This is a genomic window from Candidatus Brevundimonas phytovorans (assembly GCA_029203145.1).
Taxonomy (GTDB): Bacteria; Pseudomonadota; Alphaproteobacteria; order Caulobacterales; family Caulobacteraceae; genus Brevundimonas; species Brevundimonas phytovorans.
The window spans coordinates 2773984-2831654 of record CP119309.1 but is presented as its reverse complement, the minus strand read 5'-3'; the positions used below and the strand labels follow the sequence as shown (position 1 = coordinate 2831654).

Genomic DNA, 57671 nt, shown 5'->3' with positions numbered 1-57671 from the left:
GGCGCGCGCGACGAGGAGGTGATGATCGACCTGATGCGCCATGATCCGGACGGACCGCATGGGGTGATGGACTATCTGTTCACCTGCACGGCCCAGTGGGCGCGGGCCGAGGGCTTCCGGCGCTTCGACCTGGGCATGGCGCCTCTGTCGGGGCTGGAGGACCGGCGCATGGCCCCTGTCTTCGCCCGCGTCGGCGCCCTGGTGTTCGAAGAGGGCGGCGCGGTCTACGGCTTCCAGGGCCTGCGCGCCTACAAGTCCAAGTTCGGGCCCGGCTGGCGGCCCAAGTTCATCGCCGCCTCGACCTCCACGCCTCTGGCTTTGGCCCTGCTCGACGTGGCCCTGCTGACCAGCGGCGGCTGGCTGGGGCTGCTGGGGCTGAAGAAGTAGGGCGCTCGATCTCGTCCTCCCGGACGACGTGAAACCGGCCTCAAGCAGCCCGAAGGGCGATAGGCCCAAAAAGAAAGGCGGCCCTTGCGGACCGCCTTCTTCGTTTCGGGAGGCCTCAGCCCTATTCCGGCTTGGAGCGCTTCTTGCGGAACGAGGGGTTCAGGATGGCCTTGCGCAGGCGGATCGACTTGGGCGTGACCTCGACCAGCTCGTCTTCCTCGATGTAGGCGATGGCCTGTTCCAGCGACATCTGACGCGGCGGAGTCAGGCGAACCGACTCGTCCTTGCCCGAGGCGCGGACGTTGGTCAGTTGCTTGCCCTTGATCGGGTTGACGTCCAGGTCGTCCCAACGGCTGTTCTCGCCGATGATCATGCCCTGGTAGGTCTTCTCGCCGGCGCCGACGAACATGATGCCGCGGTCTTCCAGGTTCCACAGGGCGAAGGCGGCGGTTTCACCGTCCGAGTTCGAGATCAGCACGCCCTTCAGACGGCCCTCGATGGCGCCCTTGTGCGGCTCGTAGTGGCTGAAGACGCGGTTCAGCACGCCCGAACCGCGCGTGTCGGTCAGGAACTCGCCCTGATAGCCGATCAGCGAACGCGACGGGCATTTCAGCTGGATGCGGGTCTTGCCGGCGCCCGAGGGGCCCATGTCGGTCATTTCGGCCTTACGCGCCGACAGCTTCTCGATGACGATGCCCGAGAACTCGTCGTCGACGTCGATCATGACATCTTCGATCGGCTCCAGCTTCTCGCCGTTCTCGCCGGTCTTGAACACCACGCGCGGACGCGAGATCGAGACTTCGAAGCCTTCGCGACGCATGTTCTCGATCAGGACGCCCAGCTGCAGTTCGCCGCGACCGGCCACTTCATAGGCGTCGCCGCCTTCGGTCGTGGTGACGCGGATGGCGACGTTGGCTTCGGCTTCCTTCAGCAGGCGGTCGCGGATGACGCGCGACTGGACCTTGTCGCCTTCGCGACCGGCCAGCGGGCTGTCGTTGACCGAGACGGTCATCGAGATGGTCGGCGGGTCGATCGGCTGGGCCGGCAGGGCGTCGACGACTTCCATGGCGCACAGGGTGTCGGCCACGGTGGCCTTGGACATGCCGGCGATGGCGACGATGTCGCCCGCTTCCGAACCCTCGTCCAGGGCCTGACGCTTCAGACCGCGGAAGGCCAGAACCTTGGTGATGCGGCCGCGCTCGATTTCCTTGCCGTCACGATCCAGGGCGTGGATGGCCATGCCGGGCACAGCCTTGCCGCTCTGGATGCGGCCGGTCAGCAGGCGACCCAGGAAGGGGTCGCTTTCGATCAGGACGTTCAGCATCTGGAACGGCTTGTCGCGGTTCTCTTGAACCTTGGGCGCCGGGACGTGGTCGACGATCAGGTCGAACAGGGGGTGCAGGTTGTCGTTGGGAACGTTCAGGTCCAGCGTCGCCCAGCCCGAACGGCCCGAGGCGTAGATGTGCGGGAAGTCCAGTTGTTCGTCCGTCGCGCCGATGGCGGCGAACAGGTCGAAGGTCTCGTTGTGGACGCGGTCGGGATCGGCGTGGGCGCGGTCGACCTTGTTGATGCAGAGGATGGGACGCAGGCCCATCTTCAGGGCCTTGGTCAGCACGAACTTGGTCTGGGGCATGACGCCCTCTTCGGCGTCCACCAGGATGACGCAGCCGTCCACCATGCCCAGGATGCGCTCGACTTCACCGCCGAAGTCGGCGTGGCCGGGGGTGTCGATGATGTTGATGCGGGTTTCGCCGGCCTTGCCGTTCCAGAGCACCGAGGTGCACTTGGCCAGGATGGTGATGCCGCGTTCTTTTTCCTGGTCGCCCGAGTCCATGGCGCGCTCGGTGGTCGCCTCATTGGCTCGGAAGACGCCGGACTGAGCCAGCAGCTGGTCAACCATGGTGGTCTTGCCGTGGTCAACGTGGGCGATGATAGCGACGTTACGAAGGTTCATTTCGGGCTCGGGCGGACTGTGTTCGGCCACGGAAGTCCGGGCCGCTGCAAGATGCGGAAAGCAGGAAGGAAGCGGCGCCTCTTACAGCCCTATCGCCGGAAAGGCCAGCGCGGCGGTTCGATTGTGCCTCAGGCGGGTAAAATGAGCACGATCGTCGCCAGCGCCAGCCCGCCGATCAGCAGGGCCGAAAGGGCGGCGACGGCGGCGACGCGCGGACCGGCCCGGACCACGGCGCGCGGGTCGACCATCAGGCCCAGCCCGGCCATGGCGATCAGGGTCATGGCGGTGACGCCGGCCTGCAGCGGGGGCAGGACCACCTCGGGGATCAGGTTGGCCGAGCGCAGACCCATCAGGATCAGGAAGACGACGATGAACCAGGGGGCCATGTGGTGCAGCTTGGGACCCTTGGCGCCCCCAGCCTGGCCGTCAGCCTTGCCGGAACGCAGCAGGCCCAGGACCAGGCAGATGGGGCCCAGCATCAGGACGCGCACCAGCTTGACCACGGCGCCGGTCTGGACGGCCAGCAGCCCGGCGGGGGCGGCGGCGGCCAGAACCTGGGGCACGGCATAGACGGTCAGACCGGCCAGAACGCCGACCTTGATCGCGTCAAAGCCCATCAGCGCGCCGACGATGGGGACCAGCAGGACCACCAGGATGCCCAGGACGGCGGTGAAGCCGATGGCGGCGGCCACGTCCTGCCCTTCCGCCTCGATCACCGGGGCGACGGCGGCGATGGCCGAGTTGCCGCAGATGGCGTTGCCGCAGGCGACCAGGAGCGCCATGGCGGGCGGCAGGCCGAAGGCGCGGCCGAGCGCATAGCCGCCGAGGATGGCCAGAACGACCACGCCGACGATGGCCAGCAGCAGGACGGGGCCGAGCGCCATGACGGCGGCGCCCGAGACGGTGGCGCCCAGCAGGGCGACGGCGACCTCCAGCAGGGTCTTGGCGCTGAAGGCGATCCCCGGCGCCCAGACGTTCGACGGGGTCCAGAACAGGCGCAGGCCCGCGCCCATCAGGATGGCGATGACCAGACCCTCAATCCAGGGGTGGCCGAACACGGCGGACTCGAGGATCTGTAGAGCGAAGGCGACCGCGCCGACGCTTGCGCTCAGCAGCACGCCGGGCAGCAGGCGGGCCAGACCGTGAAACAGGTCGGCCGGATCGTGCCGGGCGTGAACAGACGGGAGGACAGTCGTCATGACGCCGTATCCTCTGCTCCGATGTCTGATCGATCCAACGGATAGTTCTGGATTTAACGATCGACAAAAGCGATTGATTGGTCATGACGCTGGAACAGCTCCGTATCTTTGTCGCCGTGGCCGAGCGTCTGCACATGACGCGGGCGGCCGAGGCGCTGAACCTGACCCAGTCGGCGGTCAGCGCGGCGGTGGCGGCGCTGGAGGCGCGGCACGGGACCCAGTTGTTCGACCGGGTGGGCCGGGGACTGGCCCTGAACGCCGCAGGGGCGGCCTTTCTGCCCGAGGCGCGGGCGGTGCTGGCCCAGGCCGAGGCGGCGGAGCGGGTGCTGGACGATCTGGCCGGGCTGAAGCGCGGGACGGTGCGGCTGTTCGCCAGCCAGACCATCGCCGCCTACTGGCTGCCGCCGCGCATGGCGGCCTTTGCGCGGCGGCATCCGACGATCGACCTGCATCTGGACATCGGCAACACCCACCGGGTGGTCGAGGCGGTGCTGGCGGGCGAGGCGGAGCTGGGGCTGATCGAGGGGGCGTTCGAGGCGGCGCGGGTCGAGAAGGTGCGGATGGACGCGGACCGGCTGGTGGTCGTCGCGGCGCCGGGGCATCCGCTGGCGGGGCGGGCTGAGGCTCTGTCGGCGGCGGCGCTGAAGGGGCTGGACTGGGCCTTGCGCGAAGAGGGCTCGGGGACGCGCAGCGAGTTCGAGGCGGCCCTGCCGCGCGGCGTCGCGGGGAGCCTTCGGGCGGTTCTGACCCTGCCGTCCAACGAGGCCATTCTGTCGGCGGTGGCGGCGGAGGGCTTGGTCACGGCGATCTCGGAACTGGCCGCCCAGCCCCTGATCGAGGCGGGGCGGCTGGTTCGTCTGCCGCTCGATCTGCCCGAGCGGCCATTTCATCTGCTGCGCCACCGCGAGCGGCGGCCCAGCCGGGCGGCGGAGGCTTTCGCCTCCGCGCTTTAGAAGTCCTAGACCTTGGCCGAGCGGCTGCGGATCCAGGAATAGAGGGCGAAGGTCAGGACGGCGAAGGCGACCAGGCCGGCCCCCATGGCCGGCCACAGCGTGTCCTTGGGCAGGAGGGCGAAGGGGGCTTCGTTCTTCGTGCTGACGATGACGGCGGCGGTGAAGACGCCGAACAGGCTCTCGCCCACGATCAGACCCGAGGCCAGAAGCACGCCCATGCGGCGGCCCACGTCGGCGAAGCGGGTCGTGGCGATCCAACGCTCATAGGCCCAGCCGCAGACGGCGCCGACGACCAGCATGGTGGTGACGGCGGCCGGCAGATAGACGCCGATGCCGGCGGCCAGAGGCGGCAGCTTGACCTTGTCCTTGGTCGCGCCGCGCAGGACGACGTCGAGGATGATGACGCCGACGCCGACCAGGGCGCCGATGCCGATCAGGTCCCAGCGCAGCTCGCCGCTGATGACGCCCTTGGCCAGGGCCGAGATCAGGGTGGCCTGCGGCGCGGCCAGGGTCTGGGCGCCCTGAACGATGGCGGGCGGGCCGCCTTCGAAGCCGAAGGCCTGGTTCATCATGTCGAGGACGAAGGGAATGACCAGGGCGCCGGCGACGACCCCGACCAGCAGGGCCGTCTGCTGGCGCCAGGGCGTGGCCTCGACCAGCTGGCCGGTCTTGAGGTCCTGCAGGTTGTCGTTGGAGATGACGGCCACGGCGAAGACCACGGCGGTGACGATCAGGGCGAAGGCGATGATCGACGGATCGGCGGGCACGCCGGCGATGGCCATGACGCCCAGCATCAGCAGGGAGGCGACGATGATGGCCAGGATGCCGACGCCGGAGACGGGGCTGTTCGACGAGCCGATCAGGCCGGCCATGTAGCCGCAGATGGCGGCCACGGCGAAGCCGATGACCACGACATAGATCAGGCCGCCGACGACCAGAAGCGGGGTCGAGCTGGCGAGCGCCGTGCCCTGGGCGAAGAGGGCCAGCAGGACGGCGATGCCGACCAGGGCGCCCAGGGACAGAAGGCCGACCAGCTTGATCGGAATGTCCTGCTCGGTGCGCTCCAGCACCTCGCCGTGGGCGCGTTTCGACTGGGCGGCGAGGGCCGAGGCCAGACCGGCGACCAGGGGCTTGGCCAGCTTGAACAGGGTCCACAGGGCGGCGACGCCGATGACGCCGGCGCCGATGAAGCGGACCTCCTTGGCCCAGACCGTCATGGCCAGTTCCTCGGCCGGGGCGCCGGCGGGCAGGCTGGCGGCGATCGAGGGGACGCCGTGAGCGGCGGCCCAGGCGACGAACTCGGGCGAGGTCAGGATGGGGACGAAGATCAGCCAGGCCAGGACCAGGCCGAACAGCTGGGTCAGGCCGACGGCGAGACCGATCAGGTGGCCGGCGCCCAGAAGGGCGAACTGCATGGAGAAGCCGACGCCGGTGGCGCCGCCGCCCAGAGCCGCAGGCAGGCGCAGGAAGGCCGTGGTCTCGGCGGCGAAGACGCGGGCCGCGGCGAGGAAGGCGAAGAAGGCCGAGGCGATGGCGCTGCCGATGACCACGAACAGGCCCGAACGGTTTTCGCGCACGGCGCTTTCGGATTCATCCGCGCCCGGCGAGCCGACCTTGAGCACCTCGGCGGCGGCGACGCCCTCGGGGTAGGGCAGGCCGCCCTGGACCACGAGCGTCCGGCGCAGCGGAATGGAGAAGGTCACGCCCAGCACGCCGCCAAGCACGCAGATGGCCACCGACTCCCAGAAGGGGAAGTTCATCCACCAGCCGATCATGACCAGGCCGGGCAGGACGAAGATGATCGAGCTCATGGCGCCGCCGACCGAGGCGACGGTCTGCACCGTCATATTCTCCCAGATGGTCGAGCCCTTGAAGGCGCGCAGCAGGGCCATCGAAATGACCGCCGCCGGAATGGCCGAGGCGAAGGTCAGGCCGACCTTCAGCCCCAGATAGGTGTTGGCCGCCGTGAAGACCGCCGCCAGCAAGCAGCCCAGGATCAGGGCGCGGATGGTCAGTTCGATACGTTTGACGGTGCTGGGAGGGCTGTCTGTCATGCGGGGCTCTTTCCGTTGTCGCGCCGGAGGTAATCCCGAAAGCGGCGCCGTGACAACGGGTCGCGGAGAGCTTCCTTCTCCCCTTGGGGGAGAAGGTGGCGACCGAAGGTCGACGGATGAGGGGTTTTGCAGCCGGTTGAGAGACCCCTCATCCGACCTCGCTCCGCTCGGCCACCTTCTCCCGCAAGGGGAGAAGGATTAGATGTGCGCCATGCCTGAATTGCCTGAAGTCGAAACCGTGCGTCGCGGCCTGGAGCCGGTGCTGGAGGGCGCGCGGCTGACGGCGGCGCGTCAGAACCGGCCGGACCTGCGCTTTCCCTTTCCCGAGCGGTTCGTCGAGCGGTTGGACGGGGCGACGGTGCTGCGGCTGGATCGGCGGGCCAAGTATCTGTTGTTTCCGCTGTCGACCGGGGAGACCTGGGTGACGCATCTGGGCATGACCGGGCGCTTCACCCTGGAGGGCGCGGCGCCGGGCGTGTTCGAAACGGACGCGCCGATCGCGGGCAAGCACGAGCATATGAGTTTGACGGCGGAGCGGGCCGGGGTGCTGACCCGTCTGGGCTATGCCGATGCGCGGCGGTTCGGCTTCATGGGACTGATCCCGACCGAGGCGGTCGAGGGCCATGCCTGGTTTTCGGGTCTGGGGCCGGAGCCTCTGGGCAACGGCTTTTCCGCCGCCCATCTGGCCGAAGCCTTTGCGGGCAAGGCGCAGAACATCAAGGTCTCGCTGCTGGACCAGAGGAATGTGGCGGGGCTGGGCAATATCTATGTGTGCGAGGCGCTGTATCGCGCCCGCCTCTCGCCCCTGACCCCGGCGGGCAAGGTCAGCCGGCCCCGGCTGGAGCGGCTGGCGACCGAGGTGCGTCAGGTCCTGGCCGACGCCATCACGGCGGGCGGCTCGACGCTGAAGGACTTCGCCAATGTCGAGGGCGGGCAGGGCTATTTCCAGCATCGCTTCGACGTCTATGGCCGCGAGGGCGAGCCGTGCCGGACGGAGGGCTGCGGCGGCGTGGTGGCGCGCGTGGTCCAGGGCGGGCGCTCGACCTTCTTCTGTCCGGTCTGCCAGAAGGGTTAGGGCGCGGGTGTTCCAGTGGGCGGGCTGAGGCGCTAGACCTGCCTTGAACGATATAGAGGAGCGCCCAGATGGCCGACGCCTATTCCACCCTGCTGATCGAACGCCATGCTGACGGCTATGCGGTCGTCACCCTGAACCGGCCCGAGGCGCTGAATGCGCTGAACACCACCCTGACCGGCGAGCTGGGCGACTTCCTCGAGAGCGTGGCCGACGACGACAGCGTGCGTTGCGTGGTCCTGACCGGCTCGGTCAAGGCTTTCGCCGCCGGCGCCGACATCAAGGAGATGGCGGATCAGGCCTATGCCGACATGTATCGCGGCAACTTCTTCGCCCGCGCCCATGACCGGGTGGCGAACTTCCGCAAGCCGATCATCGCGGCGGTGTCGGGCTATGCCCTGGGCGGCGGCTGCGAACTGGCCATGCTGTGCGACTTCATCATCGCCTCGGAGACGGCGAAGTTCGGCCAGCCCGAGATCAACTTGGGCGTGGCGCCCGGCATCGGCGGCTCGCAGCGCCTGACCCGCGCCGTGGGCAAGGCCAAGGCGATGGATATGTGCCTGACGGGGCGGATGATGGATGCGGCCGAGGCCGAGCGTTCGGGTCTGGTTTCGCGGGTGGTGGCGGCCGACGCCCTGCTGGACGAGGCGCGGGCGACGGCGGCCAAGATCGCCGGCCAGTCGATCCTGGCGGTCATGGCCAACAAGGAGCTGGTCAACGCCGCCTTCGAGACGACCCTGACGCAAGGGGTGGTGTTCGAGCGCCGCCTGTTCCACTCCCTGTTCGCCTTCGAGGATCAGAAGGAGGGGATGGCGGCCTTCGTCGAGAAGCGCAAACCCGCCTTCACGGGGCGCTGAAACCGGGGCTCAAACCTAGGCCCTGATTCAATTCCGGCCGCGTCGCGTTGACCGGCCGGAGCCTTTCCGCTATAGCCGCCCGCTCTTGAGATTTCCTCGCCGTGGACGTGGGTTCGCGGCGTTTTCGTTCGAAGGTTTTACCCGATGGCCAACAATGCAGGCGCCCGCAAGGCGATCCGCAAGATCGAAGCGCGGACCGAAGTAAACAAGGCCCGCCGTACCCGCGTCCGTACTTACCTGCGTAAGTTCCAGGAAGCCCTGACGGGCGGCGACGCCGCCGCCGCCAAGGCCGCCTTCATCACGGCGCAGTCGGAACTGATGCGCGCCGTGTCCAAGGGCGTGGTTCACAAGAACACCGGCTCGCGCAAGGTTTCGCGCCTGGCCGCCCAGCTGAAGAAGCTGTCGGCCGCCTGATCTAGACGGCGTCGCGGACGGGCTTTCACAGCCTTGTCAAACGACGTCATCTGAGGCGTTCGGACGACCCGTAACAGGGTTGTCGCAAGAAAATCTAGCGATTTCAACGGCGAGGAAGCGCAAGCTCCCTCGCCGTCTTGCTGTCTGGCGCTAAGTCTCCGAGAGAATCCAGCGTTCGAAATTGCGGCGAAATAGCCATTTTCCCAAGCGCTGCCGAGGTTTGCCGGAGTCAAACAATTTAAGTGCGAATCTCGACTCGAATCAGCGTTGATCTCCGGCGTACGGCGGGTAAGTTTTGGCCTGTAACGCACTTCCATCCCAATCCGGATGAAGACGGGGGAAATCAATGGTTTCCGCCGGCGGGAGACGTCTGTCCGTGAGTATGACCCCACCTGCGAAGCCTTCGGCTTTTCGGGACAGGAGAAGTCGTCCCGGCAGTCGCCTTCGTTGTGTGTTCGTTCGGTGGTTCTAACTCTTGGCGGGTGTGTTTTGACGAATTTGGGGGGCGCGATGACGGGCATGACGGATCCGGACCGTATCTGGACTGAGGCGGCGGGCCGCCTGAAGACCGAGATCGGCGACGGTCCGTTCAGCAGCTACATCGCGCCGTCGGCCGTCCGGCTGGACGCCTCGGGCAATCTGATCCTGGTGACGCCGACCGCCTATGCGCGGGACTGGGTGCGCAAGAACGCCCTGCGTCGGATGAACGAGCTGTGGCTGGGCCTGGACGGCCTGTCGCGCCGTCTGGACGTCCGTTGCCGCGCCGAGGTGGGTTCGCCCGCCCCGGCCACCGCCTTCCCCGCTGGCGAGGCCCCGCGCCTGGCCTCGGTGGGCGGCGTGATCGCCCCCAGCCTCGCCGCCTCGGCCATGGCCGCCTCCTCGTTCGCTCCCTCGACCGACGGCGCTCGCGCCGTCCGCGCCGCCGGCCTGCAAGAGCGCCTGAACTTCGACAGCTTCGTCGAGGGACAGGGCAACGCCTTTGCGCTGGCTATCGCCAAGCAGGTCGCCAGCTGGGCCGACGGCCATTTCAACCCGGTCTTCTTCTGCGGCCCCTACGGCTACGGCAAGACCCACCTGCTGAACGCCATCGCCTGGGAGGCGCAGCGCCTGCGTCCCGACGCCAAGGTGGTCTATCTGACCGCCGAGCGTTTCCTCTCGACCTTCGTGCGCGCCATGCAGGACCGCTCGACCGCGGCCTTCAAGGAAAGCCTGCGCTCGGCCGACATGCTGCTGCTGGACGACGTCCAGTTCGTCGGCGGCAAGACCTCGACCCAGGAAGAACTGCTCAGCACCCTGACCTCGCTGATCGAGGACGGTAAACGCATCGTCCTGTCGGCCGACCGCGCCCCGACCGCCCTGACCGACGTGGAGCCGCGTCTGCGCAGCCATCTGTCCGCCGGCCTGACCTGCCCGGTCGAAGCCGCCGACCGCACGCTGAAGATCGCCGTGGCCCAGTCGCGTCTGAACGCCCTGGCCAAGCTGGGCGTCGTCTCGGGCGAGGCCCGCACCGACGTGCTGGAACATCTGGTGGACCGCACCCCCGGCTCGATGCGGGAGCTGGAAGGCGCCGTGAACACCCTGGCCGCCGTCGCCGGCGCCCGTCTGGCCTCGCTGGGCGTGGACGAGGCGCAGAGCCTGCTGGGCGTCGCCCTGCGCGGCGGGCCCGAGCGCCGCATCACGGTCGATGAAATCCAGAAGACGGTCGCCGACCACTTCAACCTGAAGCAGGCCGATCTGCTGAGCGAGCGCCGCACCCGCGCCATCGCCCGCCCGCGTCAGATCGCCATGTACCTGTGCAAGCAGCACACGACCCGCTCCTATCCCGACATCGGCCGTCGCTTCGGCGGACGCGATCACACGACCGTCCTGCACGGCGTGCGCAAGATCGAGGAGCTGATGCCGAAGGAAGAGCAGATCGCCCGCGACGTCGAGGCCCTGACGCGCAAGCTGCGCGGCTAAAAGGGAAGCCGCGCGCAAGCGGCGCGGCTGAGGTTCATCCACGGGCAGCCTGTGGATAGCGGGGGCAGACGTCGTCGGATGTCGGCCCCCCGTTGCCCCCGCCGCTCAATGCGCTAGTGTTCCCGCCCATCCTTACGGCGACGCTGCAAAGGCGTCGCGGCCCGGGCGAGACCACATGCAGCTGACCATCGAACGTTCCGCGCTCCTGAAAGCCCTCGGGCACGTTCAGAGCGTGGTCGAGCGCCGCAACACCATTCCGATCCTGTCGAACGTGCTGTTGAGCGCCGGGCGCGACCGCCTGTCCTTCGCCGCCACCGATCTTGACATGGAGATGGTGGACGAGGCCGAGGCCCAGGTGAACGTCGAGGGCCAGATCACGGCCTCGGCCCACACCCTCTATGAAATCGTCAAGAAGCTGCCGGACGGCGCCGAGGTCTCGCTGACCTATTCGGGCGACGATCCGCGTCTGGTCATCTCGGCGGGCCGCTCCAAGTTCAACCTGCCGGTCCTGCCGGCGGGCGACTTCCCCATCATGTCGACGGAATCCTCGGGCGCGCGCTACACCCTGCCCAAGGAAGATCTGGCGCGCCTGATCGACAAGACCCGTTTCGCCGTCTCGACCGAAGAGACGCGCTATTATCTGAACGGCCTCTATCTGCACACGGTCGCCGACGGCGGCGTGCCGCTGCTGCGCGCCGTGGCCACCGACGGACACCGTCTGGCCCTGGCCGAGACCCCGGCGCCCGAAGGGGCGGCGGGCGGTCCCGGCGTGATCGTGCCGCGCAAGACCGTCGATCAGGTCCGCCGCCTGCTGGACGACGGCAATGGTCCGGTCGAGGTCCAGGTCTCGGCCCAGAAGATCCGCTTCGAGTTCGGCCACGCCAGCCTGACCTCCAAGGTCATCGACGGCGCCTTCCCCGACTATCTGCGCGTCATTCCCAAGGGCAATGACAAGCAGGCCGACATCGACAACACCCTGTTTTCCAAGGCGGTCGACCGCGTGGCCACCATCTCTGCGGAAAAGAGCCGCTCGGTGAAGCTGGCCTTCGACAACGACCGGGTGAAGCTGACCGTCCGCAACATGGAAGCCGGGCAGGCCGAGGAAGAGGTCGAGATCGGCTACTCCGAAGAGCCCTTCGAAATCGGCTTCAACGCCCGCTACCTGCTGGACGTCGCCGGCCAGATCACCGGCGAAACCGCCCACTTCAAATTCGCCGACCCGGCCAGCCCGACCCTGGTGCTCGATCCGGCCGATCCGGGCGTGCAGTATGTGCTGATGCCGCTGCGTGTCTGACGACGGCGGTTCAGAGACTATCACTATCAAAACTGCCCGGTGGCGCCGTCTTAGTGTTCTGATCGGCAGCGCTGTCTGGTTGTTGATCGCGGTCTGCCTGTGCGGTGTGAGCCTGTATCTGAGTGGCGATGCCTCTGAGCGTGTTACGGTGAGATCCGTGATGGGCAGTATTGAGTTGCTGGTCTTTGTCGCCTTGGCCCTGGGCGGGTTCGTCTATGGTCTGCGCAACATGTGGCGCGGTGATTACATCCGGCTGGAGCCAGAGGGCTTCTATTACAAGGTTCACGACCAGAAGGGCCATGTCCCCTGGCAGGGGCTTAAAGGCTTCCGCACTGAAGCCCCCATGCCTGGGATGGTTGAGGTCGTCGGCTGGGATTATCACGAGGGCGAAGGCGCTGATCCCATGACGTGGAAGCGTCTGCGGACGACGGGGCGCTACCCGACGTCGCTTCATGGCGACCTGGGGCATCGTTGGCAGGGCGGTTCCAGAGTGGTTTGCGAGGCTCTGGAAAGCTGGCGGGCGCGTTACGCGGTCGCGGCGCCGCGCAATCCTGTTGTCCGTCAACCGGCCTTGGCGGACGGCGATGCCGTTTTGATCGTTCACGCGGCGGTGTGGAAGATCCTGTTGTCCTTGATCGTGCTGGGGGCCGGGATTGTGTTTGCACTCAGTTTATCGGTCTGGGTGGCGGCCATCAGCCGTCCGGTGCATCTGTCTGATTGGCTGATCGTCCTTGTGCCCTGTCTGGGGCTGGTGATCGTGGGCCCCCTCTTCTGGGTTTGTCTGCGGCGACTGATTGCGCGGCCACGCATCACTCTGACGTCAGCTGGTTTTGAGGTCGCCGATGAGAGCGGCCGCCTGTTCACTGCATGGCATGAGGTCGCGGTGTTCGGCCTGGTCCATGACGCCCAGTCACATGGGACGACTGTAGGGTGGCGGTTCAAGAATAAGCCTGACGCCGACCCCTATTCTGCCGAAATGCATCAGGCGGTGGGAGGGGGATTCCAGGGCTCTCCGGACGCCTTGCGGGATACGCTGGATGATTGGCGTATTCGTTACAGTCAGGGCTTTGATCCCGATCGGTCGTGACTTGGCCCTCTTGGCGGTTTCGCCTATCTGCAACCTTCTGCCCCACTGGCTCCCGCAGGATCGGGATGAGCGGATAGATTGATCACCTCCCTCGCCCTCACCGACTTCCGTTCCTATGCGAGCGCCAGCCTGCCGGTTTCCGGCGGGGCCGTGGTGCTGCATGGGCCGAACGGGGCGGGCAAGACCAATCTGCTGGAGGCCATCAGCCTGCTGACCCCCGGCAAGGGCCTGCGCGGGGCGACGGCGCAGGAGATGGGGCGGCGCGAGCCGGGCGAGGCCGTGGGGCGGGCCTGGGCCGTCATGGTCACGCTGGATGAAGACGGCGAAGAGGTGCGTCTGGGCACCGGGGTGCAGACGCCGGGGGCGGCGCGGCGCATCGTTCGCATCGACGGCGAGACGGCCCCGCCGGGGCGGCTGCTGGATCACCTGCGTCCGGTCTGGGCCACGCCCGAGCAGGACCGGCTGTTTTCCGATGCGCGGGCGGCGCGGCTGCGGTTCTTTGACCGGCTGGTGTTTGCGGCTGACCCCGATCATGCGGCGACGGTTTCGGCCTATGAAAAGGCGTTGAGGGAGCGGTTGCGGCTGCTGACCGACGGGGCTGAGGGCAGGCCAGCTGACCCCCTGTGGCTGGATGCGCTGGAAGCGCGGCTGTCCGAGGCCGGGGCGCGGGCGGCGACAGCGCGGACGCGGGCCTTGACGGCGCTGCAAGCCGGCATCGACGCGCGCGGCGACCGGCCCTTTCCTCAGGCCGATCTGGGCCTGACGGGCGTGGCCGAAGAAATGGCGGCGGCGGGGGCGGACGAGGCCGATGTGGTCGGGATGCTGGGCGAGGGCTTTGTGCGGGCGCGGGGGCGCGACGCCGCCGCCGGGCGCTCGCTGTTCGGACCGCATCGCTCGGACCTGACCGCCCTCCACCGCGAGAAGAACCGGCCCGCCGCCGAGGGGTCCTCGGGCGAGCAGAAGGCCCTGGTGCTGAACCTGATCCTGGCCCAGGTGGGGCGTCTGGCCGGCCAGTCGGCCCAGCCGGTCCTGCTGCTGGACGAGGCCCCGGCCCACCTCGACGAGGTGCGGCGTGCGGCCCTGTTCGACGAGATCGAGGCGCTGCACCTTCAGGCCTTCATGACCGGCACCGAGCGCAGCCTGTTCGCCGCGCTGGAGGGGCGGGCGCAGTTCGTGACCGTGGAGGGCGGGGCGCTGCTTTCGGCTTAAGGCGCGTCTTCTCCCTCCCCTTCATGGGGGGGGGGCGAGGCGTAGCCGAGGGCGGGTGGGGGCGGTTCGGCTATTCAAGCACTGCGTCTTTCTCACCTCGCCCTCCCCACCCGGTCGCTGCGCGACCACCCTCCCCATGAAGGGGAGGGAGAGGGGGACAAAGAGTGGCTTTTCCTGTCAAATTTCCTATATGTTCTCGGTGTCGGGGCGCGGTGAATTGCGACCTGGCGCGGACGGCGGGCACGCCGTCTTTTCCCTGTCCGTTCGCGGACCCTGAGCCGACGTTTTCATGACCGACCAGACTGACGCCTCGCCGGAATACGGCGCTGATTCCATCAAGGTTCTCAAAGGCCTGGACGCGGTGCGCAAGCGCCCTGGCATGTATATCGGCGACACCGACGACGGCTCCGGCCTGCACCACATGGTCTATGAGGTGGTCGACAACGCCATCGACGAGGCCCTGGCTGGTCACGCCGACCTGGTCCAGGTCATCCTGAACGAGGACGGCAGCGTCACCGTGACTGACAACGGGCGCGGCATTCCGACGGGCATCCACGAGGAAGAGGGCGTCTCGGCGGCCGAGGTCATCATGACCCAGCTGCACGCCGGCGGTAAGTTCGACCAGAACTCCTACAAGGTGTCGGGCGGTCTGCACGGCGTGGGCGTGTCCGTGGTCAACGCCCTGTCCGACTGGCTGGAGCTGAAGATCTATCGCGACGGCAAGGCGCATCAGATGCGCTTCGAGCGCGGCGACACGGTCAAGTCCCTGGTGATCACCGGCGACGCCCCGATCCGCACCGAGGGCGAAAAGGCCGGGCAGCCGCTGAGCGGCACCGAAGTCACCTTCTATCCGTCGGTCACGACCTTCAGCCACATCGACTTCGACCTGAAGACGCTGGAGCACCGCCTGCGCGAGCTGGCCTTCCTGAACTCGGGCGTGGTCATCAAGCTGGCCGACCATCGGGGCGCCGAGCCGGTCGAGATCATGCTGCACTATGAGGGCGGGGTCGAAGCCTTCGTGCGCCACCTCGACAAGTCCAAGACCCCGATCCTGAAGGACGTCATCGTCATTCGCGGCCAGAAGGACGGCATCGAGCTGGACCTGGCCCTGTGGTGGAACGACAGCTACCACGAGACCATGCTGTGCTTCACCAACAACATCCCGCAGCGGGATGGGGGCACGCACCTTTCGGCCTTCCGCACCTCGCTGACCCGCGTCATGGGCAGCTATATCGAGAGCTCGGGCCTGGCCAAGAAGGAGAAGGTCGCGCCGACCGGCGAGGACGCCCGCGAAGGCCTGACCTGCGTCCTGTCGGTCAAGGTGCCGGACCCCAAGTTCAGTTCGCAGACCAAGGACAAGCTGGTCTCGTCCGAGGTGCGCCCGGCGGTCGAAAACCTCTGCTCCGAGGGCCTGTCGCAGTGGTTCGAGGAACATCCGGTCGAGGCCAAGATGGTGGTCTCGAAGATCATCGAAGCGGCGTCGGCGCGCGAAGCCGCCCGCAAGGCGCGCGACCTGACGCGGCGCAAGTCGGCGCTGGAGATCTCGAGCCTGCCCGGCAAGCTGGCCGACTGTCAGGAACGCGATCCGGCCAAGTCCGAACTGTTCATCGTCGAGGGCGATTCCGCTGGCGGCTCGGCCAAGCAGGCGCGCAACCGCGAGAACCAGGCCGTCCTGCCCCTGCGCGGCAAGATTCTGAACGTCGAACGCGCGCGCTTTGACCGGATGCTGTCGTCGGAACTGATCGGCACCCTGATCCTGGCGCTCGGCACGGGCATCGGCCGCGATGATTTCAACGCCGACAAGCTGCGCTATCACAAGATCATCCTGATGGCCGACGCCGACGTCGACGGCGCCCACATCCGCACCCTGCTGCTGACCTTCTTCTATCGTCAGATGCCGGAGCTGATCGAACGCGGCCACGTCTACATCGCCCAGCCCCCGCTCTATAAGGTGTCGAAGGGCAAGCAGCACCGCTACGTCAAGGATCAGGCGGAGATGGACTCCTACCTGATCGAGGAAGGCTGCGCCGACGCCGAGCTGGACCTGTCGGGCGGCGAGCGCCGCATGGGTCTGGACCTGCAGGCCCTGGTCCGCGAAGCCAAGGCCTTCAAGGCCCTGGTCGATCGTCTGGCCGCGCGGGCGCCTGCCTTCGCCATCGAGCAGGGGGCCCTGGCCGGTCTGTTCACCGAGAGCGCGGGCGAACTGGAGACGCGCGCCGCCAGCGCCGCGACGCGTCTGAACCTCTACGCCGAGGAAGGCGACGGCCCCTGGTCGGGCGGCCGCGCCGAACAGGGCGGGGTCCTCTTCAGCCGCGTCCGTCGCGCCGTGACCGAGACCATCGTGCTCGACGAACAACTGGGGCGTTCGCTGGACGCCCGCCGTCTGGCCGAACGCGCCGCCGCCTTCGAAGGTCTGTTCGATCAGCCGGGCGTCTATCGCCGCAAGGACAAGTCGACGACGATCCGCGGGCCTCTGGACCTGCTGGCCGCCGTGCTGGACGCGGGCAAGAAGGGCATGGCCATCCAGCGCTACAAGGGTCTGGGCGAGATGAACCCGGAACAGCTGTGGGAGACGACGCTGGACGTCAACGCCCGCACCCTGTTGCAGGTCAAGGTCGAACACGGCGACGACGCCGACGACCTGTTCGCCAAGCTGATGGGCGACGTGGTGGAGCCCCGCCGCGAGTTCATCCAGGAAAACGCCCTGGACGCCGCTGTCGACGTCTGACGGCCGATCCGGGAAGGATCGACAAGGGCCGGGCGCTGCGGGCGCCCGGCCTTTTTCATGGGTGAGGCCCTACTTGCGCCCGCCGTCGATGAACGCCTGGATCGACGGGGGCTGGCTGTCCGCCGCGCGCAGGCCGTCGCAGGCGATGGCCTTGACGTAGGCGATCAGGCTGTCGGGCGGAATATCGTCCCATGCGGCGTCCGGGTCGGGGAAGCGGTCGGAGACCGCGCCGTCGGCGCCGAACTCGGTCTCCTGAACGATGCGGGCCTGACCGGCGGCGCAGCGGAAGACATAGGCGTCGACCTTGTGGCTGTAGTTTCCGGCCGCGCCCTGAACCGGCACGCGAGCGACATTGATGGCGGTTTCGTCGTTGACGACGGCGAGGCTGGCGACGTCGGCGAGATAGGCGTAACGCGCGCTGGACGAGACCGGGTTCCATTCCTCAGCGGCGGCGACGCCGCAGGTCAGCGCGGACGCGACCAGAAGGGCCGATACAGCAGCAGGATAGTTCATGTCTTCCTCCCCAGGATGGGCGGAGTTCACACCCGCGCGAGGAAAAATTCAACGGGGGCTGTTTGCCGAGGAATTGTCGTTATCCGTACCTAGGCTCGCATCATGAGACGATTTCTGTTGATCCTCGCGACCGTCCTCAGCCTTCCGGCGACGGCGGTCTGGGCGGGAGGGGCCAGCGGCGCCGGAGTCAGCGGCGCGCCCGTCGCCGCGCGCGCCGCGGCCTTCGCCTCGGACCGCATCCTGGTCGAGACGCGGGGGGCGGGGCCTGACGTCATCCTGATCCCCGGCCTGGCCTCGACTTCGGCCGTCTGGGCGCGGACCGCCGAGGCGCTGGAGGGGCGCTATCGCCTGCATCTGGTCACGGTGCGCGGGTTTGGCGAACTGGCGCCAGGCGGCAACGCCGAGGGTCTGGTCGGCGGACCGGCGGCGGCGGAAATCCGGCGCTACATCGCGGAAAAAGGGCTGGAGCGACCTGCGGTCATCGGCCATTCGATGGGGGGGCAGATCGCCCTGCGGGTCGCCGCCGACGCCGGGCCGCGCGTGGGCCGGGTCATGGTGGTGGACGCCTCGCCCTTCTTCCCCTCGCTGATCAGCGCGGGCGCGACGGCGGGGGATGTCGAACCCCTGGCGCGTCTGGCCTATCAGGGGCTGCTGCTGTTCGGCGACGAGGCCTTCAAGACCCAGGCCGGGGCCATGGGCGCCGATATGGGCGGCGCCGCCGACAGCCTGTTCAACACCCTAGGCTGGCAAGGCGGCGACCGTCGCACCCTGGCCCAGGGTCTGTATGAGGTGATGACGGTGGACCTGCGGGCGCGCCTGCCGGCGATCACGGCCCCTGTCACGGTGGTCTATGGCTGGAGCGCCGACGACCGTAGCCCGCGCAGCCAGATCGACGGCCTGTTCCGCGCCGGTTTCCGCTCCTTGCGCACCCCCGCCGCCTTCGAGCGCATCGAAGGGGCCGAGCACATGGTCATGATCGACCAGCCGCGCCGCTTCCAGGCGGCGGTCGAGCGCTTCCTGAGCTGTTCCGCCCCCTATCCCTGCGCCGCCGGGCGCTAGGGCGCCGCCGGATCTCGCAACTCGCGCCGCAGCACCTTGCCCACCGGCGTCTTGGGCAGGGGCTCGGCCCTGAACTCGACCAGACGCGGCGTCTTGTAGGCGGTCAGCTGCCCCCGGCAGTGGGCGATCAGCATGTCCGCCGTCAGATCGGGCGAGCGCGGCACGACCACGATCTTGATCCGCTCGCCCTGCACCGGATCGGGCACCCCGACCGCCGCCACCTCCTCGACCAGAGGATGAGACGCCACCACGTCCTCGATCTCGCCCGGATAGACGTTGAAGCCCGAGACCAGGATCATGTCCTTGATCCGGTCCACCAGCCGCACCCGGCCATTGGCCTGCATCACGCCGACGTCGCCGGTGGCCAGCCAGCCGTCCGCCGAGATGGCCTTGGCCGTCTCGTCTGGCCTCTGCCAGTAGCCCAGCATGACCTGCGGCCCGCGCACGCACAGCTCGCCCGGCTCGTCGATCCCGGCCCAGTTGCCGTCCTCGCGGCGCATCCGCACCTCGGTCGAGGGCACAGGCAGGCCGACGGTGCCGTCAAAGCCCATGGTCTCGGGGTTGGCCAGATCGACCCGGCCGATACAGACCACCGGCGAGGTCTCCGTCAGGCCGTAGCCGTCGACCAGAGGCGCGCCCGTCACCGCCTCCCATTCCTCGGCCACCACCTTCTGCGTCGCCATGCCCCCGGCGATGGTCAGCTTCAGGTCCGAGAAGTCGCGATGGCGAAAGGCCTCGGTCTTCAGCAGGCTGGAAAACAGGGTGTTCAGCCCCGTCATGCCGACGAAGCGTTCCTTCCTCAGGATCCATTCCACCCGTTTTGAATCGCGCGGATTGGCGATCAGGATGTTCCTGCCCCCCGCCCCGGTGAACATCATCAGGTTCGCCGTCAGGGAGAAGATATGATAGAGCGGCAGCATGGTGACGTTGCCGACGACCTCGCCCTGATCGATCTGATCCAGCACCCAGGCGCGGCCCTGCAAGGTATTGGCCAGGATGTTGCGGTGGGTCAGCATGGCCCCCTTGGCCACCCCCGACGTGCCCCCGGTATATTGCAGGAAGGCCACGTCTTCCGGCTTCGTCTCGACCGGCTTCAAGGTCAGCCGCCGGGCGCGCCGCATCATGGCGGTCCAGCGATGCGCGCCCGGCAGGCGGTAGGCCGGAACCAGCTTCTGCACATGGCGCATCATGGCGCTGACGGCGACGCCCTTCAGGCCCGGCATCATGTCGCCCATCGCCGTGACGACGACGTGGCGAACCTGGGTCCCTTGCTGCGCCTGCTCCAGCGTGCGGGCGAACATGTCCATCACCACGATGGCCGTCGCGCCGCTGTCCTTCAGCTGGTGATGCAGTTCGCGCGGCGTGTAGAGCGGGTTGACGTTGACCACCACCGCGCCGGCGAACAGCACCCCGAACAGGGCCGTCGGATACTGCAGGCTGTTGGGCATCATCAGCGCCACCCGGTCGCCGGGCTGGATCCCCGCCGATTGCAGCCAGGCCCCAAAGGCCTTGGCCGCCGTCAGCACCTGACCATAGGTCAGGGCCGTGCCGAGGCTGACATAGCCGGGCCGCTCGGCGAAGCGGCGCGAGTCCGCCTCGAACATCTGCGGCACCGAGGTCCAGCGCGCCAGCTCGTCCTCGATGCAGGCCGGGACGCCGGCGCGGTAATGGGCGGTCCAGAACCGCGCGTCCCACAGCCGGTCCATCTCGGCGGAGGCGACGGCGTTTTCGACGGCCAGATCGCTCATTTCTCCACCACCGCCACCACGCCCTGACCGCCCGCCGCGCAGATGGAGATCAGACCGCGCCCGCCGCCGCGCCGGTCGATCATGGTCGCCAGATTGGCCAGGATGCGCCCGCCGGTCGCCGCGAACGGATGCCCCGCCGCCAGCGAGCCGCCGTTGACGTTCAGCCGGCTCATGTCGATAGCCCCCGGCGCCCGCTCCAGCCCCAGACGGGTGCGGGCGTAGTCCTCGTCCTGCCACGCCTTCAGGGTGCACAGGACCTGGGCGGCGAAGGCTTCGTGGATTTCGTAGAGGTCGAATTCCTGAAGCGTCAGACCGAGTTTGGCCAGCATCCGCGGCACGGCGTAGGCGGGGGCCATCAGCAACCCCTCGTCGCCCTTCACAAAGTCCACCGCCGCCGTCTCGCCGGTGCGCAGGTAGGCCAGAACCGGCAGGCCGCGCGCCCTGGCCCAGTCCTCGCTGGCCAGCAGCACGGTCGAGGCCCCGTCGGTCAGCGGCGTCGAATTGGCCGCCGTCAGCGTGCCGTTGGCGCGGTCGAACACCGGCTTCATGGTCGCCAGTTTCGCCGGGTCGATGTCGGGCCTCAGGTTGTTGTCGCGCTTCAGCCCCCGGAAGGGCGTCACCAGATCGTCGAACAGGCCGGCCTCCCAGGCGGCGGCGGCGTTGCGGTGGCTGGCGACGGCTAAAGCGTCCTGATCCTCGCGCGGGATGGCCCAGCGCTTGGCCATCTGCTCGCAGCTTTCGCCCATCGACAGGCCGGTGCGCGGCTCGGCGTTGCGCGGCGGCTCGGGCTTGAAGGGGGCGGTCAGCCCTGCCCCCAGCAGGGCCTTGATCCGCCCGCTATTGGTCTTCTCGCGGTTGGCCGCCAGCAGGGCCTTGCGGAACCTTTCATTGAGCCCGATCGGCGCGTCCGAGGTGGTGTCCACCCCGCCGGCGATCCCGACCTCGATCTGACCCAGGGCGATCTTGTTGGCCACCAGAATGGCCGCCTCCAGCCCGGTGCCGCAGGCCTGGGTCACGTCATAGGTCGGGGTGTCGTGGCCGATGGTGGTGTCCAGCAGGCTCTCGCGCGTCAGGGCGATGTCGCGCGACAGCTTCAGCACCGCCCCCGCCGACACCTCGCCCAGCCGCAGGCCGTGCAGGTCGTAGCGGTCGGCCAGACCTTGCAGCGCCGCCGTCAGCATCTCCTGATTGGAGGCCTCGGCATAGGCGGTGTTCGACCGCGCGAAGGGAATGCGATTGCCGCCGAGAATGGCGACCCGGCGCGGGGCGGAAGCGGTCAGCATGCAAGACTATCCTCAGGCGAAAGGGTCAGCCGACCCCGCAGATGGGCGCGGGCGCCGGTCGCGTCGCGCACCTCGAAATCACGGACGTCGCCGGCAGGGCCCGCGTATAGCCCGACCTGTCCCGGCAGGAAGAGCGGCGCGCGGAAAGCGACCTCGACCTCGGCGGCGTCCAGCGGCGCGGACGGCGACAGGGCGGCGACCGCCCGCGCCTTGGTCCACATGCCATGAGCGATGGCCCGGCGAAAGCCGAACAGCCGCGCCCCCAGGGCCGAGGTGTGGATCGGATTAGCGTCGCCCGAAACCCGCGCATAGCGACGGCCCAGATCGGCGGGAAGGGTCCAGGTCTGGATCAGCCGGTCGGCCTCGACGCCGCTCAAAGCCGGCGCCGGATCGCCGTGGCCAGGTCGGCCGAGCCGCAGGTAGAGACTGGTCCCCTCCCACACCGTCGCGCCGTCGCGGACCGCCGTGGTCTCCAGCGTAAAGGCCTGCCCCTTGTCGTGGCTCAGAAACCGTCCCGGCCGCGCCGTCAGCGTCAGCCGGTCGCCGAGGTCCAGCCGCGCGTGCTGGCGGATGCGGTTGTGCAGATGCACAAGCCCCATCGCCGGATAGGGGAAGTCCGCCCCCAGCATCAGCCGCATCTGCAGCGGAAAGGCCAGGATATGCGGCCCCGTGATCGGCACGCCCTGCTCCGCCGCAAAGCCGCACAGGCGGGCGTAGGCGCCGACGGCCTCGGCCTCCAGAACGGCCTCGCGCTGCAAGGCGCGCTGGGGCAGGACGGGCTCGCCCGGTTTGGCGCGCAGCATCCCGCGCAGGGCTCCGCCGACCACCGCCGCGCCCGACAGAGGGGCGTCGATCCGCTCGATCCCGGCCGTCATGCGCCCAGCAGGCTCTGACCGCAGACGCGCACCACCTGGCCGTTGACGCCGCCGGAGGCGGGCTCGGCCAGCCAGGCGATGGTCTCGGCCACATCGACCGGATGACCGCCCTGACCCAGGCTGTTCATGCGCCGCCCGGCCTCGCGGATGGCGAAGGGAATGGCGGCGGTCATCTGGGTCTCGATGAAGCCTGGGGCCACGGCGTTGATCGTGAGTCCACGCCAGGCCAGTTGCGGCGCCAGCCGGCGGACCGCGCCGATCCAGGCGGCTTTCGACAGGGCGTAGTTGCTCTGACCCATATTGCCGGCGAGGCCGCTCAGCGAGGACACGGCGATGATGCGGCCGTTGGCGCGCATCCCCTCGCCCTCGACCAGGGCGCGGGTGACGGCCAGGGGCGCCGACAGGTTGACGGCCATCACGCTGTCCCACTCCGTCGGCGTCATGCGGGCCAGGGTCCGGTCGCGGGTGATGCCGGCGTTGTGGATCACCACGTCGTAGCCGCCGCGCGACCGGGCGTCGGCGAGCAGGGTCTCCGCCGCGTCGGGCGCCGTAATGTCCAGCGTCAGGGGCGCGACGCCCAGCTCCGCCGACAGGGCGGACAGGGCCTCGGCGGCGGTCGCCACGTCCAGCGCCGTCACCTGGGCGCCCTCGGCGGCGAACAGGCGGGCGACAGCCTCGCCTATGCCGCGCGAAGCGCCGGTCACGAGAACGCGCCGGTCCCGATGACCGGCGCCGGGCTCGCTGGTCGCGACGGGCACGGCCACGCGGATCGGCTGGCCCGAGACATAGGCCGAGCGCGGCGACAGCAGGAAGGCCAGGCTGCTGTCGGCGGCGTCTTCGGCCCCCGGCGCGACATAGAGCAGGTGGACGGCGATGCTGCGCCGCGCCTCCTTGGCCAGAGAGCGGACGAAACCTTCCAGCCCCCGTTGGATCGCCTCGCCCTCGGCGTCGGCCATCGTCTCCGGCGGGGCGCCGATCACGACGATGCGCCCATGCTCGGCCACCGAACGGACAGCCTGATGGAAGAAGCGATAAAGGCTCTGGGCCGCGACGGCGTCGGCGCAGCTTGAGGCGTCGAACACCAGCCCGCCGTAGCGCAGGTCCGGCGACCATTCGACATGGAGCGTCTGACCCGCCCCCTTCGCCAGCCGGTCCAGCGTCGTCGCCATGCGCCCCTTGCCGTCCGGGCCGAGCAGCAGAGGCCCGATGATCGCCGCCCCCGCCTCGGCGCGACGGCGCAGCGGCGCCGGACGCGGCAACCCCAGCGCCCCCGTCAGCCAGCCGCCGACGCCCGAGTTGGCGAAGTCCAGATACCGGTCGCTCATCAGGCCGCCTTCCTGGTCGTCTTGCGGGCTGCGGTTTGCGCCGCCTGACGTCGCTCCAGCCCCGCAGCGATGTCGAAGTCGGCGGGGAAGTCGTCCACCTGGATCGCCTGATCGGCATAGGCGGCGAAGCGGGCGATGAGGGCGCGCTCGTCGGCGTCGATCAGCCCAAGCTGTTCAGCCGTGGCGGCCCAGGCGTTCAGCAGGGTCAGGTTCTGAGGCGCGCGGGCGATGCGGCCCGCCCGAATGGCATCCTTCAGCCGGCGCTCGATGGCCTCGACCTGCGGATAGAGGTCGAAGGCGACCATGGTGGCGGCGATGGGATCGACCTCGATCCGCGCCGACCAGGACCCGGCGGTCAGGCGGTCGCGCGCCGCTCCATGCGTCTGGATCAGACCGGCGACGGCGGCGGCGCAGGCGTCGGTCGGCAGGGGCGTCCTCAGACCGAAGGGCGCGCCGACCAGTTTCAGGAACAGGGCCGCGCCCCGACTGGGATGGTTGGCCAGCAGGTCGCGCCACGCCGTCCCGGCCCGCGCCAGGGCGTCCTGCGCCGCCCAGTGAACAAAGGGCAGGTCCTCGACCGGACGGCCCTCGTCCTCGAACCGCTTCAGCACGCTGGACAGGATGAAGAGCTGGGACAGGATGTCGCCCATCCGCCCGGTCATCGCGCCCTTGCGCTTCAAGGCCCCGCCGACCGTGGCCATCGACAGGTCCGACGCCAGGGCCAGCAAAGTCGAGAACCGCGTCGCCGAGCGGTAATAGCGCCTCAGCTGCGGCGCCGCCTCGCCCGGCGCGGCGATCAGCCGCCCGCCCGTCAGGCTGAAGGTCAGGGCCCGCGCCACGTTTCGGAACAGGAAGCCGACATAGCCGAACAGTGCCGCGTCGAACGGCTTCAGATCGCCCGCCCCCGCCGTCCGCATCAGGGTCAGGACATAGGGATGGCAGCGGATGGCGCCCTGACCATAGATGATCAGGGTGCGGGTCATGATGTTGGCGCCCTCGACGGTGATGGCGACTGGAATCTGCTGATAGGCGCGGGCCAGGAAGTTGCCGGGACCCATGCAGACGCCCTTGCCGCCGACCACGTCCATGCCGTCATTGATGATGAGGCGGGCGCGCTCGGTGACGTGATATTTGGCGATGGCCGAGACGACCGAGGGCTTCTCGCCCTGATCCAGGGCCGCCGCCGCCAGACGCCGCACGGCGTCCGAGGCGTAGAGGTGCCCCGCCATTCGGGCCAGAGCCTCCTGCACGCCCTCGAAGGCGCCGATGGGCTGGTTGAACTGGCGACGGATGGCGACATAGGCCCCGACCATGCCGACCGCCAGCTTGGACATGCCGACATTGGACGAGGGCAGGGAGATGGCCCGACCGGCGGCCAGACACTCCATCAGCATCCGCCAGCCGTTGCCGACCTGGGGCCGCCCGCCGATGACCATCTCCATCGGCACAAAGACGTCGTCGCCGCGGGTCGGGCCGTTCTGGAAGACCGCGTTCAGCGGCCAGTGGCGTCGCCCGATCTCCACCCCCGGATGGTCGCGCGGGATCAGGACGCAGGTGATGCCCGGCTCGGCGTCGCCGCCTAGCAGACCGTCGGGATCGACGACGCGGAAGGCCAGACCCAGCACCGTCGCGACCGGGGCCAGGGTGATGTAGCGCTTGCGCCAGCTGATGCGGAAACCCAGGGTCTCGACGCCGTTCCACATCCCCTTGCAGACCACGCCCACGTCGGTGATCGAGGCGGCGTCGGACCCGGCATAGGGGTTGGTCAGGGCGAAGCAGGGGATGTCCTCGCCGCGCGCCAGACGCGGCAGGTAGTGGTTCTTCTGGTCTTCTGTGCCGTAGTGCAGCAGCAGCTCCGCCGGGCCGAGCGAGTTGGGCACCATGACCGAGACCGCCGCCGCCGAGCAGCGCGTCGACAGCTTCTGGATCACCTGACTGTGGCCATAGGCCGAAAAGCCCAGGCCGCCGTAGGCCTTGGGAATGATCATGCCCAGGAAGCCCTTGTCCCTGGCATAGGCCCAGGCTTCCGGCGACAGGTCCTGCCAGACCGCGGTGGTCTCCCAGTCGTTGGCCAGGTCGCACAGGACCTCGGCCTCCAGGTCGAGGAAGCTCTGTTCTTCGGGGGTCAGGCGCGGGGCGGGGGTGGCCAGCAAGCGCTTCCAGTCAGGCTTGCCCGCAAACAGTTCAGCGTCCCACCAGACATTGCCCGCCTCGACCGCCGCCTGCTCGGTCGGGCTCATCTTCGGCATGATCTGACGGAAGCCCGCCATCGCCCCCCGCGACAGGATGGCCCGACGCAGAGGCCGAACGGTCAGCAGCAGGAGCAGGGGCGCGGCCACCGCCGCCAGGATCGCCGCCGTCGTCGGCGCGATCACCTCCGCCCCCCAGCCCGCCGCGATCCACAGGGCGGCGGTGAGGCTCCACACCGCCATCCGCGCCTGCACGGCGGTCAGGAGGAAGGCCCCCAGGGCCAAGGCCCCAATCCAGATCAGCATGGTCAATATCCCCCGCCGACGCGTCCCCCGGTCGGCCTTTCGTTGCAGTCGTGGCGTGTCGGACCGGCGCTCAGCGCGCCCGCGTCCAGGTCTGGGTGCGGCACAGCAAGGGGGCGATGCAGCCCCGTACCGCCAGCCGGTCCGGCGCGACCAGGGTCAGCGTCCCCGTCGCCGCCCCCTGACCGCTGTCCGGGTCGTAGAGAGCCCCCGCCCTCCAGACCTGCGGCCCGCCTGAGGCGGCGCGGAGCACGGTCAGCCCCTTGACGGGGCGGCCTCGCAGGGCCGGATCGCGGTTGCGCACGTCGCGCTGATCCGGGTCAGCCCGCAGGGCGGCGGCGTCCGCCACGCGGGCGCACAGGCCGTCGCCGCAGCGCTCGATGGCCACCACCCCGTTCTGGGCCGGCGTGCGCCAGCGCCCCAGCAGGGCGTCGTCCTGCGCCATCACCGGCGAAGCGACCGCAGCGACGAGAGCCACGGCCAGACCCCACAGGCTGCGCCTCATCCCTTGCCGCCCTGATAGGCGTTGCGGACCGAGGGCGGCACGCGTTGATAAAGGGTCGGCGTCGGGATCTTCAGGCGACGGCGGGCGACGTCCAGCGGCTCGGCGAACAGGCGCTCATAGTCCTCGCCGGGCAGCCAGGCGGCCCGGCGACCGTCGCGCCAGGCCTGGAAGACGGCCCGTGCGCAGGGATAGCCGGTGCGGGCGCGCATGAACTGGACGGCGATGCCCGAGGCGATCAGGCCGAAGCCCGGACTGCGGGTCTGCGGCAGGGAGAAGGCCACCAGACAGGCCTCGCCCAAAGCATCCGCTTCATAGCCCGTCAGGACGTGCCAGATGTCATGGACGTCGCGGACCCTGCGCGCGAACCAGGCGCGGGGATGGGCGGCCTCGATCTCGCTGTCGGCGATCTTGCGGCTCTCATCGGCCAGGCCGTAGGCGGAGAAGTCCTGGGCGTCGATGAAGCCGCGATAGGCGGCGCCCACGGTGCCGTCGGCGAACTGGTCCAGCCAGGCGCGATCCTGAAGCCGGTCCGCCAGCTCCTGTCGGCGATAGGCCTGCAAGCCGCCCTCCGGCGTCTGCAACAGGCGGCTGTAGCCCCAGTCGGGTGATCGCCCCGCCAGGGCGTTCATGATTTCAAACACCTGTTCGGTGTCGTCCTTGTCCGCCACCAGACGGCGCAGGGCGCGCAGCGCACGGACGGGTTGTACGCGTGAAGCCGTCAGTTGCGACGGCCGACGCGCCGCGTCGAAAGCGGCGTCAAAAGACAGAAGGGGGGTTGCAGCTTGCACTTGCGGGTTCCTTTGCGGAAGCCTAGAACGGGTAACTATCTACATGAATGTCATTTACAGATATGTCAATTGCCGCCGTTGAAAAACCCCGTCGTCGCCGTCGCTCGCCCGATGAGGCGCGGCGTGAGGCTGTCGTCTCGGCCCGCGCCCTGTTGCTGTCGGGCGGTCCCACGGCCGTAACCCTGTCGGCAGTGGCGGCGGACATTGGCGTGACCCACGCCAATCTGATCCACCACTTCGGCTCGGCCGCCGGCCTGCAGTCCGCCCTGATGGGGTCGATGGTCGATGACCTGAACCAGGCGCTGGACGCCGCCGTGACGCGGCTGCGCACCGACGATGGCGCGCCGATGGAGTTGATCAACGCGGTCTTCGACGCCTTCGCCGAGGGCGGGGCTGGACGGCTGGCCGCCTGGATCGCCATGTCCGGCGACCTCAGCCATCTGGAGCCGGTGCGTGACGCGGTGAACAACCTGGTCAAGGCCATCATCGAAAAGCTGGGCGAGACGGACGAGGCGCGCGAACGCATCGGATCGGCGGTGCTGTTCATCGCCCTGAGCGCCTTTGGCGAGGCCCTGATCGGCCCGCCCTTGCGCGCCATGCTGGACCAGCCCGACGACGCGGGACGCCGGGTGGTGGCCAGCCTCTTGCCGCGCTTCATCAAGAAGCCGACCGCCGAGGCCTGATCCGGGCCCGACGCCGGCCATTGCATAATGACAGGGCCCGGATACTAGTTATGCAACTGATTGCATAACGGGTCGCGCCCATGTCCTATCCTGAACTGCTCAAGCCGCTCGACCTCGGCTTCACCACGCTGAAAAACCGGGTGCTGATGGGCTCGATGCATGTGGGGCTGGAAGAGGTCGAGAACGGCTTTGCGCGCATGGCCGCCTTCTACGCCGAGCGGGCGCGGGGCGAGGTGGGCCTGATCGTCACCGGCGGCATCTCGCCCAACGAACGCGGCCGCCCCATGCCCTGGGGCGCCAAGCTGACCACCGAGGAAGAGGCCGGCCACCACCGGCAGATCACCGATGCCGTCCACGCCGAGGGCGGCAAGATCGCCCTGCAGATCCTGCATTTCGGCCGCTACGCCTATCACCCCGACCTGGTGGCGCCCTCGGCCATCCAGGCCCCGATCACCCCCTTCGCCCCCCACGCCCTGACCGGAGAGGAGGTCGAGCAGACCATCGCCGACTTCGTCAACTGCGCCGCCCTGGCCCAGTCCGCCGGCTATGACGGCGTCGAGATCATGGGGTCCGAGGGCTATCTGATCAACGAGTTCATCGCCGCCCGCACCAACCAGCGCGACGACGAATGGGGCGGCTCGTATGAGAACCGCATCCGCCTGCCGCTCGAAATCGTGCGCCGCACCCGCGAGCGCGTCGGCCCCAACTTCATCATCATCTACCGCCTGTCGATGCTGGACCTGGTCGAGGGCGGCTCGACGGCGGAAGAGGTGGTGCAACTGGCCAAGGCCATCGAGGCGGCGGGCGCCACCATCCTCAACACCGGCATCGGCTGGCACGAGGCGCGCATCCCCACCATCGCCACCAGCGTCCCGCGCGCGGCCTTCGCCTGGGTGACCAAACGCCTGAAGGGCGAGGTCTCCATCCCCCTGGTCGCCACCAACCGCATCAACACCCCGGAAGTGGCCGAGCGCCTTCTGGCCGACGGCTATTGCGACATGGTGTCGATGGCTCGCCCCCTGCTGGCCGACGCCGCCTTCGTGCAGAAGGCCCGCGAGAACCGCGCCGACGAGATCAACACCTGCATCGGCTGCAACCAGGCCTGCCTGGACCATACCTTCGCGGGCAAGATCACCTCCTGCCTGGTCAATCCCCGCGCCTGCCACGAGACCGAACTGGTCATCGCCCCGGCCGAAAAGCCGCGGAAGATCGCCGTCGTCGGCGCCGGTCCCGCAGGGCTCAGCTTCGCCGTCACCGCGGCCGAACGCGGCCACGACGTCACCCTGATCGAGGCCGCGAGCGAAGTCGGCGGCCAGTTCAACATCGCTCGGAAGATCCCCGGCAAGGAGGAGTTCGGCGAGACCCTGCGCTACTTCCGCAAGCAGTTGGACCTGACAGGGGTCAAGGTCCGTCTCAACACCCGCGCCGAGGCTGAAACCCTGGCCGACGAGGGCTTCGACGAGATCGTCCTGGCCACCGGCGTCAGCCCGCGCACGCCCGAGATCGACGGCGTCGACCACGCCAAGACCCTGACCTACCTCGATGTCCTGCGCGACGAGGTTCCCGTCGGCAAGACCGTGGCCGTCATCGGCGCCGGCGGCATCGGCCATGACGTCAGCGAATACCTGGTCGAGCGCCATGAGCCGCCGTCGATCGACCGCTTCTTCCGCGCCTGGGGCGTCGATCCCGATTACAAGACCGCCGGGGGCCGCACCGCGCCTCAGGTCGAACCGGCGGAGCGTCAGGTCTTCCTGATGCAACGCTCGACCGGCAAGGTCGGCGAGCGTCTGGGCCGGACGACGGGCTGGATTCACCGCGCCGCGCTGAAGATGCACGGCGTCGTCACCGCCAGCGGCGTCGCCTATCGCCGCATCGACGACGCGGGCCTGCACGTCACCATCGACGGAACGGACAGGACCCTGCCCGTCGATCACGTCGTCATCTGCGCCGGGCAGGAGCCCCTGCGCGAGCTGCAGGACGATCTGATCGCGCGCGGTTGCTCGGTCCACCTGATCGGCGGGGCCGACGTGGCCGCCGAACTGGACGCCAAACGCGCCATCGACCAGGGCGTGCGCCTCGCCGCCGCTCTCTGAGGAAGGAAAAGCTCATGACGCCGACCCTGCATCCCGCCGCCGCCGCTTCGCTGGACAAGTGGCATCAGATGGTCGCCGCCCAGGACCTGGGGGCCTTGCGCGCCATCACCCATCCCGAGGCCGTCTTCCGCTCGCCGGTGGCCCACAAGGCCTATCACAGCGCCGAGGCGGTGGTTCTGGCCGTCAGCACCGCGGCCGGCGTCTTCTCCGACTTCGCCTATCACCGCGAAGCCGCCACCGCCGACGGCCTCAGCGTGGTGCTGGAATTCAGCGCCAAGGTCGGAGACAAGAGCGTCAAGGGCATCGACTTCATCCGCTTCGATGAAGACGGCCAGATCGTCGATTTCGAGGTCATGATGCGCCCCCTGAGCGGGGTTCAGGCCATGGCCGAGGAAATGGGCCAACGCCTCGGCGCCCTCCTGCCCGCCTTCAAGGCCCAGGGCTAGATAAGGGCTAGGTCGGCCAGGTCTCGGGGCTGGCGCCCAGCACCTCGCCGGCCAGATAGAGCGAGCCGCAGATGACAATGCGTCCGGCCCCCAGCGCCAGCGCCCGGTCGATCGCTTCGTCCACCGAGGCCGTCGGCATGGCGCCGAAGCCGCGTCCCTGCGCCACCGCCGCCAGGGCCGCCGGGTCGGCCGCTGCGCCGTCGAAGCCGACGGTGAAGACCTGGGCGTCGACGCCTTTCAGCGCCTCGAAGAAGCCGCCTGCATCCTTGTTGGCCAGCATGGCCACGATCAGGGCCAGGGGACGCGGCGCCCGCGCCTGACGCTCGCTCAGCGTCCTGGCCATGGCCCGTCCGGCGTGGGGGTTGTGCCCGCCGTCCAGCCACAGCTCGGCGTCGGCGGCTTGCGCTTTTTCGGCATAGGGGCCGGCGGTCAGACGCTGCATCCGCGCCGGCCAGCGCACGGCTTTCAAGCCCGCCGCGATGGCGGCCTCGGGCAGGTCCAGCTCCAGGGCGGCGGCCACCGCCACGCCGGCATTGTCGAACTGGTGCGGACCGCTGAGCGCCGGGGCCGGCAGGTCGAGGAAGCGTTCCTGATCCTGATAGACCAGTCCGCCGCGCTCGGCCCAGGCGTCGAAGTCCACCCCCATGACGGTCAGGGGCGAGTGGACCTCGGCGGCGCGGCGTCCGATCACGGCCATGACGGCCTCGGACTGACGGGCGATGACGCCGCGCGCCCCGGACTTGAGGATGCCCGTCTTCTCGCGGGCCACGCCCTCGATCCTGTCGCCCAGGAACTCGGCGTGATCCAGATCGACCGGGGTGATGACGCTGAGCAGGGGCCGGTCGATGACGTTGGTGGCGTCCAGCGAGCCGCCGAGGCCCACCTCGATGATCGCCAGGTCGGCAGGCGTCTCGCTCATGGCCACGAAGGCGGCGGCGGTCGTGCTCTCGAACACGGTGGCCTCGCCTGACACCGCTTCAATCCGGTCCAGCACTTCGTTCAGCTGATCATCGCTGATCAGGGTCCCGGCCAGCCGGATGCGCTCGTTGAAGCGCACCAGATGCGGCGAGGTGTAGGCGTGGACGCGCAGACCCGCCGCCTCGGCGATGGCCCGGATCAGGGAAACGGTCGAGCCCTTGCCGTTGGTGCCAGCGACATGAACCACCGGCGGCAGCCTGTCCTGCGGATCACCCAGCGCCGCGCACAGGGCCCGCATCCGGTCCAGCGACAGGTCGATGCGCTGCGGATGACGGGCCAGAAGGCGCTGCGAGATGGGATCCATGAAGGCGCTTACGCCGCCTTGCGCTTGCCGCCCATCAGCATGGACATGATCTGGCCCAGCGTCGTCGGCAGGTCGCCGCGCGCCACGACCTTGTCGACCATGCCCTTGCCCTGCAGATACTCGGCGCGCTGGAAGCCCGGCGGCAGTTTCTCGCGGATGGTGGTCTCGATCACGCGCGGACCGGCGAAGCCGATCAGGGCGCCCGGCTCGGCCAGATGCACGTCGCCCAGCATGGCGTAGGAGGCGGTCACGCCCCCCGTGGTCGGGTCGGTCAGGACGACGATATAGGGCAGCTGCGCCGCCTTCACTTCCTGCACCGCCAGGGTGGTGCGGGCCATCTGCATCAGGCTGAGGGCGCCCTCCTGCATCCGCGCGCCGCCGGCGGCGGTGAAGCAGACGAAGGGCACGCCGCGTTTCACGGCTTCACGCGCGGCGGCGATGAAGGCCTCGCCCGCCGCCATGCCCAGCGACCCGCCCATGAAGGTGAAGTCCTGCACGATGACGACCGCGGCCACGCCGTCGATCTGGCCATAGCCGATGGCCATGGTGTCCTTGCGGCCCGCCACCTTGCGCGCCGCCGACAGGCGCTCGCGATAGGGCTTGCCGTCCGAGAACTTCAACGGATCTTCGGGCACGTCCGGCGTGTCGATCGCCTCGAACTTGCCGTCGTCGAAGGTGGCCTTCAGGCGCGTCGGCGCATTGATCCGCATATGGCGGCCCGACGGCGTGACCCACAGGGCCGCCTCCAGGTCCGAGCGGAACAGCATCTCGCCGCTGTCCGGGTCCTTGACCCACAGGTTGTCGGGCGTGTCGCGCCGGCTGACGATCTTGCGCACGCCGGGAGCGAAGCGGGACAGCCAGCCGCCGCGCGGCTTGTTCTCAGGATTCTTGTCGACCATGAGCGCGCCTTTAAACGGTTTCCGTCACGGAAGCACTAGTTCTGGCGGTGCGAACCGCATCAGCCAGGGCCTTCACCCGGGCCAGAACGCGGGGCACGGCCGGTTCGTTCGCTGCGAGCGCGGCGGCGACCTCATCGACGAAGACCGACCCGGCCACCACCGCATCGGCCACACGGGCGATCTCGGCGGCGCGCTCGGGCGTCTTGACGCCGAAGCCGACGGCGACCGGCAGGTTCGCGGCCTTGCGCACGCGCTCGACGGCGGGGGCGACGTCGGCGGCCACGGCTTCCTTGACCCCGGTCACGCCCGCGACCGAGACGTAATAGACGAACCCCGAGGTGCCGCGCGCGATGACCTTCAGCCGCTCGTCGTCCGAAGTCGGCGTGGCCAGACGGATCAGCGACACGGCTTGCGCATCCAGCGCCGCCGCCAGAGGCCCGGCCTCTTCCGGCGGGCAGTCGACCACGATCAGGCCGTCCACGCCCGCCGCCGCCGCGTCAGCGGCAAAAGCCTCGTAGCCGTAAGACTCGACCGGGTTCAGATAGCCCATCAGGATGACCGGGGTGGCGTCGTCGCCCTTGCGGAAATCGGCCACCAGATCGAGCGTGCCGCGCAGGGTCATCCCCGCCGCCAGCCCGCGCAGGGCCGCCCGCTGGATCGGCGGTCCCTCGGCCATCGGGTCCGAAAACGCCAGACCCAGTTCGATCAGGTCAGCGCCGGCGGCGGGCAGGCCGCGCAGGATCTCCAGCGCCTCGTCGCGGCTGGGATCGCCGGTCATGACATAGGGAATAAAGCCGGCCCGGCCCTCGGCCTTCAGGGCGGCGAAACGGGCGTCGATACGTGCAGTGGTCACTGAGGCGTCGCTCCTGCGGCGGGCGCCGGCTGACCGGTGCAGACATCGCCGGGGATGGTGGCGAAGCCGAGGTAGCCGGGGGCGGTCGCCTCAGCCGGCTTGGACTCGTCGTAGAAGGCGATCATCTGCATGCCGTCGCAGCCGCCGGCCTCGCGGCGCTTGACCAGGATGACGCGGTTGTCGTCGCCGTCGGCGGGCAGCCAGCCCTGGGTCTGGAACTGGGCCAGATAGGCCTCGGCCAGGGCGCCGACCTGATCCAGTTGCGCCGTGACGCAGAAGGCCGGGCTGCGCACCAGGCCGCCGCAGTCGGGCGCGGCCACGGCCGGGGGCAGGACCGGCACGCCGGTCGCGGCGACGCCAGGGCCGACCATGGGCGCTGCGGGCGCTGCGGCCTGAGCCGGAGCGGGCGCGGCCTGGGTCTTGGCCATGGTCAGCGTCGGCGACGCCAGCACGGCCAGGGCCGCGATCAGAAGGCTGTTCATGCTCAAAGCTCCACGCCCAGGTGTTTGGCCACGGTGAAAATGTCCTTGTCGCCTCGACCCGACAGAACCAGGACGACATCGCCGCCCTTGCCCACGTCCAGCGCGATCTCGCCGATGCGGGCGAGGGCGTGGGAAGGCTCCAGCGCCGGAATGATGCCTTCCAGCTTGGACAGCATCTGGAAGGCCTCCAGCGCCTCGTCGTCGGTGGCCGACAGATATTCGCCGCGCCCCAGGTCGTTCAGCCAGGCGTGCTCCGGCCCGATGCCCGGATAGTCGAGGCCGGCCGAAATGGAGTGGCCCTCGAGAATCTGACCGTCGGCGTCCTGCAACAGATAGGTGCGGTTGCCGTGCAGCACGCCGGGGCGGCCGCCCTTCAGGCTGGCGGCGTGTTCGGGGGTGTCCAGACCATGGCCCGCCGCCTCGACGCCGATCAGGCGCACCTCGGCGTCGTCGACGAAGGGGTGGAAGGCGCCGATGGCGTTGGAGCCGCCGCCGATGCAGGCCACCACGGCGTCGGGCAGGCGCCCGATCCGGTCCAGCGACTGGCGCTTGATCTCGCGGCCGATCACCGACTGGAAGTCGCGCACCATGGCCGGATAGGGGGCCGGGCCCGCCGCCGTGCCGATGATGTAATAGGTGTCCTCGACGTTGGTGACCCAGTCACGCATCGCCTCGTTCATGGCGTCCTTCAGCGTCGCCGCCCCGGCGGTGACGGCCGCGACCTCGGCCCCCATCAGCTTCATGCGGAAGACGTTGGGCTGCTGCCGTTCGACGTCGACCGCGCCCATATAGACGGTGCAGGGCAGGCCGAAGCGGGCGCAGACGGTGGCCGAGGCCACGCCGTGCTGACCGGCGCCGGTTTCGGCGATGATCCGGGTCTTGCCCATGCGCCGCGCCAGCAGGATCTGGCCCATGCAGTTGTTGATCTTGTGCGCGCCCGTGTGGTTCAGGTCCTCGCGCTTCAGCCAGATCTTCGCCCCGCCGAAATGATCGGTCAGCCGCTCGGCGAAATAGAGCGGGCTTTCGCGACCGACATAGTGGGTCAGGAAATCGTCCAGCTCCGCCTGGAAGCTGGGGTCAGCCTGGGCCGCCTCATAGGCCGCCTGAAGCTCATGGATGAGCGGCATCAGGGTTTCGGGCACGAAGCGGCCGCCATAGGGACCAAAGCGGCCCTCGGCGTCAGGCCAGGCGTAGGAGTTCGGGAGAATTGCGTTCACGAGCGGCAGTCTTTCGCGAGAAGGCGACGAAATCAGGACCGGGATACGGCCTTGAGGAAGGCGTGGATCAGGTCCGCGTCCTTAACACCCGGCGCGCTTTCGACGCCAGAGGAGACATCGACCAAGGGCGCCCCCGAAATGCGCACGGCCTCGGTGATATTTTGCGGGTCGAGGCCGCCTGCGAGGAACCAGTTTGCCGGCAGGGCGCGGTTCTGCATCAACGACCAATCGAACGAGGCCCCGACCCCGCCGGGCAGGTTTGAACCCTCGGGGGGTTTGGCGTCGAACAGCAGATGGTCAGCCACATCGGCCCAGTCGGGCACGGAGGCGAAGTCGGCCTGACCTCGGATCGGCAGGGCCTTGATGATCCCCGCCCCCGTCAGCCGCCGCACCTCGGCGGCGCGCTCGGGCGTCTCATGGCCGTGCAGCTGGATCAGATCGGGCCGCAGGATCAGCCCCACCTCGGTCAGCAGGGCGTCGTCGGGATCGACCAGCACGGCCACGATCTTCGCCCGCTTCCTCGCCCGGTCGAACAGGGTGGCGGCGTGCAGGGGCGGGATATGGCGCGGGCTTTTTTCAAACACCACGGCCCCGACAAAGGCCGCGCCGCCGGCAAGCGCCGCGTCCAGCGTTTCGGGCGTCGTCAGTCCGCAAATCTTGGCCAGGGTCATAAAGGGGAGGTGCGCGAGGGAGGCGAAGAGGTCAAGAACCTTCCCTTCCGCTTTCCTTTCGTCATCCTCCGGCAAGCCGCGCAGCGGCGCTGACCGGGGGACCCAGCGGCGCCCGAAGGGCGGCGCGTCGCAGCCAAAGAGCCTCGCGCCCACTTGCAGCAAAGATCGCCTGCGGCGCCGCTGGGTCCCCCGGTCTCGCTCCGCTCGCCGGAGGATGACGAAAGGAAGGGCTTCAGGCGAAGATCAGCTCCACCTCTTCCGGGCTCAGCAGCCGCCATTCCCCAGCCCCCAGATCGTCCGGCAGCACCAGCCCGCCCAGCCGCTCGCGGTGCAGGGCCTCGACGTGGTTGCCCGCGGCGGCGAACATCCGGCGCACCTGATGATAGCGGCCCTCCGTCACCGTCAGCAGGGCCTCGGTCGGCGACACCACCTCGAGGATGGCGGGCGACAGCGGCTTGTCCTCGCCCTCCAGCACCAGCTCGCCCGAGGCGAACAGCCCGCCTTCGCTGCCGGTCAGAGGCCGCGCCAGGGTCGCGCGATAGACCTTGGCCACATGGCGTTTGGGGCTGATCACCCGGTGCAGCAGGTCGCCGTCGTCGGTCAGCAGCAGCAGGCCCGTGGTCTGCTTGTCCAGCCGCCCGATGGTCGAGATGGCCGGGTCGCGACGCTTCCACCGGTCCGGCAGGATGTCATAGACCAGCGACCCGTCTTCCTTGCGCGAACAGGTCATGCCCAGCGGCTTGTTCAGCAGCATGACCAGACCGGCCACCGGGTCCAGAGGCTCGCCGTCGATCTCCATCCGCGTCGGCAGGTCGGGCGTCACCGGGATGCGTTTGGACACATCGGTCAGATCGGCGCCGTCCAGAACGATGCCGCCCGCCTTGCCCATCCGCGCCATCTCGGCCCGCGAGCCATAGCCCATCGACCCCAGAAGCTTATCGACTCTACTTGTTGGGGTCCTACCGCCCTTCGGGCTACTTGAGGACGTGTTCACTTCACCGCCTCGAAGATCTTGTAGCCGCCCTTGTCGAGCAGCGGTTTGACCCGCTTGAAGGCCGCGTTCAGCTCGGCCTCATAGGGCAGGTGCCGGTTGGCCACCAGCCACAGCACGCCGCCGGTCTTCAGCAGGGCCGCTGCCTGACGGATGAAGTTCTGGCCCAGACGGCGATCCTCGGTCCCGCCGTCGTGGAAGGGCGGATTGCTGACGATGAAGTTCAGCTCGCCCTCGGTCGGCAGGGTGCGCACGTCGGCCCACTCGAAGCTGACGCGCGGGTCCTCGACATTCTTCCTGGCCGCCGCGATGGCCCGCCGGTCGATGTCGATCAGACGAAGGCTTGTCACCGCCGGCGAGCGCAGCGCCACCAGCGACAGGGCCCCGAAGCCGCAGCCCAGATCGGCGCCCGCGCCCTTCAGCGGCGGCATGACGCCAGCCAGCAGGGCCGTGCCCGGATCGACCCGGTCCCAGGCGAAGACGCCCGGCTGCGACCAGGCCTCCAGCCCCTCGACCTGTCGCAGCTCGCCCGCCGCAATGGCCGCATCCAGGCCCTCGATGACTTCAGGCCGCGTGACGATGCAGCGGCGATGGTGGGCCTTGGCCGTCTCGCCGACCTCCAGACCGAAGTCCTTCAGCTCCTTGCCCAGACGCGAGCCGCCCTTGCTCTTGTGCGCCATGACGTCGAGGCGTCCGCCGACCTTCAGCGCCCGCAGCGCCATGGCCAGGGTGTAGCGCCGCTCCACCACGCCGGGCGGGGCATAGATCATCGCCTCGTCCACCGAACCGGGGGCGAGGTCTTCCAGCGCCGTCGCGCCGGGGATCAGGGGCGAGGTCTGCACCGCGCCGGTCGGAACGTCGAACACCGCCGGCGGGCGGCCATAAAGGATCGTGGTCATGGAGAGCCTATAGCGACATTTCTTCTTCCCTTCTCCCCTTGCGGGAGAAGGTGGCTTGCGGAGCAAGACGGATGAGGGGTTTCGCCGCGATTTCCGCAGCCTGTCTTGCGCCGCGCTCTACGCGGATCACGCCGTCGCCGCCACCCCTCATCCGAGCGCCTTCGGCGCCCACCTTCTCCCGCAAGGGGAGAAGGGTAGAGAGAAGATGACACCCCGGAACAGATCAGGCACAACCCGCCGATGCTCGCTGACCCCCGCCGTTCCGCCTCCCCCGCTCCGCTTGACCTGAGCGCCGCGCGCGAGGTTCTGGGGCGGGTCTGGGGCCATGCCGATTTTCGCGGGCTGCAGTCCCAGGTCGTGGCCGAGGTTCTGGCCGGGCGCGACGTCATGGCCGTGCTGCCGACCGGCGGCGGCAAGAGCGTCTGCTATCAAATCCCGGCCATCCTGCGCCGCGGCGTCGGTCTGGTGGTGTCGCCGCTGATCGCCCTGATGACCGATCAGGTCGAGGCCCTGAAGCAGCAGGGCGTGGCCGCCGCCCGCCTCGATTCCGGCGTGCCGATGGAGGAGCGTTCCGCCATCTGGCGCGCCGCCCGCTCCGGCGAACTGGACCTGCTCTATGTCTCGCCCGAAGGTCTGGCCGCCGGCTCCATGCTGGAACGCCTGTCCGAGATCGACCTCAGCCTGATCGCCATCGACGAGGCCCACTGCGTCTCTCAGTGGGGCCACGACTTCCGCCCCGACTATCGCTCGCTGGGTCGTCTGGCCGAGATCTTCCCCGGCGTCCCGCGCATCGCCGTCACCGCCACCGCCGACGCCCGCACCCGCGAAGACATCCTCGCCTCGCTGCGTCTGGGCGAGGCCCGCGTCTTCGTCGACAGCTTCGCCCGCCCCAACCTGCAACTGTCCGCCGAGCGCAAGATCAACGGCAGCCGCGCCCGCACCGACGCCGCCGTGGTCGAGCTGGTGCGCGAGCGGCGCGGCAAGTCGGGCGTGGTCTATTGCGGCAGCCGCGACGGCTGCGAGCGCGTGGCCCAGACCCTGCGCGACGCCGGGACCAACGCCATCGCCTATCACGCCGGCTTCGACGCCAAGGACCGCGACAAGCGGCTGGAGCGCTTCCTGGCCGAGGACGGCGCGGTCATGGTCGCCACCATCGCCTTCGGCATGGGGGTGGACAAGCCCGACGTCCGCTTCGTCATCCACGCCGATCCGCCCGGTTCGCTGGAAGCCTACTGGCAGGAAATCGGCCGCGCCGGACGCGACGGCGAACCCGCCGAGGGCATCACCCTCTATGGCCCCTCCGACATCGCCTGGTCCCTGCGCCGCCTCGAAGGCCGGCCGATGGCCGAGGAGGTCAAGCAGGTTCAGACCCGCAAGGTGCGCCAGCTGTTCGCCATGCTGGACGGCGCCGTCTGCCGCCCTCAGGCCGTGCGCCGCTACTTCGGCGAGACCGACGCGCAACCGTGCGGCGTCTGCGACATCTGCGGCGACCCGCCCGCCACGTTCGACGCTATCGTGCCGGCGCAAAAGGCTCTGGCGGCGGTGCAGCGTCTGGGCGAACGCTTTGGTCGGACCCGCGTCGTCGACCACCTGCTGGGCAAGACCAAGGACGTCCAATCGTGGGAGTCGAACCTGTCCACCTGGGGCATCGGCGCCGACCTGTCCCTGACCGCCTGGCGCGACGTCATCGACCACCTGCTGTTCGAGGGCCTGCTGGTGGAGGACCCGAACGAGGGCAAGCCCATCATCCAGTTGGGCGATCCCGAGGCCGTCCGCGCCGTCTACCGCGGCGAGCGCCCGATCCAGGTGCGCAAGGCGCCCGTTCGCGTGGTCGAGGCCGAACGCCCGCGCCGCAACGCGGGCCGCAACCTGGCCGCCGAGGCGCTGGACACGGACGTCCGCGCCCGTTTCGAGGTCCTGCGCGCCTGGCGCCGCGATCGCGCCGCCGAACAGCACGTCCCGCCCTATGTCATCTTCCAGGACAAGACCCTGGTCGAGATCGCCCTCAGCGAGCCGCGCAACCTCGACGCGCTCGGCCGCATCTCCGGCGTCGGCGCCGGCAAGCTGGAACGCTACGGCAAGGGTGTGCTGGAGGCCCTGCGCGGGACGGACTGAGCCGCGTTCCATGACCAAAGCTTAACTGGAAAGCGCCCTATCGCCCTGTCACCTTTTCCGCCGAAAAAAGGGGAGAGGGCGTTGGACATGAAGCGGTTTCTGGCGACGGGCGCGGCCTGTCTGGCGATAGCGGGCGCGGCGCAGGCCCAGCCTCAGGACGCCCCGGCCGAGGCGCCCAAGCCCATGGACCTGCCGCGCGACTGGTCCGCGACCCTGACGCAGGACGCGACCGGCCTGCACGACATCATGATCGACAGCCATCCCGGCGTGCACGACCGCCTCAACCCGGCCTTCAAGCCCCGGCTGGACGAGGGCCTGACCGTGGCGCTGGAACGGGCGAAGACGACCACCGACGCCGGCGGCTGGTGGTGGGCGCTGCGGGCCTATGTCGCCTCCTTCGAGGACGGTCACGTCGGCATCAGCGTCACCCAGCCCAACTACGGCTTCGCCACCCGCTGGCCCGGCTTCCTGACCCTCTATCGCGGCGCCGATCAGGTGGTGGCCGACCGCGACGCCGCCGACGCGGCGACCCCGCCGCTGGGCGCCCGGCTGATCGACTGTGACGGCGTGGCCGCCGACAAACTGGCCGAAGAGCGCATCGGCCAGTTCCGGGGCCGCTGGTTCCTCGAGGCCCAGCGCGTCCTCTACGGCGACTGGCAGTTCCTCAGCGCCCAGAACCCCTGGATCCGCGAAATGAGCCAGTGCCGGTTCGAAAGCGACGGCGCGACCCGGACCTACGCCCTGAACTGGCGCGCCACGCCCGACGATCTGAGCGCCCGCCGCACCCGGCTGGCCCAGAGCGCCTGGCCCGACTTCGGCCTGAAGCATTTCGACGACGGCGGCTTCTGGATCTCGACGCCCTCGTTCAACGGCGATCCCTCCAGCGAAACCCACGCCGAACTGACCGCCCTGATCGCCGACATGAAGGCCAAGCAGGACGCCCTGCGCCTGGCCCCCTATGTGGTGCTGGACCTGCGCGGCAACGGCGGCGGCTCCTCGCACTGGAGCCAGTTGATGGCCCAGGTCCTGTGGGGCGACGACTGGATGATCGCCCATCCCGAACCGGCGATCGAGGCGGTGGAGTGGCGCGCTTCGGACGGCAATATCGCCCAGATCGCCGGCTTCCTGGAGCAACTTCGCGCTTCGAACGGCTCGCCCGAATATATCGAGTGGGCCGAGAGCGCGGTGAACGGCATGAAGGCGGCCCAGGCCGCCGGCGAGGTCTATTGGCGCAGCGCCAACGAGCCGCAAGCCGAGGACGCCGCCCCGCCGCCGGCCGCGCCGCAGCTGATGGCGGGCCGGGTCTATGTCCTGACCGACGCCCGTTGCGGCTCGGCCTGTCTGGACGCCGTCGATCTGTGGAAGACGGCGGGCGCGCTCCAGGTCGGACGCGAGACCTCGGCCGACACCGTCTACATGGAGATCCGTGAAGCCGACCTGCCCAGCGGTCTGGCCCAGATCGCCGTGCCGATGAAGGTCTATCGCGGACGCGCGCGCGGCAACAACGAGCCGCAGAAGCCGTCCTACATCATCGACGGCGACATGACCGACGACGCGGCCCTGCTGGCCGCGATCCGGCGGCTGCAACCCGGCTGAGCTCGCCCCGAAGCTGGCGCAAGGGGCAAGGAAAAGGCGGCGCACCCGCAGGATGCGCCGCCCGGTCCGTTCGCAAGGTCGAGGGGATCAGTCGGCCTTGACGCCGGCTTCGGCCAGCCATTCGACGATCTTGCCCTTGGGCATGGCGCCGACCTTCATCGAGGCCAGTTGGCCGTCCTTGAACAGCATCAGGGTCGGGATGCCTTTGACGCCCATCTTGGAGGGGGTCATGGGGCTGTCGTCGATGTTGATCTTGGCGATCGTCACCTTGCCCGACAGTTCGTCGGCGATCTGTTCCAGGGCCGGGCCGATCTGCTTGCAGGGGCCGCACCACTCGGCCCAGAAGTCTACCAGGACGGGGGTCGAGGACTTCAGGACGTCGGCGTCGAAGCTTTCGTCGGTGACTTTGACAGTCGCCATAGTGGTCTCCTTAAGAGCGCTACGCTCGGCCCGCGAGGCCTCGCTGCTTGAGCGCATATTTTAGTGCGCTAACGCTCGGTCCGCGGGACCTCGCTGCTTGAGCGCGTTGATATCAGTCGCAGATGTGGGAGCGATTTGCGCACAAATCAACGCGCATTTGAAAGAGCCGCGTCCATCAGGCTCTGCGGCACCGCCATCAGCTTCGGTCCGTCGGTCCAGACCAGGGCCGCCTCGACCGTGCGGTCGGGGTAGAGCCGCTTCAGCACCGCCGTATAGACCGCCATCTGCAACACATAGGCGGGGTCGGCGTCCTCGACGTGATCGGGGGCCGGGCGGTTGGACTTGAAGTCCACCACCAGCACCCTTTCAGGCGTGACCACCAGCCGGTCGATGCGGCCCGAGATGGAGACGCCGGAGGGCAGGTCGGGCGACGACCCGGTCAGGGCCACCTCGGCGCGCGAGCCGGGGCCGAAGACGGGATTGAAGCGGGCGTCGTCCAGCACGGCGAAGGCGGCGCCGATCATCTCGGCGCGCTGATCGTCGGACAGGTCGCGTTCGCGGGCCAGCATCCGCACGGCGGCGTCGGGTCGGTCGGACGGAGCGATGTCAGGCAGGCGTTCCAGCAGGCGGTGGATCAGGTCGCCGCGCCGGAAGCGGCCCAGACCCGCGCCGGGACCTTCGCCGCGCGCCAGGGGCGAGGGGGCGGGGATGCGCTTCTGCTCCTGCATCTGCGACGGCGAGGCGAAGCGGGCGGCGGCGTCGCGAGCGGGGGTCTGCCGGGTCCACGCGGGGGCCTCGTGGCGAGCTTCAGCTGCGGCGCTGACGGCGGGCAGGAGGTCGAGATCGACGCCGTAGCGTCGGACGTTGTTGTCCAGCGTCCGCACCTCGTCGCCGAGACGGTCGAAGGTCTCCTCGATCACCGACCACCAGTCGCCGGGTTCGGGGGCGCGTTTGGAGCCGCGTCCCATGACGATGACGCGGTCGCGGGCGCGGGTCAGGGCGACGTAGAGCAGGCGCAGGGATTCGTCGCTGACGCGGGCCTCGCGCGCGGCGCGGGCGGCCTCGGAGGCGGCGCAATCTTCCTTCGAGGAGCCGGGGCACATCAGCCAGGCCTCGCCGTCGCCCATGCCGATGGCGTCGAGCGCGACCGGCATCAGGCTGGGGCCTTGCGCCTTCGCCTTCATGGTGGTGTCGGGCAGGATGACGACGGGCGCCTCCAGCCCTTTGGCGCCGTGGACGGTCATGACGCGGACCTCGCCGCGCGGCCCTTCGAGCTCGCGCTTCACCTCGACGTCGGCGGCTTCCAGCAGGGCGAGGCAGGTTTCGAGATCGGTCCCGCCCCGGTTCTCGGCGGCCAGGACCTGATTGAGGGTCTCGTCGATGGCCTCCTCGGCCTCGCGGCCCAGACGGGTCAGGACACGGGCGCGGCCCGAGACGCCCGTGTCGTCCACCCGGTTCAGCAGGGTGGAGAAGAAGGCGAAGGGGGCGCCGTCGCGCGCCGCGCGGGCGGTCAGGCACAGCTCCAGCGCCCGGCGCCATTCGGGGCGTTCGTCGGCGCGGTCTTTGAGTTCGCGCCACAGGCCCTGACGCTTCTCGCGCCCGGCCAGGTCATAGAGCGAGGCCTCGTCCACGTCGCAGAAGGGGCTGCGCAGCACCTCCGCCAGCGACAGGTCGTCGCCGGGGAAGAGGGCGAAGCGGGCCAGGGCCTTGAGGTCGTCGAAGACGATGTGGCTCGACAGTTTCAGCCGGTCGGCCCCGGCGACGGGCACGCCCGCGCTCTTCAGGGCGCGGATGATCTCTTCAAACGTGGCGTCGCGGCGGCGCACCAGAATGAGGAAGTCGCCGTAGCCGCTGGCGCGCGGCTGGCGGCTGTTGCGGTCATAGACGGTCGCCCCGGTCTCGACCTGACGCCTGATCTCCTGGGCCAGGGCGGCGGCCATGCGTTTGCGCGCGCCGGCGACGCCTTCCTGATCGACGGGATCATCCCAGGCGTCGCGCTCGGGCGGAGCCTCGTCCATGAACAGGGGCCAGAGATCGACGCTGCCGCGCTGGCCGACGCGGGCGGGCAGGTGGCGGGGGATGTCGCCCGCCTCGCCCACCAGGGCGCGGGTGCGTTCGGGATCGGCGAAGGCGTGATCGACAAAGGCGAGCACGTCCTCGGTCGAGCGATACGACGTCTCCAGCGGCACGCCCTCGAAGGCGGAACCTGAGGCGCGGATCAGGGCGTCATAGACCTGGGATTCCTGCCGCAGCCGTTCGGGCCGGGCGCCCTGGAAGGAGTAGATCGACTGCTTTTCGTCGCCGACGGCGAAGACGGTGCGGTCGGTTTCCTCGCCGGAGAAGAACTCGCCGGTCAGGGCGCGCATGATGGCCCACTGCTCGGGGGCCGTGTCCTGGGCCTCGTCGATCAGGACGTGGTCGATGCCGCCGTCCAGCTTGTAGAGCACCCAGGCGGCGGTCGAGCGCTCGGTCAGCAGGTCGACGGTTTTCGCCACCAGATCGGAGAAGTCCAGCGCCCCGCGCTCGGCCTTGGCCGCCTCGTAGAAGGCGGCGTGGGCGACGGCCAGCGTCAGCAGCTTGATGGTGTCGGCGGCGACCTTGGCGGCGCGCACGCGGTCCAACGTGGCCAGATACTTGGCCTGAAGATCGGTCAGCCAGCCGCCGGCGTCGGGCGGGGCCTGCTTGGTCGCCATCGACTTGCGTGGCGATCCCGTCCCCGTGAGGAAGACGACGCCGAGGCCGTGGAAGCTCCACTCGTGATCGAGGGCGTAGATCAGTTCGGCGGCGCGGTCCTTGTCGGTCTTGCCGCCGACGGCCATCAGCTCGGCCATGCGGCGGACTTCGCCCCGGTCCAGCCAGCGGATGAAGTCGGACTCGATATCGTCGGGCGTCTGTTCGGGATCGGCGCCGGTCAGGGCGTGCGGGCCGGGGGCCGAGCCGTCGCCGACGCGGGCGACATAGTCGGTCAGGTCGGCGCGCTTGGCCTCGATCATGGCCAGCAGGCTCTCGAACCGGCCCCAGTCCAGCTCGACGGCGAAATGGCTATAGGCCTGACCCACCGGGCCCTCGGGGTCTCTCAGCGCGGCGCGGGCCAGTTCTTCGCGCGCGGTGTGGCTGAGGGCGACGGCGGCTTCGTTTTCCAGCACGGTGAAGCGCGGCGAGACGCCCGCCTCGATGGGGAAGCGCCGCAGCAGCTTTTCGCAGAAGGCGTGGATGGTCTGGATCTTCAGCCCGCCGGGCGTTTCCAGCGCGCGGGCGAACAGGCGGCGCGCCTCGGACAGGCGGGCGGGGTTGAGCCTCGCGGGATCGCTGGCGTCGAGTTTGGCCAGTTCGGCGGACAGGGCGGCGTCGTCCATGACCGCCCACTTGCCCAGGGTCTCGAACAGGCGGGCCTGCATCTCGGCGGCGGCGGCCTTGGTGTAGGTGACGCACAGGATGGCCGAGGCCCCGGCCCCGCCCAGCAGCAGGCGGGCCACGCGGCTGACCAGGGTGGTGGTCTTGCCCGAGCCGGCGTTGGCGGTGACGAAGACCGACAGGGCCGGATCGGCGGCGCGGATCTGCGGGTCCGGGCGGGCGCTCATGTGCGGAGTGGCGATGTTCATTCGCTGTCGCCTTCCTCGCCGCCCACGACGTGCCATTCCCAGACGCGGGCCAGATGGTCGTAGTTGCCCCCGTAATTGCCCATGAACTGGGGCGCGGCCCAGGAGACATAGGGCGTGTCGGGATGATCGAAGCGGGCGACCCGTTTCTTCAGTCCTTCGAGGGCTGCTTCGCCGAGCGCGGCGGCTTCGGGACCGGCGGCGCGCACCGCGACCTCGCCCGCCTTCTTGCGCCCGACGACGCGGACATAGGTCAGTTCGTCGGCGGGGACGGGGCCGTTGGTGTCCTTGAAGCCGCCGTCGGCCAGGATGGCGGCGGTCAGGGTCAGCTGGGGCGCAAAGCCCGCCTTGACCTGTTTGCCGGAGGGCACGCCGCCGGTCTTGAAGTCCATGATGGCGGCGCCGGTGGCGCCCACCTCAATGCGGTCGGCGTAGGCCTTCATGGTGAAGGGGCCGGCGGGGGCGTCGAACGTCATGGTCCCCTGCTGTTCGATCAGCAGATTGACGCCGCGCGCCCGGCGTTCGGCCTCGAACCCGGCCAGCCAGCGGGCGCAGTTCTTCGCCAGCGGCGTCTCGCGGGCCATGGCGGCGTCCTCGAAGCCGTGGGCGGTCAGCTCCTCGATCAGCAGCTGCTCGATCTGAGCCTCGCAGTCGTCGGGCAGGACGTGGGGCCACATCAGGGTCATGCGCTCGATGGCCTTGTGCACCGCATTGCCGCGCGCCATCGCCTCGGCCGAGGCGCCGGGCCGGTCCATGATGTTCAGACCCAGAACCCACTGGGCGTAGATGGCGTAGGGGTCGCGCACCCAGCGTTCGATGCGGGTGACATAGAGGCTGCGCGGGCGGCGCTCGACCGGCGGACGCGGCATGGGACGCGGGGCGAAGCGGGCGGGGCCGGGCGGCGGGGCGTCCAGGGCGCGGGTCCAGTCGGCCAGACCGGCGGGGGCCGGTATGGCGACCGGGGTGGCGGGGGCGTCGGCGCCGCGCGTCAGCATCTCCAAGCGCCACAGCCAGCGCGAGCGCACGGCGGGCTGGCCGCCGCGTCGTTCGCAGTGGATCAGGATGGCTTCATCGGCGCAGGCGGCCTGAACGAAGTCCTGAGCCGTCTGGCCCAGACGCCGCTCGGGCGTGGGCAGGCCGAGGGCCTTGCGCATCGGACGCGACAGGAAGGGATCGACGGGGGCGGGGCGAGGCCAGACGCCTTCCTCCAGCCCGGCCAGGATCATGCGGTCGGCGCGGGTCAGGCGGGCCTCGATGGCGCCCAGAATCCGCAGGCGCGGATGGGTGGCGCCGCCGGTGCGGATGGTTTCCTCGCCCAGCAGACCGGCGGTCAGGGCGGCGAAGTCGGCGCGGCTGACCTGACCCAGCGAGCCGCCGCCGTCGATCAGGGCCGACAACAGCGAGGCGGCGGCCTCGCCGTCGGGACCGGCCCAGGCGTTCTGACCGGCCAGGGCTTCGATCAGGGCGGTCAGGGCGCGCGCGGCGGCGTCGGGGGCGGCGGTGGGCGTGAATGTGGAGAGGGCCTCGGCGGCGAGGGCTTCCAGCCGCGCGGCCAGGGCGCGGGCGCCGGACAGGCGGGCGGCCTTCCATTTCGGCAGGGGTTGGCCGCCGCGGCCGGGTTCGGCGGCCTTCTCCAGGCGGGTCTGGATCTCGGCCCAGTCGCGCGGACGCGGGCCGCGCAGGGCGTGTTCTTCCAGCGCCGAGGCGGCGTCGGCCAAGGATGTATCGTCGAGGTCGAGGCGGGTCAGCGGATGCTTGATCAGGCCCAGCAGGGTCTGGGGCTTTAGCGGTGTCTCGATGAAGCGGGCGCAGAGATCGACCAGGACGCCTGCGCTCATCCGCGACAGGGGCGCGCCGGTCGAGGCGTCGGGGATGATGTTCCAGCGCGCCAGCCGGGCCTCGACGCGGCGCGACAGGTCCAGATCGGGGGTGACGAGGGCGCAGGTCTGGCCGGGCGTTTCCAGCGTCTCGCGCATCAGCAGGGCGATGGCGGCGGCGGCTTCTTCCTCGGCGCGGACGGACAGCGCCGACAGGCCCTTCAGGCCCTCGGCTATGGGGTCGGCGGCCTGACCGGCCTCGGCGGCGTCGGCGCGCAGGCGGGCGATCTCGGCGCGCCAGTCGTCGGTGGCCTCGGCGGGGCGCAGGGCTTCGTTGATCAGGCGCTGGCGGGCCAGGCCACGCGCCTCGATGCGCGGCTCGACAGCAGGCTTGAACCAGGGGCGGACCTGATCGCGCGAGATGTCCGCGCGGGTCAGCAGGGCCTTCAGCGCGGCCTGCGGGTGCTGGTCGTCGATGCGGTCCCAGACGCCGTCGGCCAGATCGAGGTCGAGGCCGGGCAGGACGACGACGCCCTGCGGCGCGCGCGCCACGGCGGCCAGGACGTCGGCGGCGGCGGGGACGGTGCCGGTCGAACCGGCGGCGATGACGGGCTGCGACGGCGGGCGGGCGTCCCAGGCCTCGGCCAGTCGGCGCAGCAGGGTGGCGCGGCGCCAGGCGGAATCGACCAGGCCGAGGGCGGCCAGCCGCCTGGGCCAGGCCTCGACGGCGAGGCCGAGGAAGCGGGCGCTGTCCTGCCAGTGGGCGGCCAGATCCTGTTCGGCCAGCCCGGCGATGCGCGACAGGTCGGAGACTTCTTCCAGCTGGCAGGAGTCGAGGAAGCCGCCCAGGGCGTCGGCCATTTCGAGGGCGCGCAGGGGTTTCAGGCCCGGCTCGAACTCCTCGACGATCATCCGCGCCATCTCGAAACGGCGGGTCAGGGGGGCGATGGCGGGGGGCAGGTCCAGACCCAGTTCGCCGGGGGCGAAGGGGGGCTCGTCCTCTTCCAGATCGCCGAGCGGGCGAACCTGGGGCAGCAGGACGGGGCGGTCGCCGGCCAGCTTGCCCAGCGCCGAGGAGAAGGCGCGGGCGGCGCGGCGGTTGGGCAGAAGGATGGTGGCGTCGGTCAGGGTCTCGGGCGTCTGGTCGCCGAGCCAGTCAAGCACGCCGGCCGCGAGGTCTTCGAGGAAGGGCCGCCAGGCGGGCACGGCGCGCCAGCGCGGCCCGGTTCCGGCGAACGGATCGAAGCGGCCCCCCTCCGACATCAGGCTTCGTCCTTCAGACGCGCTTCGGCCTCGTCGCGGGCCTGAGGGTCGCCGACGTGCATCCAGTCGCCGTCCAGCACGCAGCCGTAGAGGCGGCCCGCAGCCGCCGAGGCGCGCCACAGGGGGCTGAGCGAGAAGGGGCCGTCGGGGCCTTGGTCGGCGTAGTCGGGGCGGGTGATGTGGACGCCCATGTAGGCGAAGGGGGCGGAGGCGGCCTCGCCCCGGAAGGTCAGTTGGCCGTCGTCGGCCAGGAAGAAGTCGCCGCCGCCCTCAAAGCCGATCGAGCCTTCGCGCTTGGCCAGCAGCAGGGCGGCGTCCATGCGCTCGGGGTCCCACAAGCGGATGAGGTCTGCGAGCGCATCGCCCCGGTCGATCCAGACGCTGTCGATATTGGCCACGAAGACCGGATCGTCGCCGAGCAGGGGGCGGGCCTTCTTCAGGCCGCCGCCGGTTTCCAGCAGTTCGGCGCGTTCGTCGGAGATGACGACGGCGGGCTGTGTGCGCGCGGCCAGATGGCTTTCCAGCCGGTCGGCGAACCAGTGGACGTTGACCACGGCCTTTTCGCCGCCCGCCTCGGCCAGTCGGTCGAGGACGTGGTCGATCAGGGCCCGGCCAGCCACCTCGACCAGGGCCTTGGGCCGGTTGTCGGTCAGGGGGCGCATCCGCGTGCCGAGCCCGGCGGCGAGGACCATGGCGGTCTTGGGGGCGGTCATGCGCGTTCTCCGATCCTTCTCCCCTTGGGGGAGAAGGTGTCATGCGTCGCATGACGGATGAGGGGGCGGGCGGCGATGGGCGCGGGTTCAGATTGTAGGCGGGCGCCCAGCGGAACCCGCCCCCTCATCCGAGCCGCGAGGCGGCCCACCTTCTCCCCCGAGGGGAGAAGGAAGAGAGCAACGGCGGTCATCGACGCACATCCTCCGGCACGTGGCGGTCCATCCAAGCGGCGACAGCTTCAAGGCCCGGCGCCGTCAGGTTGGCGTTCAGGTGGGCCCACATGCGCGGCATGAAGGCGGCGTATTTCGGCTTGGCGTCGCGGGCGATCAGGCGGGCGAAGATGCCCAGAATGCGCGCTTCGTTCAGCGCGGCCAGACCGGCGTAGGACGCCATGAAGGCTTCGCGGTCGGTCTCCGGGCGCAGGGCGAAATAGTGGTCCAGCGCCAGGGCCTCCAGCGCGGGCGAGACGTCGCGGCGGGCGTCCTGCAGCAGGGAGTGGAGGTCCCACGACGGGTGGGCCTTCACCGCGTCCTGGAAGTCGATCAGGCCGACCGAGGCGGCGCCGGTCCGGCCGTCCAGTCGGATCAAGTTCTCGGCGTGATAGTCGCGGTGGGCCATGACGCTGGCGCCCGCCTCGCCCGCCGCCGTGATCGGAGCCCAGACGGCGCGCCATTCGGCGACGGCGGCGTCGTCGAAGCTGAGCGACGGGATCAGCTTCGGCAGCCATTCGACGAACAGATCAGCCCCGCCCTGCAGCGCCGTCTGGTCATAGGTCAGCAGGGGCCAGTCGCCGGCGGCGCCGCTCAGGACCTCAGGCGTCGGGGCGGCGTGCAGGACGGCCAGGGCCTCGACGGCGGCGCGGTAGAGCGAGGCCTCTTCGGCGCCGTCACTGATGACCTTGGCGAACAGGGCGTCGCCGAAATCCTCGATCACGGCCAGGCCGTTGGGGGCGTCGACAGCGACGATCTCCGGCGCGGACAGGCCGAGCGATTTCAGATGGGCGGCGACGGCAGCGAAGGCCTCGATGCGGCCGGCGGACAGGCGGGCGACGGCGTTCCAGCCGTGGGCGTGACGTTGGGCGGGGCTCCACGACGGATCGCAGGGCTGGCTCTCGGCGGCGGGGGCCTGATCCATCAGCATCAGGCTGGCGCCCGAGGCCGTGGTCAGGCGCTCGTAGCGGCGGGTCGAGGCGTCGCCGGGCAGGGGCGCGCGGACGGCCTCGGCCAGACCGGCCGAGCGCAGAAAATCGAGACGGAGGGCTTCGCGGTCAGACATGGACTTCCTTCAGTTTCGCTTCCCACGCCCCTGCGCCAATAACGGACGCAAGGCGGCCGTCGCCATCCTCGGCGATGGTGATGCTCAGCCGGTCAGGCCCGAGCATATGGCCGGGGTTGTCGCCCAGACGCTCGGGCCATTCAATCAGGGCGCAGCCTTCGTCCAGCGCCTCGTCCAGACCGATCTCGAAGGCCTCTTCCGGGCGGCTGAGGCGGTAGAGGTCGAAGTGGGCGACGGGCGGATCGCTCTCGTAGAACTGGACCAGGGTGAAGGTCGGCGACGGCACGTCCTCGTCGGGGGTCGTCAGGGCGCGGATCAGGCCGCGCGCCAGGGTCGACTTGCCCATGCCCAGCGGGCCGTAGAGCAGGACGGATTCGCCCGGTTCCAGCAGGGGGGCGATGGCTTGGCCCAGACGGGTGGTGGCCTCGGCGTCGGGCAGGGCAAAGGTCGTCATGCGAACACCGCGTCGGCATCGGTCGCCAGGGTGCGTTCGACGAAGGCTTTCAGCGCCTCGGTGGCCTTGGCCGCGTCGATGTCGAGCGCCTCGGGCGCGATGGGCAGGCCGACGCTGAGGTCGAAGGCGCGCCCCTGCTTGTTCAGCAGTTCGTGGAAGAGGGTGATGTCGCGCAGTTCCTGAGAGAAGCGGTCGAACAGGTGGAAGAGGCGGCTGGTCGGCCCGGCGACGTGGATCGGGACGACAGGAGCCTCGTACTTGCGCGCCAGGGAGGCGGCGGTCGTGGCCCATTCGGGATCGGTCAACTGGCCCTGGGCGTCGACGCGCGCCAGTCGTCCGGCAGGGAACATGACGACGCAGCGCTCGGCCTCGAAGGCCGCCTTGGCCGCCAGCAATGTGGCGCGGGTCTTCTCGCGGGTGCGCTTGGCGGTGACCCATTCGACCGGGATGACGGTCTCGGCCAGTCGCGGCGAGACGCGCAGGGCGTCGGCGTTGGCGAAATAGATGACGTCGTCGCGCACGGCCCGGATGGCGTCATGGACCGCCAGTCCGTCAGCGATGCCGGTCGGATGATTGCACACCACCAGACAGCGGCCCGCAGCCGGCAGGCGGTCGAGGTTCTGCGTCTCGACCTTCAGCGACAGCAGGCCGGAGACATGATCCAGCGCCGCCTGACCCGACATCGGCCCGATAGCGTCGGCCATGGCGCGGGCGCGGTTGTAGTCCAGCAGCCGATACAGCAGCGGGCGCACGACCGGCCAGGCTGCGGACCGCGTCAGGCGCGGCGCGCGCTCGGCGATCAGGACATCGACGATATGAGAGGAGGTGGGACTCATGTCCCTGCTTGTCGCCGCTCCAGGCTGCGGCGGCAAGCGGTCGTGACCATGCATCGGGTTTGACGCCAGCGTCGCCGGTGCTACGCCTGCGGCCAAGAATTTCGCGAAGCCCGAGAGGATCATCGCCCATGCGCCGCCTGCCCCACCTTCTGACCGGCCTCAGCGCCGTCGCCCTGCTGACGGCCTCGGCCCTGCCGGCCCTGGCCGAGGCGCCCGCGCCCGCCACGGTATCCGCTCCGGCGGCGTCGAACGCCTTCACCTATCAGGACATGATCTCAGCCAACCGACTGGGCGATCCGCAGGTGTCGCCGGACGGCGACTGGGTGGTCTACTCGCTGACGCAGACGGACGTGGCGGCCAACAAGCGGTCCAGCGCCCTCTACATCCTGAGCCTGAAGGGCGAGGGCGAGGCGCAGAAGCTGGCCATTTCCGAAGGCGGCGCCAACACCGCGCGCTGGGGCGCCGACGGCAAGCTCTACTTCCTGTCGAGCCGTTCGGGTTCGAGCCAGGTCTGGGTGTCGGGCGACAAGGGCGCGACGGCCACGCAAGTCACCAGCCTGCCGACCGACGTCAACGCCTACCGGGTCAATGACGCGGGCGACGCTGTGGCTGTGTCCCTGGCCGTCTATCCCGAAGCGCCCGACCTGAACGCCTCGGTCGAGCGCGCCAAGGCCGCCGCCGAAGTGAAATCGACGGGTCAGGTCTATGACCGGATGTTCGTGCGCCACTGGGATGCGTGGAGCGACCACACCCAGAACCACCTCTTCGTCCAGACCATCGGCGCGGACGGCAAGGCGGGCGGCGAGCCGGTCTGGGTGACGAAAGGCTTTGACGGCGACACCCCCTCCAAGCCCTTCGGCGACGAGAGCGAGTTCGTCTTCGCTCCCGATGGTCAGTCCCTGGTCTTCTCGGCCCGCAAGGCCGGCAAGAGCGAGCCGTGGAGCACGAACTTCGACCTCTATAGCGTGGCGGTTTCGGCGCCCGGCCAACTGACCAATCTGACCGAGTCCAACCCGGCCTGGGACACCAACCCGGTCTTCTCGCCGGACGGCCAGACCCTGGCCTATCGCGCCATGGCCCGTCCGGGCTTCGAGGCCGACAAGTATTCGATCTTCCTGCGTGACGTGGCCACCGGCCAGACGCGCCAGATCGCGGCCAACTGGGATCGTTCGGCCGACGGCCTGCAATGGTCGAAGGACGGCAAGACCCTCTACACCACCGCCGGCGACGTCGGTCAGACCCGCCTGTTCGCCATCGACGCGCGCAACGGCTCTGTCCTGCCGCTGACCGGCGACGGCCATGTCGGCGCCTTCGCCCAGACGCCCTCGGGCTTCGTCATGGCGCTCGACACCCTGACCGCGCCCGCCGACCTCTATTTCAAGACCTGGCGCGGTCGCGAGATGCCGCGCCGTCTGACGAACGTGAACCCGCAGCTGGCGAACAAGGCCTTCGGACAGTTCGAGCAGTTCAGCTTCCCCGGCTGGAACAATGAGACGGTGCATGGCTTCGTCATCAAGCCCGCGAACTATGTCGAGGGTCAGAAATACCCGGTCGCCTTCCTGATCCACGGCGGGCCGCAGGGCTCGTTCGGCAATGGCTGGTCCTACCGCTGGAACCCCGAGACCTATGCGGGCGCAGGCTATGCGGTGGTGATGATCGATTTCCACGGCTCGACCGGCTACGGCCAGGAGTTCACCGACGCCATCAGCCAGCACTGGGGCGACCGCCCGCTGGAAGACCTGCAGAAGGGCTGGGCCGCGGCTCAGGAGAAGTACAGCTTCCTGGACGGCAATAACGCCTGTGCGCTGGGCGCGTCGTACGGCGGCTACATGATCAACTGGATCGCCGGCAACTGGTCCGACGCGTTCAAATGCCTGGTCAACCATGACGGCGTCTTCGACACCTTCGGCATGGGTTATTCGACCGAGGAGCTGTGGTTCACCGAGTGGGAATACGGCGGCACGCCGTGGGAAAACCCGGAGGGCTATCAGAAGTTCAACCCGGCCAACCACGTGCAGAACTGGAAGACGCCGATGCTGGTGGTCCAGGGCGACCTCGACTACCGCATCCCCACGGCTCAGGGCCTGTCGACCTTCACCGCCCTGCAACGCCGCGGCATCGACAGCCGACTGGTCTTCTTCCCCAACGAGAACCACTGGGTGCTGAAGCCGGCCAACAGCCTGCAGTGGCACAACGAGGTGTTCGGCTGGCTGGACAAGTATCTGGCCAAGTAGGTCAGAGGCGAAATGAAGGGGCGCGGCTTGCGAAGGCCGCGCCCTTTTTCATGCCTGAAAGGGCGCGTCAGCTTCGCCTTGATCCGGGGCGAGGGCTGGGGCGTAGTGGGGGCATGACCCGAAGAGGCCTGTTGGCTCCCCTGATCGGCGCTCTCGCCGCCGCCTGTTCGCCGCTGGCGGCCCTGAACACCCTGGGGCCGCGCGACCGGGGCGCAGGCCGGGTGGCCAAGGGTCTCTGCTACGGCGACCACCCGCGACAGACGATGGACGTCTATGCGCCGACGGGAGGCGCTGACCTGCCGGTGCTGGTCTTCTTTTACGGCGGCGGTTGGGATTCGGGGTCCAAGGCCGTCTATGGCTGGGCGGCGCAGGCGCTGGCGGCGCGGGGGTTTGTCGTCTTCCTGCCGGACTACCGCGTCGTGCCCCAGGTGCGCTTCCCCCGCTTCATCGAGGACGCCGCGGCGGCGACGGCGCGGGCCGGCGAACTGGCCGCGACCTATGGCGGCGACGCCGGGCGCCTGGGCGTGCTGGGGCATTCGGCGGGCGCCCATCTGGCCATGATGATCGCCTTGGACCGGCGCTACATGGCCGCCGTGGATCGGCCCGACCTGATCAAGGCGGCGGCGGGTCTGGCCGGGCCCTATGACTTTCTGCCCTTCGATGTGGCGGCGTCGCAGAACGCCTTTGGCCGGGCGCCCGATCCGACCCTGACCCAGCCGGTGACCTTTGCGAGGGCGGATGCGCCGCCGCTGTGGCTGGGGCATGGAACGGCCGACACCGTGGTTCACGCCGAGGACACGACCATCCTGAACGACCGGATGCAGGCGGTCGGCGGACGATCCGAGGCCCACCTCTATTCCGGGCTGGACCATGCCGACCTGATCGCGACCTTCTCGCCCCTGTTTCGCAAGAAGGCGCCGGTGCTGGACGACGTGGTCAGCTTCTTTCGGCGCGAACTGGCCTAATCGGCCTCGGCTCGGGCCTTCAGATTGGCGAGCTGCGCCGACAGGACGCCGTCGACCGGCGCGGCCCAGGCCTCCAGTCCGCCCGGCGTATAGCCGCCGACGATATAGGCCCAGGTCAGGAGGCTGCCCTCGCCTTCGGCCTTGACCTCGAACGTCAGTCCGCCGGTCGCGCCCTGGCCCTGCAAGGGGCCGAGGCCGCCGCGCAGGACGAGTTTCGATCCCGGCTCGACCAGGGCGGTCTCCAGATGGCGCGAGACCTGTCCGTCCGCCGCCTGCTCGCACCAGCAGCCGCCGGGGGCTAGGTCCAGCGACAGGGTCGAGCCCTTGAACCAGCGGTGGTCGCGGCTCCACCAGGCGTCGGGCGCGGTCAGTACGGCCCAGACGCGGGTCGGCGAGGCGGCCACGACGACCGATCCGCCGACCTCGAAGCCGCCAGGCGCGGCCGACTTGACCTCGGCCAGGGCGGGCGCGGCGGTCAGGGCCAGCAGGGCGGCGGCGACCGGAAACAGGCGTCTGGGCATGGGTTTTCCTCCTGGCGACAGCGGAACGCCAACCGCCGCCTGCGGTCAACAGTCGTATCCTTGTGTTTCCCCCGTCTCGCCATGGTCACGGTTTTCCGCTAGAGGAAGTCATGACAGACAAGATGACCCCCCAGGCGGCGCTGGACCGCCTCGAAACCCTCTACAATCAATCCGTCGCCAATCTGCGAGCCGCAGTGAAGCGCTTCCTCGAGACCGGCGAGCGCGCCGATCCCGAAGCGCGGGCCGCCGGCCTGTTCGCCTATCCGCGACTGACCGTCAGCTGGTTCGGCGACCGTCCTCAGGACCTCGAGACGCGGGCCTTCGCCCGCCTGTCGCGCACCGGCGTCTATACGACGACCGTCACCCGGCCTGACCTCTACCGCGACTATCTGCTGGAGCAGCTGAGCCTGCTGGTCGCCGAATACGGCGCGACCCTGTCGGTCGAGCCGTCGGATCAGGAGATCCCCTTCCCCTATGTGCTGGACGGTTCCGGCGTGGCGCTGGACAGCACCATGACGGCCTCGATCGCGCGCTGGTTCCCGACCACGGACCTGGCCCATATCGGCGACGAGATCTCCGACGGCCTGTTCGCGCCGGGCGAGGACTTCCCGCTGGCCCAGTTCGACGGCCTGCGCACCGACTTCTCGCTGGCTCGGCTGCGTCACTATACCGGCACCCCGGTCGAGGACGTGCAGTCCTATGTCCTGTTCACCAACTATCATCGCTACGTCGATGAGTTCGTGCGCTGGGCCTGCGCCCAGTTGGCCGATCCGACCAGCGTCTATCAGACCCTGTCGTGCGCCGGCGGCGTCATCATCGACCGCGAGACCCCGGACCCGGAACGCGCCATCATGGACGCGGCCTGGCGTCGGCATCAGATGCCCGCCTACCACCTGACCCGCGCCGACGGTCAGGGCATCACCCTGGTCAACATCGGGGTCGGGCCGTCGAACGCCAAGACGATCTGCGACCACCTGGCCGTGACTCGTCCCCACGCCTGGATGATGATCGGTCACTGCGGGGGCCTGCGCGCCAGCCAGACCATCGGCGACTACGTCCTGGCTCACGCCTATCTGCGCGACGATCATGTGCTGGACGCGGTCCTGCCCGCCGACATCCCGATCCCGTCGATCGCCGAGGTGCAGCGCGCCCTCTATGACGCGACCAAGCTCGTCTCCGGCGCGCCGGGCGAAGAGGTCAAGAAGCGTCTGCGCACCGGCACCGTCGTCACCACCGACGACCGTAACTGGGAGCTGCGCTATTCCAAGTCGGCGCTGCGTTTCAACCAGAGCCGCGCCGTCGCCATCGACATGGAATCGGCCACCATCGCCGCCCAGGGCTATCGCTTCCGCGTGCCCTACGGGACGCTGCTCTGCGTCTCGGACAAGCCGCTGCACGGCGAGATCAAGCTGCCGGGTCAGGCCAACCGCTTCTACGAAGGCTCGATCTCGGAACACCTGCAGATCGGCATTCAGGCGGTCGACCTGCTGCGGGCCGAGGGCGCCAAGTTGCATTCGCGCAAGCTGCGCGCCTTCGACGAGCCGCCTTTCAGGTAAGAAGAGAAGGGCGCTATCGCTCGCCGCGCGGCGGC

At 69.4% G+C, this 57671-nt stretch carries 46 protein-coding genes (1 of these 46 running past the window's edge); 19 read left to right on the top strand and 27 right to left on the bottom strand.

All coding sequences use genetic code 11. The features are described from left to right. On the top strand, positions 1-387 hold the 3' end of the coding sequence (locus P0Y52_13890; protein ID WEK57615.1) for a GNAT family N-acetyltransferase. It extends 1278 nt beyond the left edge of the window; only the last 387 of its 1665 coding nucleotides appear in the window; its start codon lies beyond the left edge, outside the window; the stop codon is at positions 385-387. A gap of 121 nt (positions 388-508) precedes the next feature. On the opposite strand, the gene typA is transcribed toward P0Y52_13890, so the two are convergent. Continuing rightward, positions 509-2341, bottom strand: coding sequence for a translational GTPase TypA (gene typA / locus P0Y52_13885; protein WEK57614.1), 1833 nt, complete (start codon positions 2339-2341; stop codon positions 509-511). Between the two features lie 128 nt (positions 2342-2469). Next, complete coding sequence (locus tag P0Y52_13880) at positions 2470-3540, bottom strand: putative sulfate exporter family transporter (protein WEK57613.1); 1071 nt, start codon at positions 3538-3540, stop codon at positions 2470-2472. Between the two features lie 83 nt (positions 3541-3623). On the opposite strand from P0Y52_13880, the gene P0Y52_13875 reads away from it, so the two are divergent. Then, complete coding sequence (locus P0Y52_13875; protein WEK57612.1) at positions 3624-4493, top strand: LysR substrate-binding domain-containing protein; 870 nt, start codon at positions 3624-3626, stop codon at positions 4491-4493. Between the two features lie 5 nt (positions 4494-4498). On the opposite strand, the gene P0Y52_13870 is transcribed toward P0Y52_13875, so the two are convergent. Further along, positions 4499-6547: an oligopeptide transporter, OPT family gene (locus P0Y52_13870; GenBank protein ID WEK57611.1), complete on the bottom strand. Its 2049-nt coding sequence runs from the start codon at positions 6545-6547 to the stop codon at positions 4499-4501. A 211-nt stretch (positions 6548-6758) separates the two neighbouring features. On the opposite strand from P0Y52_13870, the gene mutM reads away from it, so the two are divergent. The 8 genes from mutM (at position 6759) to gyrB (ending at position 17167) form a co-directional block, all read left to right on the top strand. Beyond that, entirely contained in the window at positions 6759-7622 is an 864-nt protein-coding gene (mutM, locus tag P0Y52_13865; GenBank protein WEK57610.1) for a bifunctional DNA-formamidopyrimidine glycosylase/DNA-(apurinic or apyrimidinic site) lyase, read from the top strand. A gap of 68 nt (positions 7623-7690) precedes the next feature. Next, a complete protein-coding gene (locus tag P0Y52_13860) occupies positions 7691-8476 on the top strand; it encodes an enoyl-CoA hydratase (protein WEK57609.1) in 786 nt (261 codons plus the stop codon). Between the two features lie 144 nt (positions 8477-8620). Then, entirely contained in the window at positions 8621-8890 is a 270-nt protein-coding gene (gene rpsT, locus P0Y52_13855) for a 30S ribosomal protein S20 (protein WEK57608.1), read from the top strand. A 510-nt stretch (positions 8891-9400) separates the two neighbouring features. Further along, entirely contained in the window at positions 9401-10849 is a 1449-nt protein-coding gene (gene dnaA / locus P0Y52_13850; protein ID WEK57607.1) for a chromosomal replication initiator protein DnaA, read from the top strand. Between the two features lie 175 nt (positions 10850-11024). After that, positions 11025-12143 (top strand): DNA polymerase III subunit beta, encoded by a 1119-nt coding sequence (gene dnaN / locus P0Y52_13845; protein WEK57606.1) that lies wholly within the window; start codon positions 11025-11027, stop codon positions 12141-12143. After that, positions 12136-13230, top strand: a complete 1095-nt coding sequence (locus tag P0Y52_13840) for a hypothetical protein (protein WEK57605.1) — start codon at positions 12136-12138, stop codon at positions 13228-13230. The genes dnaN and P0Y52_13840 overlap by 8 nt, the downstream gene beginning before the upstream one ends. A 78-nt stretch (positions 13231-13308) precedes the next feature. Beyond that, the gene (gene recF, locus P0Y52_13835) at positions 13309-14439 is read left to right on the top strand and encodes a DNA replication/repair protein RecF (protein WEK57604.1); all 1131 of its coding nucleotides are present in this window, start codon (positions 13309-13311) and stop codon (positions 14437-14439) included. 289 nt (positions 14440-14728) lie between these two features. Beyond that, the gene (gene gyrB / locus P0Y52_13830) at positions 14729-17167 is read left to right on the top strand and encodes a DNA topoisomerase (ATP-hydrolyzing) subunit B (protein ID WEK57603.1); all 2439 of its coding nucleotides are present in this window, start codon (positions 14729-14731) and stop codon (positions 17165-17167) included. A 69-nt stretch (positions 17168-17236) separates the two neighbouring features. Here the strand turns inward: gyrB and P0Y52_13825 are convergent, their stop codons facing one another. Beyond that, the gene (locus P0Y52_13825) at positions 17237-17680 is read right to left on the bottom strand and encodes a hypothetical protein (GenBank protein WEK57602.1); all 444 of its coding nucleotides are present in this window, start codon (positions 17678-17680) and stop codon (positions 17237-17239) included. 102 nt (positions 17681-17782) lie between these two features. On the opposite strand from P0Y52_13825, the gene P0Y52_13820 reads away from it, so the two are divergent. Then, positions 17783-18739 carry an alpha/beta hydrolase gene (locus tag P0Y52_13820; protein WEK57601.1) on the top strand — a complete coding sequence of 319 codons (957 nt, stop codon included), beginning with the start codon at positions 17783-17785 and terminating at the stop codon, positions 18737-18739. Here P0Y52_13820 and P0Y52_13815 read toward each other — a convergent pair. From P0Y52_13815 to P0Y52_13785, 7 genes are all read right to left on the bottom strand, one after another. Further along, positions 18736-20487: an AMP-binding protein gene (locus P0Y52_13815; GenBank protein ID WEK57600.1), complete on the bottom strand. Its 1752-nt coding sequence runs from the start codon at positions 20485-20487 to the stop codon at positions 18736-18738. The two genes, P0Y52_13820 and P0Y52_13815, sit on opposite strands and share 4 nt — an antisense overlap. Further along, the gene (locus tag P0Y52_13810) at positions 20484-21770 is read right to left on the bottom strand and encodes an acetyl-CoA C-acetyltransferase (GenBank protein WEK57599.1); all 1287 of its coding nucleotides are present in this window, start codon (positions 21768-21770) and stop codon (positions 20484-20486) included. Before P0Y52_13810 ends, P0Y52_13815 begins: the two co-directional genes overlap by 4 nt. Further along, positions 21764-22645 carry a MaoC/PaaZ C-terminal domain-containing protein gene (locus tag P0Y52_13805; GenBank protein ID WEK57598.1) on the bottom strand — a complete coding sequence of 294 codons (882 nt, stop codon included), beginning with the start codon at positions 22643-22645 and terminating at the stop codon, positions 21764-21766. Before P0Y52_13805 ends, P0Y52_13810 begins: the two co-directional genes overlap by 7 nt. Beyond that, on the bottom strand, positions 22642-23970 hold the full coding sequence (locus tag P0Y52_13800; GenBank protein WEK57597.1) for a 3-oxoacyl-ACP reductase: 1329 nt from the start codon (positions 23968-23970) through the stop codon (positions 22642-22644). The genes P0Y52_13805 and P0Y52_13800 overlap by 4 nt, the downstream gene beginning before the upstream one ends. Beyond that, the gene (locus P0Y52_13795; protein ID WEK57596.1) at positions 23970-26465 is read right to left on the bottom strand and encodes an acyl-CoA dehydrogenase; all 2496 of its coding nucleotides are present in this window, start codon (positions 26463-26465) and stop codon (positions 23970-23972) included. The genes P0Y52_13800 and P0Y52_13795 overlap by 1 nt, the downstream gene beginning before the upstream one ends. Before the next feature lie 70 nt (positions 26466-26535). Further along, positions 26536-26967 (bottom strand): DUF2147 domain-containing protein, encoded by a 432-nt coding sequence (locus P0Y52_13790; protein ID WEK57595.1) that lies wholly within the window; start codon positions 26965-26967, stop codon positions 26536-26538. Then, positions 26964-27734: a Coq4 family protein gene (locus P0Y52_13785; protein WEK59503.1), complete on the bottom strand. Its 771-nt coding sequence runs from the start codon at positions 27732-27734 to the stop codon at positions 26964-26966. Before P0Y52_13785 ends, P0Y52_13790 begins: the two co-directional genes overlap by 4 nt. 83 nt (positions 27735-27817) lie before the next feature. Here P0Y52_13785 and P0Y52_13780 point away from each other — a divergent pair, with 83 nt between their 5' ends. The 3 genes from P0Y52_13780 to P0Y52_13770 all read left to right on the top strand — a co-directional run bounded on the left by P0Y52_13780 (position 27818) and on the right by P0Y52_13770 (position 30977). Continuing rightward, the gene (locus P0Y52_13780) at positions 27818-28438 is read left to right on the top strand and encodes a TetR/AcrR family transcriptional regulator (protein WEK57594.1); all 621 of its coding nucleotides are present in this window, start codon (positions 27818-27820) and stop codon (positions 28436-28438) included. An 80-nt stretch (positions 28439-28518) separates the two neighbouring features. Next, positions 28519-30531, top strand: coding sequence for an NADPH-dependent 2,4-dienoyl-CoA reductase (locus P0Y52_13775; GenBank protein ID WEK57593.1), 2013 nt, complete (start codon positions 28519-28521; stop codon positions 30529-30531). 14 nt (positions 30532-30545) lie between these two features. Further along, positions 30546-30977, top strand: coding sequence for a nuclear transport factor 2 family protein (locus P0Y52_13770; GenBank protein ID WEK57592.1), 432 nt, complete (start codon positions 30546-30548; stop codon positions 30975-30977). Between the two features lie 7 nt (positions 30978-30984). Here the strand turns inward: P0Y52_13770 and P0Y52_13765 are convergent, their stop codons facing one another. The 8 genes from P0Y52_13765 to P0Y52_13730 all read right to left on the bottom strand — a co-directional run bounded on the left by P0Y52_13765 (position 30985) and on the right by P0Y52_13730 (position 38271). Further along, complete coding sequence (locus P0Y52_13765; GenBank protein ID WEK57591.1) at positions 30985-32259, bottom strand: bifunctional folylpolyglutamate synthase/dihydrofolate synthase; 1275 nt, start codon at positions 32257-32259, stop codon at positions 30985-30987. An 8-nt stretch (positions 32260-32267) separates the two neighbouring features. Then, a complete protein-coding gene (locus P0Y52_13760) occupies positions 32268-33158 on the bottom strand; it encodes an acetyl-CoA carboxylase carboxyltransferase subunit beta (GenBank protein ID WEK57590.1) in 891 nt (296 codons plus the stop codon). Positions 33159-33168: 10 nt separating this feature from the next. After that, the gene (gene trpA, locus P0Y52_13755; GenBank protein ID WEK57589.1) at positions 33169-34011 is read right to left on the bottom strand and encodes a tryptophan synthase subunit alpha; all 843 of its coding nucleotides are present in this window, start codon (positions 34009-34011) and stop codon (positions 33169-33171) included. Continuing rightward, positions 34008-34493, bottom strand: a complete 486-nt coding sequence (locus P0Y52_13750) for a hypothetical protein (protein ID WEK57588.1) — start codon at positions 34491-34493, stop codon at positions 34008-34010. Before P0Y52_13750 ends, trpA begins: the two co-directional genes overlap by 4 nt. Positions 34494-34495: 2 nt before the next feature. Next, positions 34496-35710, bottom strand: coding sequence for a tryptophan synthase subunit beta (gene trpB, locus P0Y52_13745; protein WEK57587.1), 1215 nt, complete (start codon positions 35708-35710; stop codon positions 34496-34498). Between the two features lie 32 nt (positions 35711-35742). After that, positions 35743-36381 carry a phosphoribosylanthranilate isomerase gene (locus P0Y52_13740; protein ID WEK57586.1) on the bottom strand — a complete coding sequence of 213 codons (639 nt, stop codon included), beginning with the start codon at positions 36379-36381 and terminating at the stop codon, positions 35743-35745. A gap of 232 nt (positions 36382-36613) precedes the next feature. Further along, positions 36614-37303, bottom strand: coding sequence for a pseudouridine synthase (locus P0Y52_13735; protein WEK57585.1), 690 nt, complete (start codon positions 37301-37303; stop codon positions 36614-36616). Between the two features lie 68 nt (positions 37304-37371). Continuing rightward, on the bottom strand, positions 37372-38271 hold the full coding sequence (locus tag P0Y52_13730; GenBank protein ID WEK57584.1) for a class I SAM-dependent methyltransferase: 900 nt from the start codon (positions 38269-38271) through the stop codon (positions 37372-37374). Between the two features lie 240 nt (positions 38272-38511). Here P0Y52_13730 and recQ point away from each other — a divergent pair, with 240 nt between their 5' ends. Beyond that, a complete protein-coding gene (gene recQ, locus P0Y52_13725) occupies positions 38512-40386 on the top strand; it encodes a DNA helicase RecQ (protein WEK57583.1) in 1875 nt (624 codons plus the stop codon). Positions 40387-40473: 87 nt separating this feature from the next. Next, on the top strand, positions 40474-41982 hold the full coding sequence (locus tag P0Y52_13720; GenBank protein ID WEK57582.1) for a S41 family peptidase: 1509 nt from the start codon (positions 40474-40476) through the stop codon (positions 41980-41982). Between the two features lie 87 nt (positions 41983-42069). Here the strand turns inward: P0Y52_13720 and trxA are convergent, their stop codons facing one another. The 7 genes from trxA to P0Y52_13685 all read right to left on the bottom strand — a co-directional run bounded on the left by trxA (position 42070) and on the right by P0Y52_13685 (position 52360). Further along, positions 42070-42402, bottom strand: coding sequence for a thioredoxin TrxA (trxA, locus tag P0Y52_13715; GenBank protein WEK57581.1), 333 nt, complete (start codon positions 42400-42402; stop codon positions 42070-42072). Positions 42403-42548: 146 nt separating this feature from the next. Beyond that, entirely contained in the window at positions 42549-46004 is a 3456-nt protein-coding gene (addA, locus tag P0Y52_13710; protein ID WEK57580.1) for a double-strand break repair helicase AddA, read from the bottom strand. Further along, positions 46001-49081 carry a double-strand break repair protein AddB gene (gene addB, locus P0Y52_13705; protein WEK57579.1) on the bottom strand — a complete coding sequence of 1027 codons (3081 nt, stop codon included), beginning with the start codon at positions 49079-49081 and terminating at the stop codon, positions 46001-46003. Before addB ends, addA begins: the two co-directional genes overlap by 4 nt. Further along, complete coding sequence (locus tag P0Y52_13700) at positions 49081-49794, bottom strand: nucleotidyltransferase family protein (protein WEK57578.1); 714 nt, start codon at positions 49792-49794, stop codon at positions 49081-49083. Before P0Y52_13700 ends, addB begins: the two co-directional genes overlap by 1 nt. A gap of 187 nt (positions 49795-49981) precedes the next feature. Further along, positions 49982-51070 (bottom strand): phosphotransferase, encoded by a 1089-nt coding sequence (locus P0Y52_13695; GenBank protein WEK57577.1) that lies wholly within the window; start codon positions 51068-51070, stop codon positions 49982-49984. After that, complete coding sequence (gene tsaE, locus P0Y52_13690) at positions 51063-51524, bottom strand: tRNA (adenosine(37)-N6)-threonylcarbamoyltransferase complex ATPase subunit type 1 TsaE (protein ID WEK57576.1); 462 nt, start codon at positions 51522-51524, stop codon at positions 51063-51065. The genes P0Y52_13695 and tsaE overlap by 8 nt, the downstream gene beginning before the upstream one ends. Further along, positions 51521-52360: a 1-acyl-sn-glycerol-3-phosphate acyltransferase gene (locus tag P0Y52_13685; GenBank protein WEK57575.1), complete on the bottom strand. Its 840-nt coding sequence runs from the start codon at positions 52358-52360 to the stop codon at positions 51521-51523. The genes tsaE and P0Y52_13685 overlap by 4 nt, the downstream gene beginning before the upstream one ends. 128 nt (positions 52361-52488) lie before the next feature. On the opposite strand from P0Y52_13685, the gene P0Y52_13680 reads away from it, so the two are divergent. Both P0Y52_13680 and P0Y52_13675 read left to right on the top strand, forming a co-directional pair. After that, positions 52489-54594, top strand: a complete 2106-nt coding sequence (locus P0Y52_13680; GenBank protein ID WEK57574.1) for a S9 family peptidase — start codon at positions 52489-52491, stop codon at positions 54592-54594. A gap of 131 nt (positions 54595-54725) precedes the next feature. After that, positions 54726-55559 (top strand): alpha/beta hydrolase, encoded by an 834-nt coding sequence (locus P0Y52_13675; protein ID WEK57573.1) that lies wholly within the window; start codon positions 54726-54728, stop codon positions 55557-55559. Here P0Y52_13675 and P0Y52_13670 read toward each other — a convergent pair. Beyond that, positions 55556-56080 (bottom strand): SRPBCC family protein, encoded by a 525-nt coding sequence (locus tag P0Y52_13670; protein WEK57572.1) that lies wholly within the window; start codon positions 56078-56080, stop codon positions 55556-55558. The genes P0Y52_13675 and P0Y52_13670 overlap by 4 nt on opposite strands. Before the next feature lie 110 nt (positions 56081-56190). On the opposite strand from P0Y52_13670, the gene P0Y52_13665 reads away from it, so the two are divergent. Next, positions 56191-57636, top strand: a complete 1446-nt coding sequence (locus P0Y52_13665) for an AMP nucleosidase (GenBank protein ID WEK57571.1) — start codon at positions 56191-56193, stop codon at positions 57634-57636. Positions 57637-57671 lie beyond the last annotated feature (35 nt).

Coding starts and splice junctions, on each gene's coding strand:
- P0Y52_13720 (WEK57582.1), top strand. CDS start 40,474: ATGAAGCGGTTTCTGGCGACGGGCGCGGCCTGTCTGGCGATAGCGGGC.
- P0Y52_13880 (WEK57613.1), bottom strand. CDS start 3,540: ATGACGACTGTCCTCCCGTCTGTTCACGCCCGGCACGATCCGGCCGAC.
- P0Y52_13695 (WEK57577.1), bottom strand. CDS start 51,070: ATGTCTGACCGCGAAGCCCTCCGTCTCGATTTTCTGCGCTCGGCCGGT.
- P0Y52_13780 (WEK57594.1), top strand. CDS start 27,818: ATGTCAATTGCCGCCGTTGAAAAACCCCGTCGTCGCCGTCGCTCGCCC.
- P0Y52_13765 (WEK57591.1), bottom strand. CDS start 32,259: ATGGATCCCATCTCGCAGCGCCTTCTGGCCCGTCATCCGCAGCGCATC.
- P0Y52_13860 (WEK57609.1), top strand. CDS start 7,691: ATGGCCGACGCCTATTCCACCCTGCTGATCGAACGCCATGCTGACGGC.
- tsaE (WEK57576.1), bottom strand. CDS start 51,524: ATGACGACCTTTGCCCTGCCCGACGCCGAGGCCACCACCCGTCTGGGC.
- trxA (WEK57581.1), bottom strand. CDS start 42,402: ATGGCGACTGTCAAAGTCACCGACGAAAGCTTCGACGCCGACGTCCTG.
- P0Y52_13810 (WEK57599.1), bottom strand. CDS start 21,770: ATGCTGACCGCTTCCGCCCCGCGCCGGGTCGCCATTCTCGGCGGCAAT.
- P0Y52_13680 (WEK57574.1), top strand. CDS start 52,489: ATGCGCCGCCTGCCCCACCTTCTGACCGGCCTCAGCGCCGTCGCCCTG.
- gyrB (WEK57603.1), top strand. CDS start 14,729: ATGACCGACCAGACTGACGCCTCGCCGGAATACGGCGCTGATTCCATC.
- P0Y52_13740 (WEK57586.1), bottom strand. CDS start 36,381: ATGACCCTGGCCAAGATTTGCGGACTGACGACGCCCGAAACGCTGGAC.
- addA (WEK57580.1), bottom strand. CDS start 46,004: ATGAACATCGCCACTCCGCACATGAGCGCCCGCCCGGACCCGCAGATC.
- P0Y52_13790 (WEK57595.1), bottom strand. CDS start 26,967: ATGAGGCGCAGCCTGTGGGGTCTGGCCGTGGCTCTCGTCGCTGCGGTC.
- P0Y52_13775 (WEK57593.1), top strand. CDS start 28,519: ATGTCCTATCCTGAACTGCTCAAGCCGCTCGACCTCGGCTTCACCACG.
- P0Y52_13770 (WEK57592.1), top strand. CDS start 30,546: ATGACGCCGACCCTGCATCCCGCCGCCGCCGCTTCGCTGGACAAGTGG.
- P0Y52_13670 (WEK57572.1), bottom strand. CDS start 56,080: ATGCCCAGACGCCTGTTTCCGGTCGCCGCCGCCCTGCTGGCCCTGACC.
- P0Y52_13685 (WEK57575.1), bottom strand. CDS start 52,360: ATGAGTCCCACCTCCTCTCATATCGTCGATGTCCTGATCGCCGAGCGC.
- P0Y52_13805 (WEK57598.1), bottom strand. CDS start 22,645: ATGACGGCCGGGATCGAGCGGATCGACGCCCCTCTGTCGGGCGCGGCG.
- P0Y52_13820 (WEK57601.1), top strand. CDS start 17,783: ATGAGACGATTTCTGTTGATCCTCGCGACCGTCCTCAGCCTTCCGGCG.
- dnaN (WEK57606.1), top strand. CDS start 11,025: ATGCAGCTGACCATCGAACGTTCCGCGCTCCTGAAAGCCCTCGGGCAC.
- mutM (WEK57610.1), top strand. CDS start 6,759: ATGCCTGAATTGCCTGAAGTCGAAACCGTGCGTCGCGGCCTGGAGCCG.
- addB (WEK57579.1), bottom strand. CDS start 49,081: ATGTCGGAGGGGGGCCGCTTCGATCCGTTCGCCGGAACCGGGCCGCGC.
- P0Y52_13800 (WEK57597.1), bottom strand. CDS start 23,970: ATGAGCGACCGGTATCTGGACTTCGCCAACTCGGGCGTCGGCGGCTGG.
- P0Y52_13665 (WEK57571.1), top strand. CDS start 56,191: ATGACAGACAAGATGACCCCCCAGGCGGCGCTGGACCGCCTCGAAACC.
- P0Y52_13870 (WEK57611.1), bottom strand. CDS start 6,547: ATGACAGACAGCCCTCCCAGCACCGTCAAACGTATCGAACTGACCATC.
- P0Y52_13750 (WEK57588.1), bottom strand. CDS start 34,493: ATGAACAGCCTTCTGATCGCGGCCCTGGCCGTGCTGGCGTCGCCGACG.
- recQ (WEK57583.1), top strand. CDS start 38,512: ATGCTCGCTGACCCCCGCCGTTCCGCCTCCCCCGCTCCGCTTGACCTG.
- rpsT (WEK57608.1), top strand. CDS start 8,621: ATGGCCAACAATGCAGGCGCCCGCAAGGCGATCCGCAAGATCGAAGCG.
- dnaA (WEK57607.1), top strand. CDS start 9,401: ATGACGGGCATGACGGATCCGGACCGTATCTGGACTGAGGCGGCGGGC.
- P0Y52_13760 (WEK57590.1), bottom strand. CDS start 33,158: ATGGTCGACAAGAATCCTGAGAACAAGCCGCGCGGCGGCTGGCTGTCC.
- P0Y52_13875 (WEK57612.1), top strand. CDS start 3,624: ATGACGCTGGAACAGCTCCGTATCTTTGTCGCCGTGGCCGAGCGTCTG.
- P0Y52_13730 (WEK57584.1), bottom strand. CDS start 38,271: ATGACCACGATCCTTTATGGCCGCCCGCCGGCGGTGTTCGACGTTCCG.
- P0Y52_13735 (WEK57585.1), bottom strand. CDS start 37,303: ATGGGCTATGGCTCGCGGGCCGAGATGGCGCGGATGGGCAAGGCGGGC.
- P0Y52_13795 (WEK57596.1), bottom strand. CDS start 26,465: ATGCTGATCTGGATTGGGGCCTTGGCCCTGGGGGCCTTCCTCCTGACC.
- P0Y52_13700 (WEK57578.1), bottom strand. CDS start 49,794: ATGACCGCCCCCAAGACCGCCATGGTCCTCGCCGCCGGGCTCGGCACG.
- typA (WEK57614.1), bottom strand. CDS start 2,341: ATGAACCTTCGTAACGTCGCTATCATCGCCCACGTTGACCACGGCAAG.
- P0Y52_13825 (WEK57602.1), bottom strand. CDS start 17,680: ATGAACTATCCTGCTGCTGTATCGGCCCTTCTGGTCGCGTCCGCGCTG.
- P0Y52_13815 (WEK57600.1), bottom strand. CDS start 20,487: ATGAGCGATCTGGCCGTCGAAAACGCCGTCGCCTCCGCCGAGATGGAC.